Genomic DNA, 57,097 nt, shown 5'->3' on the forward strand with positions numbered 1-57,097 from the left:
GTTGGGGCCGACTCCTGTACTAGGGTATTTATTTCTGGAAAGCCTGTTTCTGGGCCTGAGGGCAAATCGGGTCGGGCTTCATCTCCAGGATTTTGTCTACTTCCAGCGTTTCCGCGGAGGAGTTAGTTGCGTTGCGGAGAGTAGCGCTTACCCGCACAAACACGGGTTCCCCGGCTTTCTTACGGGAGGTGCCATACTGCTTTATCAGGTCAGGGCTGGCTCCGGCCTGGGCAATGGTGTAGCGCTTATCAGAGCCGCACTCAATAAAAACGGCACCATCGGCAGTGTATCGGCCGGTAAACTCGCGGCGGGTTCCGGCTTCGTTTAAGTTGCCGTCGCCTGCTCGGTCGAGGGTATAGTCCAACTGATCAGCGGGCATGGGGTCACCGTTGGCATCTAGCAGGCGCAACGATTGATCAGCTTCAACTGTGTAGCGGCGCACCGAGGCATTGCCGCTGGGCTCTAGCGTAACCACTTGGCCGCGTACCCGCCAAGGGCCCCGGCGGAAGTTTGCTGGCTCATTGCGACCTAGGTACGTTTCCTGCAGCTCATATAAGCTGTCGGGTTTTAAGACAAGGCGCGTTACAATGCCCTGGCAGTCGTTGCAGGGCATGGTATCGGCGTACACAGCAGCTAGCGGCAGGGTAGCAGCCCCCGCATCTTTATCGGTGGCCGTATTTTCTGAGCCAGTACCAAAAGGCTGCTCGCGGCCCTGGCAGGCGGCCAACATAATCAGTAGGGAAGAAGCCGATACTAGGCGGGGTAAAGTCATCATAAATGGAGGAGGTAGGCGGTTGATTTCCTACGTAGCTCCGCCCCATTAGATACGAAATGCTCAGCTAAACCTCTGAAACCAGTAGCAAATGTGTATAACTATGTGGATAACCATCTACTTATACACAAATTCTGGCAAATGCCCAAGCCATTCTGCTAGGCTCGCATGGGCACCAGCAAAAACGTACCACGCAAACACTTAGCAAACCCGCGTCGTTGATTGTCCTGCTTCAGGTCGTGCTGCTGGTAAGCACCGTTAAGGGAAGCTGCCCCTACTACCAGAATAGTGTACCCCCTGCGCCGCACCAAGTAGCGCCGCAAGCCCGACTGCTGCAGCGGTGTAAAGCGTGCTTCAAACTGCTGGGTTGCTTCCCAGGCTACTACCAACGGCCGTGGGTCGGTGCCGGCCGCTCGGGCTTCTTGGTACAGGGCAGCCAGGCGCACATCGGCAGTATAATGGGTTTCGGGCGCGCGGCGCACTATTAGGTCATGGGCTTGCCAAAGGTGCTTCATGGCGTCCCGTTTTCGCAGGATTTCGCCGCAGTGCCGGCACACGTGCTCATCGGGGCCGCAGCGCAAAGGGTTGAAGCCCGAGCGAGGGCTAGTGGCAAACTGGTCGGTAGCCACCCGCTGCTCGCGCAGCACCTGCATCAGCGCCGAAAACAGCTCGCCTTCACTAGCCCCGTGCTTATGCCGAACTATATCCAGGGTATGCCGGCTCAGCATCCCGAAGGAAAGTAGGTCGTGCAGATCAGAGCAGAGAAGCGGCATAGTAGGCTACAAACCGAATGCCGGCCCGCAGGTTCCCGTGGAAGTAACTCCGCTAAAAAAAGGGCCGATGAAGCTACTTCATCGGTCCTTTTTTTAGCGGCTGGCCTGCACTGTTTTAGTGGTTTTCCGCAGGCTGAAGCGAGAGGAAGGAGCCGGCTTTTCGGAGGTAGGCAGCGGCAACGGCTGGGTGGTGTTATCAAATACCCATTCGCGAACTGTATTCAGGGCTTTGGGCGAAAACGTGGGCTGCTGCTCGCCGTTTACGAGTGGCCAGTCTTTCATTTCGGGCTGAAACCAGTGATTCACGCCCGATAACCGCATCGATTTTACTTTAGCGTTTTTGAGCCCTTTTTTCAGCGGGCCGGTGTTCTGGCGCGGATCAACCAGCAAATCATTGGAGCCGCTTAGCAGTAGCACTGGGCATTTTACCGCGGGCAACGTGCGGGTAGGGTCAAAATCAAGAAAGTACCTCGACCAGGGCGAGGTGAGTTGAACGGCCCGAGCCCGGGCCATGTGCGGGTCTAGGTCGGTGTTATTAAAGCGCAGCGTAGCGGCTACTTTGCCGCGGGCCTGGTTGTCGTTAGGCGTTTGGCGGATGATTTCCACCATTTCCTTGTGTAGCTCCAGTGCTGCTTTCACCTGCGAGGGGTTAGAACCAATGAGGCGCATAATTTCCAGCTGCTGGCGCATAATCACGTCGCGGCCCGTGAGGCCGTAGCCTGAAAGTGACACTACAAAAGCTGGCGTAGTGGGCGCTGGCTCAGCGGCCGCTAATAGGGCCACGTTGGCGCCCTCGCCATGGCCCAGCAGGCCAATGTAGCGCTGGTCAATAAGCGGGCGGTTGCGCAGAAACACCATGGCTGCCTGCGCATCGCCGACCAGCTCAGCGGTAGTAGAGGAGTTGTTGCCTTGTGATTTGCCCACGCCACGGTCATCAAACCGCAGTACGGCAATACCGCGCCGGGTGAGGTAGTCGGCCAGCATCCCGAACATGCGGTAGTCTTGCTGCTCTACGTCGCGGTTTTGCGGGCCATTATCTGAGAGGAGCACCATAGCCGGGAAAGGACCTGGGCCGGCAGGGGTAGTAAGGGTACCAGCCAGCCGGATTTGGGCCTGCTGATTCGTGAACATCACCTCTTCTTCGCGGTAGGGCGGCGTGAGACGGGGCTTCTCGGTGCTGGCTACGGCTTTGGTTAGCGCCATGCGCGTGAGCGTAAGTGGGGCGCTGAGGCCAGGCTGCGTCCAGGTACCCTGAAACTGGGTGCCGTTATTTTTGATCTTGCCTACAAAGCGGCTGCCGGCCTGCTCTATACTTATCGAGATGTCGAGGCCTTTGATTTCTACCTCGGCGGGCATGCGGCTGATGCGCTGCTGAGGCGCATCGAGGGCTGCATAATACGAGCCGTTGGAAAGTGGAACCACCGTAATAATGAGCGTGAGCTGCCCTCCTGGCACCTTTAAAGGGCCTTTCCACTGTCCGTTCAGCACAAGCGGTGGCGTTCCTGCTGCCAGCGCTAGGCACGGTAGACAGCACAAAAGCCAAACCAGTAAAAACGAGGGTATGCGTTTCTTCATAAAATGAAAGTCAACAGTGATATTCTACCGCTTTAAAGCCCCGCGGAGTCTGAAAATATTAAACTTAGCGCACACAAACCAGCGCCCGTGTTGCCTCTAACTTAAGAAGGGCGAAAGAGGATACGCTACGGCCTAAAAAACATGAAAAAAACCAGACCATTGCCCGGCTCCATGATATAGAGTTGGTTGAATATTTTGGCAGCCTGTTACGCTAGCCCCAATAGAGCCGAAAAGCGGCTGTAGGAACTGGCCTGTACTCAATACATGCAGCCTCTTTGGTAGTGCTTCCTGAGCCGGAACTGTTACTTTGCCTGAACATAGTCATCAAATGGCTTTTTGAGGTTCTATTTCTTATGCGATATACTTGCCTGCTTCGCGCCAGTATAGGGCTGTTGCTACTGCTGATAAGCCTGCGCGGCTTTGCCCAGACTAGTCCTCCCGCTGCCTCTAACCCGGCTCAATGGAGCGCTGAATTGGCGGGCTTTACGCGGCAGGATAAGCTAGTGCCACCGCCAAAAAAGCCCATCCTGTTTTATGGCAGCTCCTCTATCCGGATGTGGCAAACGCTGGCCACTGATTTCCCGGGTCGGCCCGTTCTGAACCGTGGCTTTGGGGGCTCCCGCTTTCCTGATGCCAATGCGCTATTTGAGCAGTTGGTGGCAACGTACCAGCCGCGCCAGGTAGTGCTCTATGAAGGCGATAACGATATTGCGGCTGGTGCTACCCCACAACAGGTATATGCATCGTTTCTGGCGTTTGAGAAGCTGATGCGCCAAAACAAGAAGCTACGCCAGACACCGGTGGTTTTCCTTTCGATTAAGCCTAGTCTAGCCCGGTGGGCGCTGTATCCGCAGATGCAGGAAGCCAACCGCCTCATCCGACAATATATTGAGCAGCACCATAAGCACCTGCGTTTCGTGGATGTGAGTACGCCCATGCTCGGCCCTAACGGCAAGCCGCGCCCGGAGCTGTATCTGGAAGACGGCCTGCACATGACCCGCACTGGCTACGATATCTGGACCCGGACGCTGGCGCCTCACCTCGTACGGTAGATGAAATGGGAGGTCAAAAACTTACTGCAGGAATTACCTTCTGAAGCGCAGACGGAACAAGTGTTAAGGCATACAGCGCGTTTGCAACGCAATTTGAGGCGCGGTAATGCGTGTAAATGAAGAGTGGCTTTCCCTTATAGTCAATGCGCGTGCTGGAGAGCCCTTCAGGTTTTTCCTCTCTAAAAAGATGCCTTGTTTTCCCTGTCTTATCTATTAAGGGGAGTGAGATTTCAGGATTGTGCTTAAGTGTAAACCGAGCAGACTCAATTAAGATATCCTTCCACGATTGCAGAGGAACTATAGAACCATCGGGGAGCCGAAGTTTCTTGGGCTTCTGGTCAGACTGTAGTTCTAGTGTGTTAATGCGTGTTAACTCCACAAACACTCCCGTAGCCAGTACGCTAGGTGCTGTAACTTGCGCAACTGGCGGCACTGGCTTTTGAACTGCTGGAATAGCTGAAGCCGTGGTAGTAGTTTGGGTTGCAGCACCCAGAATGGTGTTTATGCCAAAACCGCTGTGCGCTGCATCCAGCCACTGAACTAGTTGGAGAGCAGCATAAAGTAGGTTGTCTTCAGCGAGGGTGAAAGTGGTGGCTTCCGTGTTGCCTTTGTGCAGGTTGGAGTAACAATGCCAGTTCAGCCCGTCGGTAATAAACACCGTCTGTACCTTGAAGCCTAGCGCGTAGCCTAGCACTTTGCTCACGTAGCCGTGCTTGTCGAAGCTGGCACCCAAGCTTTTGGCTTCTACCACCAGCCGAGGTTTTTTAGCCGCATCATGGAGCAAGTAATCTACTCTAAGCTCGCCACCGATGGTTTTTTCCGGCTCCACCATTTGCACGTTGGCCGTATCCCAGCCGAGTGCGCGCAAGATAGGGTCAATCAGTGCGGCGCGGGTGGCAGCTTCGTTTTTGCGTAATAAGTCAGTGTTTTCCTTCGCGCTGGAAAGTACGGTTTGTAGAACAGTAAAAAGCGAAGCTAATGGGCTAGAAACAGGCATTTTTGAATAGTTAGCAGGCGTCGTACAATGTTAAGAATTTGTAAGCGCCATTTGGCGATTATCCGGCTGCTTGTTTCGCGCGTTATAACCACCCGCTTACTTTTGCCTTCCCAAATCTAACTGCCCTAGCAATGTGTAGGTTTCTCATGAGACAAGGCCTAGTAATTGCAGCTGCGGGGCGCATTAGAGAAAAACTTACTGCCTACCTTCGTTTGCCTACTAGGGTGCTTTCCACCGCCAATCCATGAACCGTCCGCATCTCATAGAATTTCCGAAGATAGGCGAGCCGGATGTTGGGTTTATTTCGGTTGTTGAAGAGCAGAAAGCAGTTCCATTTGCAGTGCAGCGCGTTTTCTGGACGTATCACACGCCGGAAAGCATTGTGCGCGGCCGGCATGCCCACCACCATACCCATCAAGTGTTAGTGGCCGTGGCTGGGCGCATCATCGTTATGACCGAAACGGTGAGCGGCGAACTAGCTACTTTCCGGCTAGAAGACCCTAGCACAGGCATCTACATTCCACCGTATGTGTGGCATACCATGCAGTACTCCAGCAATGCGGTACAATTGGTGCTGGCCTCTCGCCCGTATGAGGAAGCCGACTATATTCGGCAATATGAGGAGTTTCGGAAGATGACCCCACCCCTAACTTAACCCTGCCAAGCCATTGGCCTTGCTTAACAAAAAGGCTTTCCGTCGCAAAAGGTAAGTTGCCCGGCTCCGGCGGGCTAGCGGCTGGCCCCCTGTAAGATGAATATACCCTTTCTTTCCTTTGGCCCTCAAAACCAGGCGGTACGCGCGCAGGTGTTGCAGGCCATGGAGCGGGTATACGATTCGCAGTGGTATGTGCTGGGAGAAGCAGTAAAGCAGTTTGAACGCGAGTACGCCACGTATTCCGGTACTACGCACTGCATTGGAGTGGCCAATGGTCTCGATGCCTTGTTTCTGGCACTTAAAGCGCTGGGGATTCAGGCCGGAGACGAGGTACTTGTTCCGTCGAACACTTACATTGCTACCTGGCTGGCCGTGTCTTACCTGGGGGCTACGCCGGTGCCAGTAGAGCCTCGCCTGACCACCTATAACCTCAACCCGGAGCTAGTTGAAGCAGCTATTACGCCCCGCACGAAGGCTATTATGCCGGTGCATCTATACGGGCAAGCCTGTGAGATGGAGCCGCTCATGGCACTAGCGCAGCAGCATAACTTATGGGTAGTAGAAGACAATGCGCAAGCCCAGGGCGCGGCTTACTATGGGCAGCCAACCGGCAGCTTTGGCCACGCCAATGGCACTAGCTTCTATCCTGGCAAAAACCTAGGCGCCCTAGGGGATGCCGGCGCTATAACCACCAACGACGAGCAGCTAGCCGCCACGCTGCGCACCTTACGTAACTACGGCTCTGACCGCAAATACTTCAACGAGGTAATCGGCTACAATTCGCGGTTGGATGAGCTGCAGGCCTCAGTGTTGAGCGTGAAGTTGCCCCACTTGTCCAACTGGACCCAGCAACGCCAGCAGATTGCGGCGTGGTACGATGCGCGTCTGGCTGACATTCCCGAGATTATACTTCCGGCAACAGCTCCAGGGGCCACGCATGTCTATCATCTGTATGTAATCCGCACCAGAGAGCGGGATGCGCTGCAACGCTATCTGACCGAAAAAGGCATCGGCACCCTCATCCATTATCCCGTGCCGCCGCACCAGCAGCATGCCTACGCCGCCTTGCAGATTACCACTGGCGCCTTCCCCATCGCCACCGAAATAGCCCAGACCTGCCTAAGCCTGCCGCTCTGGCCGGGTATGCAGGAGGAGCACGTGCACGTAGTCTGCCAGGCTATTGCGGCCTTTATGCGCGGAACGAAGTAAACCTAATGCCTCTCACTAGCCTCTTCAGGGCGATAAAGATGCCACAAGCCAAGTCATTCCGGGCATTGCTTGCGTAGCTAAGGGTACGCAACACGATGTAGCGAACCAGGCTGGGTTGTACTAGGCATTTGACGTAGCCAAACCACCCTGCTCGCGCTAATTGTCCTACCTTCGTAACCTCGAATTAGGCAGCCTTACTCTAAACGAAACCAAACCTTAGCCCGCGGCTGTTTACTGACCTATGGCCGACAATTCCGCTCTGCAAGTAGCCGCCCCCGCGGCTGATCCGATTGACCAGCTCGACCCGCGCGAGTTTATCCTGATAAAAAACGCTAGGGTTCACAACCTCAAAAACCTCAGCGTAGCGCTGCCACGCAACAAGTTCATTGTCGTTACGGGCTTATCGGGCTCCGGCAAGTCGTCGTTGGCGTTTGATACGCTGTATGCGGAAGGCCAGCGCATGTACGTGGAGAGCCTCAGCAGCTACGCTCGCCAGTTTTTGGGCCGCATGGATAAGCCCGATGTGGACTACATCCGGGGCATCTCGCCGGCCATTGCCATTGAGCAGAAGGTCAGCATCAAGAACAACCGTTCGACGGTAGGCACCAGCACCGAGATTTACGATTACCTCAAGCTGCTCTTCGCCCGCGTTGGCCGCACGTATTCGCCCATCAGCGGCGAGCAGGTGCGTAAGGATAACGTAGCGGATGTAGTGGACTACCTCATGCATTTGCCCGAAGGCACGCGCGTGATGCTGCTCTCGCCGCTGCTACCCTCCGAGGATGGCCGCCCTATGAGCAAGGAGCTGGATCTGCTCTTGCAGAAAGGCTACAGCCGCGTGGTAGTGAACGGCGAAACGGCCTTCATTGAGGAACTCATTGCCGAAGGCCAGCCCGAAGTAACCGGCGACGTGCACATCATGATTGACCGCGCCGCCATTCAGCCCGGCGACGAAGACCTGACGTTCCGCCTCGCCGACTCCGTGCAAACGGCCTTCTTCGAGGGCCACGGCACTTGCATTGTAAAGCTCGACAATGAAACGCGCATCTTCTCCGACCGCTTTGAGCTGGACGGCGAGGTATTTGAGGAGCCCAGCGTTAACTTCTTCTCCTTCAACAACCCCTACGGCGCCTGCCAAACCTGCGAAGGCTTCGGCTCGGTGTTGGGCATTGACGAAGACCTAGTAATTCCGGACAAGAGCATGACGGTGTATGAGGGAGCCATTGCCCCTTGGCGCACCGACAAGCAGAGCGAGTGGCTGAAGCCTTTGCTTAAAAACGGTATCCGCTTCGATTTCCCGATTCACCGGCCCTACAACGAGCTGAGCGAAGCCGAGCGCACGCTGCTCTGGAAAGGCAACAAGTATTTCGAGGGCCTCGACGCCTACTTTAAGTGGGTGGCCTCGCAAACCCACAAAATCCAGTACCGGGTGCTGCAAAGCCGCTACCGGGGCCGCACCACTTGCCCCGACTGCCGCGGCACGCGCCTGCGGAAGGATGCCCAGTACGTTAAAATTCAGGAGCAGAGCATTACCGATCTGGTACTGCTACCCGTAAGTCGGGCCTTGGAGTTCTTCCAGACGCTAGACCTGCCCGAGCACGAAGCCAAAGTAGCCGAGCGCCTGGTAACGGAAGTCACGAACCGCTTGGAGTACCTGAACCGTGTGGGCCTGGGCTACCTGACCTTAAACCGCCTGAGCAGCACGCTTTCAGGTGGCGAGAGCCAGCGCATTTCACTAGCTACCTCATTGGGCTCAGCCCTGGTTGGTTCTATGTATATTCTCGACGAACCCAGCATTGGCCTGCACCCCAAGGATGCCGAGCAGCTCATTGGCGTACTACGCTCGTTGCAGCAACTCGGCAACACCGTGATTGTGGTAGAGCACGAGGAGAAAATCATGGAAGAAGCCGACCAGATCATCGATATCGGCCCCGAAGCCGGTAGCGGCGGCGGCAACCTGATGTTCCAGGGCACTTACGAGGAGATTCTAAAGGATACCGACACGTATACCGGTCAGTACTTGAGCGGGAAAATGGAGGTAGTAGTTCCAAAAACCCGCCGTCCCTGGCGCAACGCCCTGGAGCTAACCGGCGCCCGCGAAAACAACCTCAAGAACGTGGCGGTGAAGTTTCCGCTGAACGTGATGACGGTAGTTACGGGCGTGTCGGGCTCGGGTAAGTCGACGCTGATTCGGCGGATTCTGGCGCCGGCTCTGCTCAAGCAGCTCGGCGGCGGGGCCGGGGAAGCTACCGGTAAGTTCGACCGCCTGATGGGCGTGAACGGGCAGGTAACGCACGTGGAGTTCGTAGACCAGAACCCCATCGGCAAAAGCAGCCGCTCGAACCCGGTTACCTACGTGAAGGCCTACGATGCCATCCGAGCCCTGTTCGCCGATCAGCAGCTAGCCAAAGCCCGCGGCTTCAAACCCTCGCACTTCAGCTTCAATATTGATGGCGGCCGCTGCGAGGTGTGCCAGGGCGAGGGCCAGGTGAAGATTGAAATGCAGTTCATGGCCGATATCTACCTGACCTGCGAAGCCTGCGAGGGCCGCAAGTTCAAGCAGGATATTCTGGACGTGAAGTTTCAGGAGAAAAGCATCAATGAGGTGCTAGAAATGACCATTGAAGACAGCATCGACTTCTTCAAAGGCCAGCCCAAAATTGTAGAACGGTTAAAGCCCCTCGACGACGTAGGGCTTGGTTACATTCGGTTGGGACAGTCGGCTAATACGCTTTCCGGCGGCGAGGCCCAGCGCGTAAAACTGGCTTCGTTCCTGACCAAGGGCAACACCCTGCAGAACGATAAAATCCTGTTCATCTTCGATGAACCCAGCACCGGCCTGCACTTCCATGACATCAATAAGCTGATGACGGCCCTGAATGCGCTGGTGGAGCAAGGCAACTCGGTGCTCATCATCGAGCACAACATGGACATCATTAAGTGCGCTGACTGGGTGATTGACCTCGGACCCGAAGGCGGCATTAATGGCGGTCATCTGCTGTTCGAGGGTACGCCCGAGGAAATGGTGAAGCTCAAGGATACCAACCACACCGCGCGGTTCCTGGCCGAAAAGCTGTAAGCTACTAGGCTGCCAAGTAGGCCAAAGCTCATTTGCACCTCCGGCAAGACCTAGTATGCAAACTATCCTCTAGATTAGAGGCGCCCTGTAACGGGCGCCTCTTTTTTTATGCATATCCGCAGAGTGCTGGGCCTTGTGGCTGCCGGTACATTGATAACAAACATCTTGCAGGCGCAAACTCCCGACTCATTGGCCAACCGCCAACGGGCCCGCTACCACGCGCCACCGCGTACAGTGGTGCGCGTGGGCGGCGCGTTTCAGCCGAAGTCGTGGCTGGAAATCGGGCTGGTTCGGCATCGGGTGCAGTGGCAGGCGCTGGGCGTGGCAAGTGGTGGCCCGTACGTAGCTACTGATTTTCGCTTTACGAAAGATAAGCTGTTGATCGGCCCGAAAGTCGGTTACTCGTTTGGGGCTATGGCCTTGGGCGGCGACCTATCGGCCGCCTACTACACTAACTTTACCAAAGGCCAGTTGGTGCTGGCGCCGGCCCTAGGCGTAGGCGCGGGCGGCTTTGTAAACTTGCTGTATGGCTACAACCTTCGGTTTGGCGGCGACCGGCTGGCGGAAGTAGGACGGCACCGGTTCAGCGTATCAACTACTTTGAATTTCCGCTACAAGCAGCACGGCATCCGCGACGATACTAGGTAAGCAGTAACCGGCAACCAATACCGCTGCGTACAGTTGTGCTAAAAGTACGCTACACTCACTCGCTTTTCACTGCTCTATGCAACCTGCTCCCCCGCAACCTGCTACTGCTGCCGCCTATTCTGTTTCATCTGCAAGCCGTGTATGGCGCTGGGCCGCTGTTGCGGCCATTGTAGGCAATATTGGCTTGAACTACGTTTCGCAGCGTTATCCTTTTAATGGGCAGACGAACGCGCAGGTATCCTATAAATACCCGACGCCCCTCACGCCCGCAGGTTACGCCTTCAGCATTTGGGGCCTGATTTTTCTGAGCCTGCTGGCTTACGCGGTGTGGCAGCTGCTGCCGGCCCAGCGCCGCAACCCACTGCCCGATGCGGTAGCCAAACCGCTCGTATTCGTGAACGTGCTGACGGGGCTGTGGCTGGTGGTGTTTGCCTATGAGCTGCTGGTACCGAGTATGGTGGTGATGCTGTTGATTCTGACTGGCCTAGCCCTCGTGTATGGCCGAAGCCGGCGCTTAGTGCAACAGGGTGCGGCACCCTGGTACAGCACCGTGCCGTTTGGCCTGTACCTAGGCTGGATTTCGGTGGCAACCGTTGTGAATGTTACGCTCACGCTGGGGGCGCTCTGGCAGGTTTCCGCGGCTATGGGCATAGCCATTGCCACAGTGTTGGTGGGAGTTACGGCCCTCATTGCGCTGGGTGTTGCCAATCGTTTTCGGGAGCTGGCGTATCCGGCGGCGGTGGCATGGGGTTTACTAGGCATCTGGGTGGCGCGCAAGGGAATAGCTGATGCACAGCTGTTGGCCTGGAGTGCGTTAGGTGCTGCCGTGCTGGTAGCCGGAGCCGGCCTAGCCCTCAGCCTACGGCAAACCCAATTGACCGCTGAAACGCCACAAACTTTAGGCTAGCTGCATGAGCCCGGTGCATCCTGCTAACTTGCGCCCCAACTCCCAACCTCAATCCTTTCCGCTATGCGTAAGAATATTGTGGCCGGCAACTGGAAAATGAATACCACTCTCCAGGACGGTCAGGCGCTCATCTCCGAAATCGTGAACATGGTGCAGGACGAAGTAACTGGCTCCCAGGTGGAGGTAGTGGTGTGTCCGCCCTTCCCGTTCCTGACGGCTATTGGCAAACAGCTGCCCGAAGGCGGCCGCATTCACTTGGGCGCGCAAAACTGCCACCAGAAGGAATCTGGCGCGTTCACCGGCGAAGTATCGGCCAAGATGCTGCAGTCGGTAGGGGCTGAGTACGTGATTCTGGGCCACTCCGAGCGCCGTCAGTATTTCCGTGAAGACGATGAACTGCTGAGCCAGAAGTTGAAAGCTGCCTTGGCGGCTGGCCTGAAACCCATTTTCTGCGTGGGCGAGAGCCTGGAAACCCGCGAGGCCGACGAAACCTTCAACTACATCAGCAAGCAGCTGAAAGACGGGTTGTTTCACCTCTCCAATGAGGAGTTTGATCAGGTAGTAATTGCCTACGAACCCATTTGGGCTATTGGCACCGGCAAAACCGCTACCAGCGCCCAAGCCCAGGAGGTGCACGCCTTCATTCGGGAGCAGATTGCTCGCGCCTACGACGCCGAAGCAGCCCTGAACACTACTATTCTGTACGGCGGCTCGGCCAACGCCCAGAACGCCCGTGAGCTGTTCAGCCAGCCCGATGTAGATGGCGGACTCATTGGCGGTGCCTCGTTGAAATCCCGCGACTTCACCGACATTATCAAGTCGTTCTAGCCCTCACCAGGGCCTAGGTACCAGGGGCCTGTCATCTGACGAAGAAAGAACCTGACCACGCTGGAACGAAAGTTGCCTTGGCAACTCTTACGCTCGTGGTCAGGTTCTTTTTTTGCTTACGCTGACAAGCCTCGTTTACGCGTTCATTACTACCCCTACCTATGCTCTCAACCCTGCTTGCTGCCGGAATGCTGGCCCTGAATCCGTTTCAGCCGGCTCCGCGTGTGCCACTGGCCGCTGCTGCGGTGGTCTCCGTGGACCCCTGCCGGATTTTTGGCTCGGTGTACCTGGAAACGGATCCGCGGCGCCGCAGCCAATGCTTTGGGGTTGTGTATCAGGAAACCGAAGAAGCCTTTGCTGATGTGCTGGTGTACCAGGAAACCAACAAGCTCTTCGCCGATAAAGCCGGCCTCTGGTCCCTGACCGACTCGCGCGACTTCGCCGATTATGTGCTCTTCGTCACCGATAACCGTAACCTCGCCGACTTCGCTTTTCAGTACACCAAAGTCCGCTCCCACGCTGGCTGCCGCCGGCAGTAGCTCCGTACTAGCGCCGTTCAGGTGTTGGTTCAGCCTTTTCGAGCGTGCTCGGAAGGGCTTTTTTGTGGGCTGAGTTACTCGTCTACGGCCGAGGTAAAACCCTATCTTGCTACCTGAAATGCTAGTCCTGGAAGCAGGCAGCGCTATGTACGTGATGAAGTGCACATGGAGTTAACCTTACACGAGCTCACCAAATCATTCGGGCCCAAAACAGTGCTGCGCAATCTGAGCCTGACGGCTTCCACTGGTTACTGCGTGGGAGTGCTGGGGCGGAATGGGGCCGGCAAAAGCACCTTATTTAACCTGCTGACCAATGCGCTTCTGCCTACTTCAGGTAGCATGCTGCTGGATGGAGTGCCGCTAGGAGAAACCTTCCCGGTACAAGTAAAGCGCCGCATTGGAGCCTTGGTAAACCAGGGCCACCTAGTAGAGCAACTCACCGCCGAGGAATACCTGCAGTTTGTGGCCCGCATTTACGAATTGCCCGACGCCGCCCCCCGAATCGAAAGCTTGCTCCGCCATTTGCTGGAAGAGTTTGACACCGTACGCCACAAACGACTGAGCTCTTTTTCAACAGGCATGAAGCAGAAAGTAGCCGTGGTTTCTTGCCTGCTGCACCGGCCTGAGCTCTTGATTCTGGACGAGCCGCTCAATGGCCTTGATGTGTTTTCGGCGGAGCGCATGCTGGAGCTGCTAGGTAGCTACCGCGCCCAAGCCCTCACCTTCATTTCGTCGCACAACCTGGGGCACATTGAGAAAATTGCCACTCATCTGCTGATTCTGGACGAAAGCGAAGTGAAATACTGGGGCACCATGGATGCGTTTGTGCAGGGCCGCACCACGTACCTGAACGAAGCCCTGTTGCACCTGCTGCACCCGGCCACCACTACCCAACAAGACCTGACATGGCTCACAGCGGCGCGTTAGGCCATTTTCTGCCGTATGTACTAGGTCGTCGGCTGCGGGAAACCGTTTGGCCGAATGCCGGCGGAGAGCAGGCAATTCGGCTGCTAATTGGGGTACTGGGCGTGCTCTACGGATGTGGTCTGGCGTATCTGCTCAACCATACTGAGCCCAATCACACTGGTCAGATACGGACCATGCTGGCAGGGCTCAACAGTACCCTGTTTCTCACCACGCTGCTGGTCGACTTTCTGCCCACGTACCGCCCGGTGCAGTCTCTGTTCCCTGATCATTATCCGGTACCGGCGCGGCTCAGCGTTCTGACGGCTTTTCTGCTGGACTTACTTACCATGCGGCGGCTGTTGCTGCTGTTGTTTCTAGTGGTGGCGTTGCTGGGGGCGCCGCGCTTCTGGCCTTCCTTGGGGCTTAGTTTGGCCGTACTGCTGAGCGCCTCCACAGCTAGTTTTAACCTGCGGCTGCTTTTTTCTCTGGGCCGATGGCGCCATGTGCTGGTGCTGCTGAATGGGCTGTGCCTAGTGGCGGCAGCCGGTTGGCTTAGTGCCAGCCTGGGGGCCGTTCCGGCCGGCAGCGTGCCCGTACTGATAGGGTTGGCCGTAGCCGGGCCCCTAGTACTGTGGGCGGTTGCGCTGCGTAGTATCGGCCCGTACTTCAGCAGCCGCAACCTGACGCGCCGCCCCGATGGCCACTCTGATAGTCAGTGGCTGGCCCGCTTCTCGCCGGAAGGCAAATCGTACCTGCGCAAAACCTGGGTGCCGCTCCTGATGGGGCTCGTGTTTAAAACCCTACTGCTGGTAGGCTGCGGCATCCTGACAATGCGAGGCCACACGGACATGATGGCCGGCATGTTTTACGTGTCGTTTATGCCGGTAATCGGGTTCACGTATGTCAACAATAACCTGTTTGGCTACTTGTGGCCCATTACGGCCAATGAGCTGAGCCGCTTGGGGCTTACGCCCCGGTTGCTGCCTCTGTATCTGCGGCTGGCCGTGCCCGTGGTCTTGCTGGATTGCCTGCTATCGGCGGTGGTGGTGCTCAGTATATTTCCGCGCCAGAAGTGGGAGTTGCTGGGCCTGCTGCCACTATCGGCCCTCACGTTTTTGTCACTAGGCCTGTGGAGCAGCCTGCACAAAGCCAAAGCCATCCATAAAAACATCGATTTTACCAATCTGCGCAACAATACCTCGTCGCTCATGAGCGTGCTTACCCTCAGCTCAGCGGGCGCCTTGTACTTGCTTCCTTGGTGGTGGGCCCGCATCGCACTAGCCCTCTTGATTGCGCTAACCGCCTGGATACCTGTCCGAAAAATTCTGCGCAATGATGGTCCTGTACGCCGCCAGTTGTGGCGCACGTTAGGGGCCTGAGTAGGGTAGCAACCGGTAGAGTGTTATCTCCTATAATTAACACAAAAGCCTGTTCTGAGCTCAGAACAGGCTTTTGTGTGGTATTGAAAAGACTACCGCTTCACGAGCTCTACCCGGCGGTTTTGGGCTTTGCCTTGCTCAGTAGCATTGTCGGCTAGGGGTTTGCTTTGGCCAAACCCTGCTACCTGCAGGCGCTTGCTGTCAATCCCAGCCCTAGTAAGCGAAGCTACCACAGCCGACGCCCGAGCCTCCGAGAGCTGCTGGTTGTGTTGCGGAGTTCCGGCATTGTCGGTGTGGCCCTGCACGGCTAGCTGTAGCTGCGGGTACTGTTGCAACAAGGTCAGCACCTCCAGCACCGTCGGCTCCGACTCAGGCCGGATGGTGGCTTTGTCGGTGTCGAAGTTCACGTAGAGGGCCACATGGCCTTCTGCATCTAGTTTTTTTTTAGCTCAGTGGCCGGCATAACCGATGCCTGCTGGGGCATAGCGGCTCGCTCTACTACACTCAACCGGTAATCGTTGTCGTGGGCTTGCACCTGTACCCACACCTCTTTGTCTTTCTGCCGAATAACGTAGGTGTCGGTGCTAAAGTAAGAACGCAGGGAGCCGCTGTGCTTGTCGTATTCGGCCTCCCCGAACTTCTTCAGCACGTCTTTGTCAATTTCACCCGAGTACACTTTTACGCCGCCAAGGTTCTTCACCAGGTTTTCGTAGTTGCGCAATATCATGAGTTCAGAAGCCGCCTTCTTGGAATCCACGGGGCGGAACTGACGAAATACCACTTTGCCTTCCACGGGCACAATGTTTTTGCCGTCGTAGATGTACACCCGGTCAAAGTCAAAGCCGGTGCTGTCGCTGTCGTAGCGGGTGCGGTAGCCTTGCAAGGAGGTTAGGTACGGAAAGGCACCTAGGGTCACATTTGACACCGGCACCGAGTTTATATCAAAGGCGGCCGCTCCGGTGGTGCTAACTGTTTCAGTAACTGGGGTAGCCGCGGGTGTGGTTTCGGTGGTAACGGCAGGAGTAGTGGAAGCTGTTTCGGAAGTACTAGTGCTAGTGGTTTCTGCGGTGGTGGCGTCCTTGGAGCCGCAAGCAGAAAGAAGAGTCGCCACGCAGGCAGAAGTAGCAAACAAACGAAAAGCGTGTTTCATAGAGGGGGTGAAGGATGAAGGATAAGTAGGATGATGGCGGCAAATAAAGTAAATATTTATATAATGATACTGTAATACACTCCTGCTTCAAACGGCCGGGCATCCAAGCGCCAAGTTTTCCTGCGACCTTTGCGCCCCGGCTCGTCCGGTTTTTTGGATTTAACTACCCTTCCTGATGGATTACGTTGAGCTGCGCGTGCAAGCGCCCCGCGAGTTGGCGGATATTTTAGTGGCCGAGCTGGCCGAAGTAGGCTACAATACCTTCGAAGACAACGACGAAGGTTTCTGCGCCTACATCGATGAAGACCAGTTTTCCGCTGATGCCGTGGCTGAGGTAATGAGCCGCTACGAGGGCCTCGGCGAGCTGGAGTTCAGCCACCGCGTTATCACCCGCCAGAACTGGAATGCCGAGTGGGAAAAGAACTTCCAGCCCTTGATTATTGCCAATAAAGTGTCGGTGCGGGCCCCTTTCCATGAGGCGCGGCCCGATCTGGAATACGAAATCGTGATTATGCCGCGCATGTCTTTCGGCACCGGCCACCACGATACCACGGCCCTGATGATTACCAACCAGCTCGGCATCGACCACCAAGGCAAGCGTGTGTTGGATATGGGTTGTGGTACCGGTATTCTGGCCGTTATGGCCGTGCACCTCGGCGCCAACTACGTGCTGGCCATTGATGTGGAGCCCTGGACCGCTGAAAACGCCGCCGACAATGCCGCCGAAAACAACGTGCAGGACAAAGTGGAAGCCCGCCTTGGCGACGTGACTGCCCTGGAAGGGGAGGAGCCCTTTGATATTATTTTGGCCAACATCAACCGCAACGTCCTGCTTGAGGATATGGGTGCCTACGCCCGCTACCTGAAGCCCGGCGGCCCCATTCTGTTCTCGGGTTTTTACGAAGACGATTTGCCCCTGATTCAGGCCGCCGCGGAAAAAGCCGGGTTTACGTATGAAAGCCACCTAGTGCAAAATCATTGGGTTTCGGCCGTGTTTCGGCAGCCCGCCTAGGTAGCCATTTCCTGTGAGGTGCCCACTGCGCCGCCCAAGCAACCTAGGTTGTTTGGGCGGCGTCGTTTTGCAGGAATGATCTGAATGACGAGCCTAGGAAGAAAACTAGCCAGACGCCGCTGATGATCAGAATGGTACAAAAATAGGCTGCCTTATGATTGTGGCGAGGCGGTGTGTAAAGCGGCCTAATATGTGCGGGGATTTGCCGAAATTGTAGGCGATTAACCAGGCTTTGACGAATTTGATATGAAGCATACTGTTTTTGGGTGGGTTTGCGCGTTGCTGCTGGGCGTTGGAGCCCCAGTTTGGGCGCAGCAAAAGCCCCAGCCCACAAAGCAACCCGCGGGTGCCGCTCCGGCTGCTCCGGCGTTGCCCAGGTTTACGGGTAAGCTCAGCACAGAGCCCCAGCAGTTTATGGTAGATGTGCAGTCGATGATGGCTACTACCAACAATGCAGCGGCAAAAGCTACCGGCAGCCGCCTGCAGCAGCTGTGGGCTAGCAACCGGCTCACGGCCAGCCAGCAAGGCCAGATTGTGGCCCTCAGCCAGCGGATGCTGGCCCGTAAGTTCAAGGCTAAGCCCCATTTTGAAGCGTTCTTCAAAGCCATTACGGCTGGGGTACTGGTGCAGAACTTCTCCGACCAGCAAACCACCGAGTTACTGAATGTGGTAGGCAAAGCGCTGGAGCGCGAGCAAGCTCCCGACGTGGAGAAGTTCTTGATGAACTCCGCCGACTTCCTGGAAACCCGGTATCTGCATCGCTCCCGGTACAGCACCTTGCGGGTGGTAGGCGGGACGTTCAGCTTCGCCTACAACGAAACCGACCTGCCTTCTATGGCCCCGCCAGCACCGCCAACTCCGGCGCCCGCTACCATCGAAACCAAGCCGCTCAACACCAAAGCCTCGCCTAAAAAAGCGCCGGCGGGCTGGGATAGTGGCTGGGGCGACGACGATGGCTGGGGCACCTCCAAAGCCAAGTCGGGAACGGCTGCTGGTGCTAAAAAGGAGGAGGCAACCTTTGAGCCCGCGCCCTCTTATAATAGCTACGCCACACCGCCCACCCGTGGGCCGGTGCTCATGCTGAAAGAGGCTGACCTGCTGCTCAAAACCTCCTCCGATTCTGTTTTTATCCGCAGAACCAGCGGCGCAGTAGTAGCGTCGCGCAACCGCTTTGTGGGCTACGGCGGTGAATTTGCCTGGCAGGTGGGTGCTAACCCGGCCACTGCCGCCCTCACTACCTATGATTTCGACATAACCAAAGCCGAATTCACCGCTCAGCCTGTTACCCTGACCTATCCTGCCGTGCTCGAAGCGCCCATTCAGGGCTGGTTGGCCTTTAAAAGCGTGCAGCGCAAACCCGGGGTGAAGGAGTCTCCCTACCCTCGCTTCATTTCCAATACCAACGATGCGCGGGTAAAGAACATTGGCGAAAACATCCGCTACTTCGGGGGCTTCTCGCTTTCCGGTACGCGGGCGCTGTCGGCTTCACTGGACGGAGCCTTGTCGCGTATTATCGTAGACGTGGATGGTAAGCCCAAGTTCCGGGCGTCGTCGCAGGTGTATATGCTCGGCGACTCCGTTATCACGGCGGCCCACGCAGCGGTTACCATCTTCCAGGATAAGCAGGACTCCTTGACGCACCCAGGCGTTAAGTTCAAGTATAACAAGCCTAAGCATCTGCTCCAGCTCGCTCGTGAGGAAGGCCTGTATAAAACCACGCCCTACCACGACTCTTACCACCAAATGGAGGTCTCGACGGAGCTGCTGACCTGGCCGGTGCGTACGCCCTACATCGATTTCTCTATCCTGACGGCGAAAAACCAGGTTACGGCCAACTTCGAGTCGAAGGAATTCTACACCAACACGCGCTACCAGCAAATCAAAGCCATCAACAAGTTGCACCCGCTACAAATGGTGGTGGGCTACAGCATGGAAAACGGCAACAAGCGGTTATTCACCATTCAGGAGGTAGCAACGTTCCGCAAGTTAAAGCCCGAGAACGTGCGCTCGGCGGTGGCTGGCTTGGCCCAGGATGGCTACGTAGCGTGGTACCCGCAAACCGACCAGGTAGTGCTGCTGCCGAAAGCGCTGCACTACGTGAACTCCTCGCGGGGCAAAAAAGACTACGACCACATTGCCATCAAGAGCCTGTCGCCTTCGGGCAAAAACGCTACCCTTGATCTGAACACCAACGACCTGATTGTGCGCGGGGTGGACCGCTTCAACTTCTCCGATGACTCCGTCACGGTGTTCGTGAAGCCCGACTCCAGCATTATCCGCATTCAGAAAAACCGCGGTGTACTGTTCAATGGTACGGTAGTGGCCTCGGCCTTTGTGTTCAAGGGCAAGGAGTTCAAGTTCGACTATGACGGTTTCTTCATTGACCTGGCCAAGATTGACTCCATCATCGTGAAGGGCAAGGGCTCGAAAGGCTCCGTAATGAAAGCCCGCAAGGATGTGGACTGGACCCTGACCAACAAGAAAAAGACCTCGACCGGTAAACTCTACATCAACCACCCCAACAACAAGTCGGGCCGGAAGAAGCTGGGGGCTTACCCCACCTTCGATGCTAGTACCGGCGCGTACGTGTACTTCGATAAGCCGGAAGTACTAGGTGGCGCCTACGACACCACCATGTACTTCGATATTCCGCCCTTCAAGCTGGACTCTTTGAATAATAAGAACCGCGCTGCGGTAGGCTTCAAGGGTACCTTCGTTTCGGGGGGCATCATGCCAAACTTCAACACCAAGCTGAGCATGCAGGAAGATGGCGCCCTGGGTTTTGTGTACAACGTGCCCAAGGAAGGTTTCCCACTCTACGGGGGCAAAGGCCGCATCTTCAATAAGGTGAGCATGAGCAACCGAGGCTTGCAGGGCATCGGCAACATCAAGTATCTGACCGGCGACTTTAACAGCGACCAGTTTATCTTCTATAAGGACTCCGTGGTAACGGTGGGCAAAACCGCTACTATTCTGCCGGGGCCGCTCAACGGTACTGAGTTTGCCAAAGTAACCTTCCTGCCGGGCTACCAGATGAAGTGGGCCGTGAAGCAGGACTCGATGTACCTGACCACCCAGCCGCAGGGCGAAGGCTTTAAGGTGTACGATAATACCTACGCCTTCAAAGGCACCATGACCTACACGCCCGGCGGCCTCTACGGCGACGGCCGCGTAGATGGTCCGCAGTCGTTTATTCGCTCTACACAGTTCGCCTTTAAGCCTACCCGCTACACAGGTAAAAAGGCTACGCTCAACATTAAATCGGCGGAGGTTAACAAGCCGGCGCTTACGGCAAACAACGTGTCGTTTACGTATGATCTGAAGGCCGGCAACACTGACTTTTCCAGAGAAGAAGGCGACAACAAATCCAGCATCGACCTTCCGTACTCGCAGTACCGCACTACACTGTCGGGCGGTAACTGGGACTTCAAGAAGAAGTTCGTGAAGCTGCGGGTGGCCCCCGGTGCCGATTCGTCGCGCTCCTACTTCTATAGCACCAAGCCTGAGCAGAACGGCCTGAAGTTCCAGGCCGCTACCGGCCAGTACGACCTGAGCCGCTACCGCTTGGTAGCTGGTGGCGTGCCGCGCATTTCCTCAGCCGACGCCTGGATTATGCCCGACTCGAGCAAAGTGTACATTCTGCCCAACGCCGAAATGCGGGGCTTCCAGAATGCCGGCATCGTGATGGATACTCTGCGCAAGTTCCACAACCTGTACAAAGGCGAAATTCGGGTGCTCTCGCGTACGGCTTTCTCCGGCAATGCGCTTTACAACTATAAGAACGCCTCCGCCGACTCCTTTGCCATCAAGTTCGCCAACTTCCACGTCGACTCTATGGCGACGGCAACGGCCTCGTTGGGTAAAGCCGGAGCCGCTAAAGGCGGGGTGAAAAGCCTGCTGAAGCGTAGCCCCGATGGTGATGCGCCGGTTGCGCCGCCTACCTTGGCAGTGGCCAGCATTCAGGCTACCGATAAGTTTCACTTGGCGCCCCGCATTGCGTATCGGGGTGGCGTGAAGATGAGCTCTCAGAAGAAAGGCTTTACGTTCGATGGTCAGGCTAAGCTGAACTTCGTGAAGTCGACGACGGCCTCGGAGTGGTTTGCCGTGCAGGATACCATTGACCCCAAAGGCATCCGCATTAAGCTTAATGAGCCTAAGTCTGATGATGGCACGCCCATGCTCTCAGGCCTGTTTTTGGCCGAAGGCACGGGCAAGGTGTACCCGCTGTTTGTGGCGCCCAAGCCCGGAGTAACGGACATGAACCTATTCACGGTGGACGGGATGCTGCGCTACGACTTGAAAAAGCGCCTGTATACTATCAGCCAGCACGACCCCAGCAACCCGGATATCTACGAGGGCTCGGTGATGACCCTCACGGACTCAACCGGCGCGCTTAACTTCCGGGGTAAGCTCAACCTAATCAACTCCAACAAGGACTATAACCTGACGGCCGCTGGCCTAGGCTATGCCAAGCCCGATAGCGCCCTTTACGACCTGGATACCTTCATGACCTTCGACATTAACCTGCCGGAGAAAGCTGTGGAGGCCATGGGCCAAGACTTGGCTACAAACGCCAAAGGAGCCCCAGAAGCTCTAACCGGCTCGCAGGCGCAGCTATATAAGATGGCTGAGTTTGTGGGTAACAAAACGGTGCAGGAATACAGCGCCCGCAAAGGGGGCTATGTGCCGCTGCAAAAGGTATCGGCTAAGTTCCTGCACACGGTGGTGCTCAGCCAAGTGAACCTGCGCTGGAATGAAAAGCTTCGTGCCTGGTACTCGGTGGGTAAAATTGGCCTAGTAAGCGTAGGCAAGAAGGACATCAACGCCCTGATTGATGGCTACATCGAAATCAAAAAGGAAAGCACCGGCGACGCCGTGGAGCTGTACCTGGAGGCCGAGCCCCAGACGTGGTACTACCTCAAGTACTCCAACAATGTGCTGCTGGCCAAGGCCCAGCACGGCTCCTTCGATGAAATTGTGGGTTTGAAAGCCAAGGGCGACTACAACACAGCCACCCAGTACGGCTTCTACCTCGGCGACGACATGGAAGTGCAAACCTTCCTCAACCACTTCCGCAAAGACTACCTCAAGGATTTGACGAAGCGTAAAATCAACACCACGCAGCCCGTCAGCTCCGGCAACTTCGACTTCATGGAAGAAGGCTCCAAGAAGAAAAAGAAGAAGAAGGACCCAGTAGAGGAAGCCTTGCAGTCGGACCCCAATGCTACCCCGCCGGCCGAGGAAGAAACTACTACCAAAAAGAAAAAGAAGAAAGACGAGGTAGTAGAAACCGCTCCGGCCGCTGATGCTCCGGCGGAAGACACTGGCAAGAAAAAGAAGAAGAAGGACGAAGTGGTAGAAGCCACTCCACCTGCCGCGGCTCCGGCCGAGGAACCGAAAAAGGAATCCAAAAAGAAAAAGAAGAAGGACGCCAACGACCCCTTCGCCGACGAATAACCTACCTGCCCCGCCAGCTTCTGGCGGGGCAGTTTTCGTATGGTGCCTTGGCTACTAGATAGGATTGGGGCTTAAAGTGTAGTAGGTTGTTTCAGCACTTTGCCAACACCGGTGGGCTAGGCCCGTATCTTTGCTATATCGACAAAACGCTACCCGCCCTTTCTCCATGAACCTCCCCCTAGTGCTCGGCCTGTTGGTGGCCGCATACCTCATTGGCTCCATCCCAACGGCCTTGTGGGTCGGGCGTCTGTTCTTTGGACTTGATATTCGGGAGCACGGCTCGGGCAATTCGGGGGCTACCAACACCTTCCGGGTGCTCGGCAAAAAGCCCGGCTCGTTTGTAATGGCCGTAGACGTGCTAAAGGGCTGGGCTGCTACGTCGCTGGCGCAAATCATGCTCAACCAGGGCGCTATTCTGCCTGAGCAGCTCTTGTATTACCAACTGGCCTGTGGAGTATTAGCCGTAGTCGGGCACATTTATCCTATTTGGGCGGGGTTTAGAGGGGGCAAGGGGGTAGCAACGGTGCTGGGCATGATGCTGGCCATTGCGCCGGGGGTAGTAGGTGTCTGCATTCTAGTGTTTATCGTCATGCTGCTCATCAGCCGCTACGTGTCACTTTCTTCCATGACGGCCGGGGTGGCGTTTGCCCTGCTCCAACTGGTGCCTCAGTTCCGCCCCGATAACTCGCTGCTGCTGTGGTTTGGGTTTGTGCTGGCCGCGCTCCTAGTATACACGCACCGCGCCAACATCGGCCGCCTGCGCGCCGGCACGGAAAGCCGCGTGCCCATGCCCTGGGACAAGAAGTAAACCTGAAAGGCGAATAGCCAGCATACACTAGGCTCTGGACGGAGCTAAACCTATGGGCTTTGGGTTCAATATGTTCTTCCTCTTTGTCCTATTGCCGGGTTCAGCTTTGCTAGTGCTGCTGGCTGTTCTAACTCAAAAGACTTTTTTCCTAAAATTGCTAGGCGGTGTATGGGCCGGAGTATTTGGTTTGGTCGGGACGGCATGGCTAGCTCAGGCCCTCATGCCAAGCAATGAGCTAGAGAAGGCCGACTATTATGGCAGCTACATTATCGACCGGAGTAAATTTCCCGGAAAGCAGGCCGATTGGCAGTTCAATACCTTTCGTTTCGAAATTACCAGCAACGACCGTATCACTTTCCATGTCATGGATGGAAGTGCTAGTGTGCAGACATATTACGGTACTATCTCTACTGTAAAACCGTACAGCTCACACCGGCTGGTGGTAAGTATGAAGCAGCCAACGCACCATATTCTCGCTTCCAACCCTACGGTTTACCGGCACAACGGTAACTTCTATCTGGTGTTCGAGTCGCCTAGGTTCGGCAATGTGTTTTTCACCAAAGGAAATTGGAAGCCTCTATAGAGTCTATAGCTGAAAGTCGCGCAGTTGGAATACAGGCTTAGGCGCTATTTTAGGCTGGCCCTGCTACCTTTACCCTCGCATTTCCAACCAACCCCACCGCCGCATGGCTTCCTACCTCGAACAGAACCAAGAACGTTTTCTGAATGAATTGATGGACTGGCTCCGTATTCCATCGGTTTCTGCTGATCCTAAGTTTCATGGCGACGTGCTGCGTGCCGCCGAGTACCTCAAAGCCCGTTTCCAGGAAGTAGGCCTGGAGAATGTGGAGCTATGCCCCACGGCCGGCAACCCCATCGTATACGGCGAGAAAATCATTGACCCCAGCCTGCCCACGGTACTCGTGTACGGCCACTACGACGTGCAGCCCGCCGACCCCTACGAGCTGTGGACCTCTGGGCCGTTCGAGCCGGTAATCAAAGACGGTAAGATTTACGCCCGCGGCGCCTGCGACGACAAGGGCCAGGTGTACATGCACGTGAAGGCTTTCGAGATGATGAACCAGGAAGGCGGCGTGCCCTGCAACGTGAAGGTGATGATTGAGGGCGAAGAGGAAATTGGCTCGAACAACCTGGCCATCTTTGTGCGCGAAAACAAGGAGAAGCTCAAGGCCGACGTCATCCTGATTTCGGATACCGGCATGCTCGCCAACGATCAGCCCAGCATTGAGGTAGGCCTGCGCGGCCTGAGCTACCACGAGGTAGAAGTAACCGGCCCCAACCGCGACTTGCACTCTGGCCTCTATGGCGGTGCCGTGGCAAACCCCATCAACGTGCTCTGCAAGATGATTGCTAGCCTGCACGATGAGAACAACCACATCACCATCCCCGCCTTCTACGACAACGTAGCCGTGCTCAGCGCCGAAGAACGCGCCGAGCTGAACCGCGTGCCGCACTCCGATGAGGAGTTTAAGCAGAGCATTGGTTTGCCCGCTACCTACGGCGAGGAAGGCTACACCACCGTGGAGCGTATCGGCATTCGGCCTACCCTGGACGTGAACGGCATTTGGGGCGGATACACCGGCGAGGGCGCCAAAACCGTTATTGCCTCCAAGGCTTACGCTAAAATCTCGATGCGTCTGGTGCCGCACCAGACGTCCGAGGAAATCACCGAAATCTTCCAGAAGCACTTCACTAGCATTGCGCCAGCCGGCGTAACGGTGGTAGTAAAGCCCCACCACGGCGGCGAGCCCGTCGTTACGCCTACTGATTCAGTAGCCTACAAAGCGGCCGCCGATGCCATGGAAACCACTTTCGGCAAGCGCCCCATTCCTACTCGCGGCGGCGGCTCCATCCCGATTGTAGCCATGTTCAAATCGGAGCTGGGCCTGGATACTGTATTGCTCGGCTTCGGCCTCGATTCGGATGCCATCCACTCGCCTAATGAACACTATGGCGTGTTCAACTTCCTGAAAGGCATCGAGACCATTCCGTATTTCTACCGCAATTATGCGGCTGCCATGAAAGGCTAGCACAAGCAAAACCAATAAAAAAGAGCGGCCTCCGGTAGTGGAGGCCGCTCTTTTTATGTGCTAGGGTCACTTACCTACCCAACACGTAGCTCAGATACAGCTGAAATGCGGTGTTATGGATTTTGGCCTGAGTAGTCACGTTGCCAACCGTATTCTTCTGCGGGATGTTGGTTAAGCCGCCGTTGTAGCGCAGCCCAATCCCCGGGCCGCTCGACAGTTGATAGCCTAGGCCCGCTGCATAGCCAAAGTCGATGGTGTTGTAGCCGTCCTTGATGTCAACAGAAGTGCTGCCGATTTCCCGTTTGGCAGAGGCTAGGAAGCCAAGCTGAGGGCCGGCCTCAAAGAATAAGCCGCCCGCATTTACCCGGAACATAACCGGCAGGTCAACATAGTTGAAGCGGTTAATCACATCATTGCCATTAACCGTGTACTTCGAGCCTTTTTGGGAGTACAGCAGTTCAGGCTGCACCGAAAAAGCATCGTTAATACCAATGTTGGTTAGCAGTCCGCCATGAAAGCCAAATTTATTGCCATTCAGTCCGGCATTGTCGCCTTCCAGATTGGTAAGGCTAGCTCCGGCTTTCACTCCGAAACGGACATTTTGGGCGGCGGCTACGTTTGCCAGTCCTACCACGGCTAGTGCTGAAAGAAGAAGCTTTTTCATAGAGACAGAAGAAAAATCAGTAGCGTGTGATGAAGACGCGAAACTACACGGAAATGCAATGGGGCACGTGAACGGCATAAAAAAGACCCGCTCTAAACCAGAGCGGGTCTTTTTAGGGAGAGAAAGGGAGGTTACTTGCTCGGAATGAGGTAGCCGAGTGAAAGCTGGAATGCGGAGTGACGGGCGTTTTGCAGGTCGCCATTGAAGTAGGCACCATTGTCGCTCTTCACAAAGTCGCTGAAGGCGCCGGTGTAGCGCAGGCCCAGGCTCAGGCCGTTGTCGGCTTGGTAGCCTAGGCCGGCGGCGTAGCCCAACTCGGTACGGTTTAGGCCGCTCACATCCGATTTATTCTGATCTTCAAACGTCTCTACTTTGCCAGAAACCGTGTTGGTGCGGGTAGTTTTGGTTTCGTTGTTGGAGCTGAGCAGGTACGACACTTGCGGGCCAGCTTCTACATAAAAACCGCCGGTGTTTACCTTCAGCAGTACCGGTAAATCGAGGTAATTGTAGTTCACCTGACCTTCGCGCTTGAAAGTGTAGCCAAGGCCACCCACCGTCTGGCTGTATTCGTCGGGCTTGTTATCGAAGCCTTTCTGCGAGTATAGCAGCTCCGGCTGGATAGAGAAGAAACCGTCGCCGGTGATGTCGGCATTCAGCATCACACCGCCCAGGAAACCAACCTTGTTGTTGTAAGTGCTTTCGTTGCGAATGTTGCCGGCTAGGTTAGAGTAGTTAGCACCAGCGCGCAGACCTAACCGCACACCTTGTGCATGAGCGGCCGAAAAAGAAGTAGCTGCCAGAGCAGCGGCGAATACGAGGGGAAGCTTTTTCATGAGTGCAACAGAAATTAGTTGGAAAGAGTGAGTGCACGTAGCTCCGCTCAAATCGAAAAGTGTGCCAAATTTTCCTTTCAAAGTGCCTTTACAGCGGACGAACATGCCTTCCAAGTCTGCCAGTTAGCTAGTTGCCGCTGACCATTAATGAGATAGAACGCAAGTGGCCCGGCTCCAAACAAAGGAGCCGGGCCACACAAGCCAGCTAGCGCTGTGTTATTTGCTAGGGATGAGGTAGCCTAATGACAGTTGAAACACCGAATTGCGGGCGTTGGCCAACTCGCCGTTGCGGTAACTGTCGTTTTTAGCGAAGTCAGTGAAGCTGCCGTTGTAGCGCAAGCCCAGCAGCAGGCCCATCTCTGACTGGTAGCCTAGGCCGGCGGCGTAGCCAATCTCGTTGCGGTTTACATCGTCAAGGTCGGCCTCGCCGGAGGTGCGGGCAATGATGTTGCCATTAAGCGTGCGCGTCGACTCGTCTTTTACCTTCAGCAGGTAGCTGTACTGGGGGCCTGCTTCAAAAAACAGCCCGCCGGCGTTTATTTTGAGGAGCACTGGCACATCAATGTAGTTATAGGTTACGCTGCCCGTGTTTTTGTACACGCCAAAAGCCGAACTTTCATTGTAATCAAAGCCTTTCTGCGAAAACAGAACCTCTGGCTGAATAGAGAAAAAGCCGTCGCCGGTTACGTCGGCGTTCAGCATCACACCGCCATGGAAGCCCAGCTTATTGTCGTAGCCATCCTTGTTGTTCAGGTCGCCGGAAAGATTGGAGAGGTTTGCGCCCCCTTTGATGCCTAGGCGCACACCCTGCGCAAGCGCCTGCGAAGAGGCAAACGACACAACCGCCAGCAAAGCACCAGCAGCGAAAAGTGACTTTTTCATACGAGAGCAGAAAGATTGGTAGGAAAGAAGAAATACAGACTCGGGAGCAGCCCGAGAAAAATGTACCAGGTTAGCGCCTTAAACGCAGGAGTGGGGACGAAGGCATATAAACCAGGTAGAAAAAAAGCGGCCTTCCGTAAGGAAGGCCGCTAGTAATCCATCGGGCACGCGTGGAGCCGACTAACGAGTCGGAATCAGGTAACCGATTTGCAGCGTGTAGGCGTTGTTAAACGCTTTCGGCTCGTTGTCCTGGTCTTTGCTGTCAATGAGGGAGTTGAAGCCGCGGGCATAACGCAGGTTCAGGCTCAGGCCGCCTTCGGTCATGTAGCCAACACCGGCTACGCCGCTGAGGTCGAACTGGGCAAGGTCAGACTTGTACGCCTCGTCGCGGCTTACACCGGTGTAGTCGCGGAAGCCGCCGTTGCTTTCAACTCTGTCTTTTTCACCGTTAGTGAACTTGGTGGTGCTCTCCTGCTTATTTTTTGAGCCGAAGAGGTAGCTTACTTGCGGGCCCAGCTCAAAGAACAGACCACCCGCATTGATTTTAGCCAGCAGTGGTACGTCGAGGTAGTGCAGTACGCGCTGCTGCTCTAGCTCTACCTTTGATACGCCGGAAGGCAAACCAGTGGTCTGCTCCGACTTAATTTCGTAGCCTTTGCGGTTGTAGAGCAACTCCGGAGCAAACGAGAAGAACCCGTCGCTGCTGATCGGAATAGAGAGGCCTACGCCGGCATTGTAGCCCAGCTTGTAGTCGCCTAGGTCGGTGCTGTAGTTCGGGCCGGTAATCTGGTTGACGTTGTCGCCGGAAATGTTGGAGTAAGTGGCACCAGCCTTCAGGCCAATACGGAAGCCGCCGGCGTCCTGAGCGTGAGCAAGCGAAGCGGCCGAAGCCAAAGCAAGGGTAAGTGCTGCAATTTTTTTCATAACAATTCTGGAGTTACTCGGGTGGAGTGAAAAGATACATTCGGTTCCGATTGGGTAACGGAAGCAGGCATACTTAGCGCGCTGGAGCCAGAAATGTTGCGTTAGCGGAAAGATTTACCTTTGAGCCCACGCCCCAGTTTCCGCCAGTGTCCACAGGGTCAGGTGTTTTGAAGTAAGTACGCTATGATAAGTTTCTGGTTACCACCACGGGCCTTTGTAGCAAAATGGGACGGGCTGATTGTCTGAGAGATATGCAAAATAGACGATGCTGCTGGGCTGCTAGTGCCCTAGTAGCGGGGAGTTTTCTTGGTACTAATGCGGCCCGCGCCCAAGCGCCCGAAACGCCGGGACCCATTGTGGTGGGCGCCTATGCGCAGGGCAGCTTTATCATTGCGCACACGCCCAGCATCAAGCACCTGGCCGTGTCGCACCCCACAGGGCTGGAGCTGAATCTGCAGCGGCAAACCAATGGCTCCGAGCCTTGGCATGCTTGGTACCGCTACCCTAAAGTGGGGCTGGCGCTGGTGTATTATGACTACCATAATCCGGTGCTCGGCAAGTCGTACACGGCCAGTGTGTACATCAACAAGGCTATTTGGCGCACACAGCGGCAGGAGGTGAGCTTCCGTGTCGGGACGGGGCTAGGGTATTTTCCGGTTCGCTTCGAGCCAGTGGTCAACCACAAAAATACCATCGTCAGCTCGCGGCTGAACGCTACGTTGCAAACCCGCCTGGAGTATGATGTAGCTCTTTCCCAACACGTGGGGCTGCTGCTGGGGTTAGGGCTTAATCATTATTCTAACGGGGCCACTACCAAGCCCAACTTCGGGATTAATCTGCCCACGGTGCTGCTAGGACTGAACTACCACCAACAGCGTCCATTTCGGCCTTTGGATACCGCGCCCACACCGGAGCCGACCGATGTAGGCCGCACCTTTCTGAACCTAAGCACAACGGTAGGGTGGAAGCAGCGCAACGAAAGCGACCTGCGGCGTTACCTCGTCAATTCAGTAACGCTAGCCGTTGGACGCCGGGTTAACCGCAAAAGTGCCCTAGTGGCTGGCCTGGAGGGATTCTACGACCGGAGCCTGCTCGCTCAACTCCAGGACACGGCCCGCACCTCCGACCAACTACCCGACGTGAAAAAGGCGGGTGCTTATTTTGGGCATGAGCTGCTGTTTGGGCGGTTGTCGGTGGTATCGCACCTAGGCGTGTATTTCTACAATCCCTACAAGTCTAACAGCTTCTACTACGAGCGAATAGGATTGAAATACCACTTCACGGAACGTCTCTTTGGCAACTTGGACCTGAAAGTGCACCGCGGCGCCGCCGATGTAATTGAGTGGCGGGTTGGCCTGAGGCTGTAGGCTAGTAGCGGCTGGTTTGAGCTCAGAGAGGGGCTAGGGCATACCAATAAAAAGCCCCGAACCTATGTGAGGCTCGGGGCTGAAGAGTTACTTTTTACCGGTTGGTTTGGGCGTTGCCGCTTTCCCGGCTTTTTTCTTTTTGCGATGCACGCCGAAGCTGCCATTGCTGCGCTTACCTCGTTTCGTCTTGATATCTCCTTTGCCCATGCTAGTGAAATAAGTAGAGGTGAAGAATGTCACTTCTACTCTACACTAAGGGCATTGTCAAGCTGAAGCAAGTGCCTGATTGATACGTTTTACTAGCCCCGGGCCTTCGTAGATGAACCCCGAATACAGCTGCACCAGACTGGCTCCGGCTTCCAGTTTTTCGCGGGCATCTTGGGCGGAGTGAATGCCGCCCACGCCAATGATGGGCAGATTACCACGGCTGCGCTGGCTGAGGTAACGAATTACCTCTGTGGCGCGCTGGCGCAGCGGCTTGCCGCTCAGGCCCCCCGCGCCTAGCGCGGTTACCTGCGCCTCGGGCGTTGTGAGGCCGCTGCGGCTGATGGTGGTGTTGGTAGCTACCAGGCCGCTGAGATGGGTTTCTCGGGCGATGAGCAGGATATCGTCGAGTTGGGTATCGGTGAGGTCTGGCGCAATTTTGAGTAGCAGCGGCCGGGGTGTGGGCAGCGTTTGGTTACGTTCCTGCACCTGCTGCAGCAGCTCAATCAGTGGCTCGCGCTCCTGCAGCTGGCGCAGGTTGGGCGTATTCGGCGACGACACATTCACCACGAAGTAATCGACCACCTCGTGCAGCGCTTCCACGCAGGCAACGTAGTCGTGCGAGGCCAGCTCGTTGGGTGTATCCTTGTTTTTGCCAATGTTGCCCCCAATAATCAAGTCTTTGTTGCGACGCTGGCGGAGCAGGGTAGCGGCGGCCTCGGCACCGTAGTTATTAAACCCCATGCGGTTTACCAGGGCCTCATCCTGCGGCAACCGAAACAGGCGCGGCTGGGGGTTGCCCGGCTGCGGACGCGGCGTCACCGTCCCGATTTCCACAAACCCAAAGCCCAGCGCGGCCAGCTCATCGGTGAGTTCCGCGTTTTTATCGAAGCCGGCGGCTAGGCCCACCGGGTTCCGGAACCGCAACCCAAACACATCCTGCTCCAGACTAGGGTGCTGAAAGTCGTAAAGTGTCCGAAACAGGGCCGCTGAGCCTGGTAGGCGGTGCGCGCGTTTCAGGTTATCGAACACCAGATGATGCGCTTTCTCAGCATCCAGCCGGAAAAACAGCGGTTTAAGCAGGGCTTTGTACATGGCGCTGCAAAGATGGCAAAATAGGGCGTGTGTGCCGCGGCTGTTTTACTAGGCCTCTCGAAATCCGAAACCCATCGGCGCCCACTACTGCTAGCCCGCCCAACCTTCTCTATCAAGGCTGCGGTACTGGATGGCTTCGGCCAAGTGCTGTAGCTGAATATCTTCGGCATCGGCTAGGTCGGCAATGGTGCGCGCCACTTTCAGAATGCGGTCATAAGCGCGGGCCGACAGTCCGAGGCGCTCCATGGCCGTTTTCAGCAGCGTGAGGCCCGCCTGATCGATGCGGCAGATGTCCTTCACCATCTGGGAGGGCATCATGGCATTGGAGTGTATTTCCGGAAACTCCCGGAACCGCTCCGCTTGCCGCTGTCGGGCTTCAGCCACGCGCTCCTGAATAGTACGGCTATCCTCGGAGCGGCGCGTTTCCGTCATTTGGTCGAAGGTGACGGGCGTTACTTCTACGTGCAGATCAATCCGGTCGAGGAGCGGTCCGCTTACTTTATTGAGGTAGCGCTGCACCACGCCTGGTCCGCACACGCACTCTTTCTCGGGGTGGTTGTAGTAGCCGCACGGGCACGGGTTCATGCTGGCAATAAGCATGAAGTTGGCCGGAAAATCGATGCTGACTTTGGCCCGGGATATAGTTACGCGGCGCTCTTCCAGGGGCTGGCGCATCACTTCCAGCACGGTGCGCTTAAATTCCGGCAGCTCATCCAGAAATAGCACGCCATTGTGGGCCAGAGATATTTCGCCGGGCTGCGGATTACCGCCACCACCCACCAAGGCTACATCAGAAATAGTATGGTGCGGCGACCGAAAGGGCCGCGTATTCAGCAACGAGGCATTAGCGCCCAACTTGCCTGCCACCGAGTGAATTTTGGTGCTTTCCAGCGCCTCCTGCATGTTCAGGGCCGGCAGAATGCTCGGTAGACGCTTGGCTAGCATGGTCTTGCCTGCACCCGGCGGGCCAATCATAATCACGTTATGACCGCCGGCCGCGGCAATTTCCAAGGCCCGTTTGATGTTTTCTTGGCCCTGCACATCGGCAAAATCGGCGGCGTATTGGTTGGCTGTGTGCTGAAATACGTCGCGGGTATCAATAACCACAGGCTCTATCTCCAGTCGGCCTTCCAGAAAATCCACGGCTTCCTGCATGGTATCTACCGGAATCACGTCGAGGTTATTCACAATAGCTGCTTCCTGCGCGTTTTCGCGGGGCAGAATAAAGCCTTTGAACCCTTCTTTCCTGGCTTGGATGGCAATGGGCAGCACGCCTCTGATGGATCTTAGAGCACCGTCAAGGGCGAGTTCGCCCATCAGCACATACTCGGAGAGCCGCTCGGTGGTCAGTTGCTGCGAGCCGTGCAGAATGCCAATAGCAATGGGCAAGTCGTAGGCAGAGCCCTCCTTCCGGATGTCGGCGGGAGCCATGTTCACTACCACCTTCGTGCGGGGCATGCGGTAACCGCGAAATTTCAGGGCCGCTTCTACCCGCTGCTGGCTTTCCTTGATGGCGTTATCCGGTAGGCCCACTACAAAAAAGCCAGTGCCCTGTGATACAACAACTTCAATGGTAATAGTATACGCATTAACTCCTTGTACTGCGGAGCCAAAGGTTTTGGTAAGCATAACAGCAAGCCCGAATCAGAATGAAACAAAATACCCTAACTAGGGGATGAAGTTACACACTTCGAACGGTGTTTTCTTTATTTTGTCCTACTGTTCAGCTATACAAAAGGCCTTTTCCGGAACCGGGAGCCCGATAAGTTGGCTACCCGATTTTCCGTGAAAAGGCCTTTTGCGCGCCGTTTAGAGCGTAAGAAAGCTATTTGACTAACTGCTCAATGAGCATGATCATAATGTGAATAGCTTTGATGTGAATTTCCTGAATCCTATCGGCGTAGCCGCTGTGCGGGGCTCTGATTTCCACGTCGCTGAGGCTGGCGAGCTTGCCGCCATCCTTGCCGGTTAAGCTTACTACTTTCATGCCGGCCGTTTTGGCCGCTTCGGCAGCTAGCAGAATATTGGGTGAGTTGCCGCTGGTGCTAATGGCCAGGAGTACGTCGCCTGGGCGGCCCAGGCCTTCCACGAAGCGGGCAAACACGTGGTCATAGCCGAAGTCGTTGGCTACGCAGCTCATGTGGGCCGCTTCGGTGAGAGCCAGCGCGGCTAGGGCGCGCCGGTTTTCGCGGTAGCGGCCAGTGAGTTCCTCGGCAAAGTGCTGGGCGTCGCAGAGCGAGCCGCCATTACCACAGGTCAAGATTTTTCCGCCCTGGTTTAAGGAGTCGGCCATGAGGCGGGCAGCCTGCGCAATGGCATCTAGGTTGGCCGGATTCTGTAAAAAACGGTTCAGAACAGCCTGAGCTTCGGTTAACTCGGCCTGAATCTGGTCAGTAAGCGAAAGGGAAGACACGATACAAAAGAAAATGTTAGGTCAGCGGCTGGCCGGAAGCATCGGTGGGGGGCACGCTGGAAGCCGGTGCAACGTAGCCGTCGGGGAGGGTAGTGGTACCAGTGCGTGGGGCGCCCATGGCCCGATCAGACGGCGTGCGCTGCTCCATCTGAAAATCGTAGAGGCGAGCTTTCAGCTCGTTGATTTTCGCCTCCCGAAGGGCTACTTCGCGGCGCAGCAGCACACTATCCAGGTTTTCAGTAATCAGCTGAGCTGCCATTAGTATTACGGCCGTCAGCAACAAGCCGAAATATAATGCCTGCTCAGAGCCGGCCATGCTGCTAAAGCTGCTCCGTACGGATGGCAATAGCAATACCAGCAGCGCAAGCAACAGGAATACCATTACCAAAATTGTAACCAGACGTTTGAGGGCAAGCATGATGAGAGCAGGTTGTGGTGAAAAATTCGTCAGGCACTCATACGATAGCGCCGGATAAGTGGACTAAATATAGTGTTTTGGATATGGGAAAGCGGTAATTACCACTCAGCTTATAGCGGGTAGCAGGGTTTGCTGCCCTAGGTGCTAACGTCGGTCAAGCTACACCAGCGCCGCATTCGACGTCTGCATCAGGCTCAGGCGTTTGTAGAGGCCCCGCTCGTTGCGCAGCAACTGCTCATGCGTACCGCGCTCCACAATGCGGCCGTGCTGCAGCACCACAATCTCATCGGCGTGCTGTACGGTGCTCAGGCGGTGGGCAATAACGAGCGAGGTGCGGTTCTGCATCAGCCGAGTCAGGGCTTCTTGTACCAGTTTTTCGCTTTCCGTATCGAGGGCGGAGGTGGCCTCATCCAGAATCAGGATGGGCGGATTGCGCAAGATGGCGCGCGCTATGCTCAGACGCTGCCGCTGCCCACCCGAAAGCCGGCTGCCCCGGTCCCCAATGACGGTGTGGTAGCCCTCCGGCGTAGCCGTAATAAAATCGTGGGCATTGGCAATGCGGGCGGCCTCTATCACTTCTGCTTCGGTGGCCTCGGTGTTAAAGCGGATGTTGTTGAAGATGGTATCATTAAACAGAATGCTTTCCTGCGTGACAATGCCCATCTGGTCGCGGACGGAGTGAATGGTGCACTCCCGCACATCGTGGCCATCAATGAGCAGCTGGCCGCCGGTTGGATCGTAGAAGCGGGGTAGTAAATCGGCGAGGGTGCTTTTGCCGCCGCCGCTGGGGCCCACCAGCGCCACGGTTTTGCCTTTCCTGATGGTTAGGTTGATATCCTGGAGCACGGGCGTATCGCCGTAGCCGAACTGCAGGTTGCGCAACTCGATTTGGTGCTCGAAGGGGGGGAGTGTTTTGGCGTTGGGCTTATCCCGAATCAGGGGCTCGGTATCGATAATGCTGAGCACCCGCTCGCCGGCCACTAGCCCGCGCTGAATGTTGCCAAAGGAGGCAGACAGGGCTTTGGCTGGCGTGAGTACCTGTGAAAACAAAATCACGTAGCCGATAAACGTTTCGCCGGTTAGGTTCGACTGCCCACCCAAAATCAGGGTGCCCCCAAAATACAGCAACCCTGCTACCACCGATACGCCGGCAAACTCCGAGAAGGGCGAGGCCAGGTCGCGGGTATTATCAATGGCGCGGGAAGTGCGCGCGTATTGGTCGTTCTGGTCTTCAAACTTGCCTTTGATGTAGTCTTGCGCATTAAAGGCCTTGATAACCCGAATGCCGCCCAGGGTCTCATCAATCACGGAAAGCATAGTGCCCAGGGTGCTCTGGCTTTGCTTGGCCTGCGTGCGCAGACGCTTGGCTACCGTGGCAATAATGCCACCCGAAATCGGGAGCAGAATCAAGGTAAACAGCGTCAGGGGTACGGAAATGTGAAACAGGACCGCGAAGTAGGCAATAATGGTCAGGGGCTCCTTGATAACCGCCGTCATGGTATTGACCACTGAGGTTTCCACTTCCTGCACATCGGAGGTAAAGCGCGACATCAGGTCACCTTTCCGCTCGTTGCTGAAGAAACCTAGTTGCAGCCCTACAATGCGGTGATACAAGTCGCGACGCAGGTTCCGGATAACGCGAGACCGTACCTGTGCTAGCAGCCGCAGACTTAGGTATCGAAATACATTGCTCAAGAGCACCGATACAACTACTACCACGCACACAAACGCCAAGGCTCCTAGCTTGCCTTTCGCGTTCAAGACATCGGCGAAGAAATAGTAAAACGTATCAGTCACCCACTGAATTGTTGGCTGGAATGCCGGCAACTGAGTGGGAGCTTGCAGCTTTACGGTATCCGTTTTGTCGAACAGCACCTTCAGCAGCGGAATGATGAGGGTAAAGTTGGCAATACTGAACAGGATAGTCAGGACCGTATACAGTAGGTATTGCGGCAGAAAGACAGCCCACGGGCGGGCGTATTGCAGAATGCGGAGGTAGGTCTTCATCGGAAGGCGCAAAGGTACGGCATCCGGCGGGCTAGCACAGCAACCCGCTAAACCGGGCTTATTTACTAGCCCCCTAACAAGCATAAAGGCCACGCATCGGTACTTGATGCGTGGCCTTTATGATCTATCGGTAGCCTTGGTCTTGTTTTTTACTCTGATTTGAAAACGCCTACCACCTCAATTTGCCCCATGATGTGCTTGTTGAATTCGGCTAGTTCTTCAGCCGGTACCCATAATTCATCGTGCACCGGGCCACCCACGTTCTGCACCGGGAACAGGCTAGCGTAGTCGGCCTCAATGGCAAACCGCAACACATAGCCCACGCCGTAATAAGGCACGTTCCAGTCGCGGGCAATTTGCGTGGCGTACGCCTCGTTCATTACTGGATAGAAGAATGGCTGCTCTGGTAGGCGCGGCGGAAACTCCAGCCATCCTGAAGCCGCAATCAGATCTAACTCCTGTTGATTGACTGGGCGATACAGAAGCACGGCAGCCGGTTCATGACGCATAAGGGGGTAGCGAGAAGGTATGAAAGAATGGTGCGCCATGTACCGTTGATGGTTCAGGGACCGATGGCAGTTGGTGGCACAAACCTGCGGCGGAAGGTTACCGCTTTTTCCGGTAGTTTAAAACAACTGCTTTACACGCACTAGGCTCCGCAAGCTCCCAAACCGCCTAAACGGTTGTAGGGTTTGCGGAGCCTAGTGCTGTAGCGCGCAGAACGGCAGCAGACTCTTGGGTTAAAATTCGTGGAGGCGCTGAGCAATGTTCCAGCGCAGCCCTACGGAAGCCAGCACGCCGCTGCTTTCTGTGAAGTAGGGTACCGCCTGGTTCAGGGTGCGGTTGCGGTACACCACCTTGCCATCGAGCCAGAGGTTGTGCGCCGCCTGCCAGCTGCCTGTCAGGTCGCCGTGGAATAGGTAGGAGGTAGGGCCGCTGGCAATGACAAACCCATCTTCCCGGATGTTGCCGTTGGCATCGAGGGGGCGGTTGGTGTAGGGCAGCAGCACATTCGAGCCGTAGTTCTGACCCTCGGGGTCAAGGCCTTGCTTAATGAAGAAACCCTTGGCTACCAGGTTCAGGCGGGGTAGGGGCTGGTAGCTCATAATGCCAATCAGCTCCCAGAGGTTAGCACCCATGGGGTGAGCCATAGGCTGCTGGTAGTGCTGGTAGTTGCGGTACTTATCCTGATGTTGGTAGAGGTAGGGACGGATATAGTTGAATTCACCCTGAAGATCAAGGTTTTTGATGCCGACGGCATCCACGTACTTACCGCCCAGCTGGAAGGCCTGCTTATTGGCCCAAGAGCCCTTACCGCTGAGAATATCATTGATTCTAAATTCATCCAGCATGAGCTGGCCGTAGAGCTGCACGCGGTTCTTGATGTTCCACTTGAAATCAAGGCCTAGCAATGCATTGTCCTCAGACCCGATTGCTTGCTCGACGTGCCGGTAGAAAATAACCGGGTTGAGGTATTGCAGCTCAAAACCGCGCCGGCGCTGCCTAGTTCGGGGTACTAATGCAGTGCTGTCCTTTCCGTCATGATCTACATAATCGGTGACCTCCTTATAACCGCTGAATATCACACTTTCGAACACGCCCACATTCAGGTTTGGCAGAACATCGAAGCTGAGGTGATGCATGGCCATGTATTTCCGCTCATAGGAAGCATCACGGCTGGGGTCGTCGGCCACCATCTGGGTGAACAGGTTCTGGTAATGGAACTTCCAGACGCGCGTGTTCACCTTCAGGAATAAGTAGGGCGCTGAGTAATCAGACAGAAGCAAGCTGCGGTAGCCGTTCCCGATTTGGTTGCGGTCGTGACCGAACTGCAGGCTGATGTGCTTGCTGGCCGCATATGTAAGGTAACCCCGCGCCGACAGGAAGTCGTATTGGCCACTTTGGTTTTTAAACGGTTTCCAGAAGCCTTCGTGCGGTACATTCAAGTCACGCTCAATGCGGTTCTGTACGTACAGCGGCACGGCCATCTGGTTATCGGCCAGGAAGGTATAGAAGCCCAGCCGCTCGTCAATGGTACCTTCTACCTGTACGCCGCGCGTGTTTAGAAAGGTGTAGTTCTTAGAGCCATCATTATTGCCCAATCCCAGCCCGAGCACTGGGTTTATGCGCAGCGTGAAGTCAGGCGTCTCGACGCTATACAGGTCGGAAGGACGCTGATAAAAATACTTCAGAATCGGCTTTTCGCGCTGGTTGATTTCCGTAGCCTGCTGCGTATTGTGCCAATTGTCGCGCAGCAAGTAGCGGAGGTTAAACCTATCCTGGCGCGACAGGCCCGCGGCTGAGTCCTGCAAAATGCGCTCGGCCAGCCGGGCCACGGCGGCCCGTGTGTACGGCCGCACGGAAGTGTGTGGGTCGCTCAGCGAATCGGGCCCGAGCTTGATCACATACCGGTCGATCAGCCGATAGACATCCGCATCCAAAGGCACAAAGGTGGTGCCCATGGTAGTTTTGGGCTCAGGCGCTGACTCTGGCTTTGGCGGCTCGTTGTATATGCGCCAGTTGCCCAGTCCGTCGGCGGGTGGTGTAGGGGTAGTTTGGGCTGCGGCAGTAGTAGCCAGCAGGCCCGATAGGAAGAGTGTGAGTAGGTAGGATTTTCTCATAAGCAGAGCCGTGTACGCCAAATCTGGCGCATGGGTAGGCAAACCTACGCAGATGCCACAAGATTAGGTGCTACTCCCAGCATTACCGGCGCAGTTCGCTTGTACTGAAGGGCTTTGCGGGGGCGTGTGGCCTAGTAACGCCGGTTGATGAATTATGGTGTGGCGCGTTGCCAGGTCGGGTGCGTTGCCTGGGCATCAAAAGGTGAAGCGCACTTCTACCTTTGCTGCATGCCGCTGCACCTGCTTCGCCACCATGAGCTTGATTTGGATGCCTGGGATGCCTGCGTAGCCGAAGCCCAGCAGAAGGTGCCCTACGCGCATTCGTGGTGGCTGGCGGCCACGGCTGGCCGCTGGGATGCGGTAGTGGAGCAGGACGCCGCCACGGGCCGCTACCTCTCGGTGCTACCGTTGCCAGTAAAGCGGCGCCTTTGGGGCCGAGAAGTAGTACAGCCTCACTTTACGCAGCAACTGGGGCTGTTTACTACCCCTCTAAGCCAACACAAGGACCTTTCAGAGTACTTAGCATTACTGCCCGGGCATTTCACTAGGCTGTTTCTGCAGTTGAACTCGGCCAACACCCTAGTAGCGCCGCCCGCCGGTTTTGCCGCGGCCCAGCGAGTAACATATCAGCTTAGCCTGGGCCCTGAGTATGCAGCGTTGTGGGCGGGCTACACGCCTGATTACAGGCGCCGCCTGCGCTTAAACCAACGACAAGCACAGCCATTGCAGGTTGCGGAAACGCAGCAGGCGGATGATCTGATCAGCTTGTTTCGGCAGCAGACAGGAAAAGCGGCTGGCTTACGGAGTCGTCATTACCAACAGCTGCGGCGCCTGGTGGCCGCGCTTCAGCAGCGAAGTGCTATCAGCATCTTTGAGGTGCGCCACCCTAGCACCCAGGAGCTGCTGGCCGGAGCGGTGTTTGTGCTGCACGCCGGAGGTGTCATTTACTTATTTGCGGGCGCTTCGGTGACGGGCAAAAAGATGCATGCCCCATTGCTGCTCCTCGACCACTTAATCTGGCGCTATGCCGGCACCCCTGGGAGTATTCTTGATTTTGAAGGTGGAATGATACCGTCGATTGCTCGTTTTTTCGCCAATTTCGGGGCCGCGCCCGTTCCGTACGTGGCCTTATCCTTCACCAAACGCCCCTGGTATCTGAAATGGATGCGCTGACTCCTAACCCGACTAACCCATCTGCCACCGCTGCTGACTATAGCCGCGTTCACGAGGTGTGCGCTGAGCCGTCTATTGCCAACCACTTTTTGGCGGAGCTGCGCGACGTGACCGTACAGCAGGATTCGCTGCGCTTCCGGCGCAACCTGCAGCGCCTCGGCGAAATCATTGCCTACAAAATCAGCTCCCAGCTCAGCTATACCGACCAAACCGTGCGGACGCCCCTGGGCGAGTCGAGCGGCAAGCTGCTCCACGATTTTCCGGTGCTGGCCACTGTACTGCGCGCCGGGCTGCCGTTTCACCAGGGTTTTCTGAATTATTTTGATCAGTCGCCTTCGGCATTTGCGGCCGCATACCGCATCGAGGGTACCGCCCAAGTACAAGTGCAGGTTGACTACTTATCGGCCCCTAGTCTGGATGAACGCGTCCTGATTCTGGTAGATCCCATGCTGGCTTCGGGCAAGTCGTTGGTGCAAACGTACCGGGCCATGCTGCGCTTCGGCACGCCCCGGCAAGTACATATAGCGGCCGTTATTGCCAGTCCGCAGGGCGTGGAGTACGTAACGCGCGAAGTGCCGGAAGCCACCTTGTGGGTAGCCGCCATCGACCAAGGCCTCAACGACCAAGCCTACATTGTGCCCGGCCTCGGCGACGCCGGTGACCTGTCATACGGTAGCAAACTGTAGGGTTACTAGGCTTGCGTAGCTAATCAAGTTGCTTGTTTTTCCTAAACATCTGATTTTTACGGACCAGCTGTTCTGAACCTGTTCACCTTACTGGTGCGTTCATGCACTAGCGTTTCGTTTATCTGACTTTTCATCGTGCTGCCTGCCCTGCTCAAATACGCTTCAGTTTTCGCCATTGGCATGTTCAAGTTCGTGGCCGCGCCCATTGCGGGCGTAGCAGCGGGCTTGCCAATAGGCCTGATCTGGGGCCTCTCAGTAGCCGGCATGATGACGACGGTAATTCTGATTTCCGGAATCGGGCGGGTGTGGGCATTGCATTTGCGGCGTAAGCGGGAAGAAAAGGGCAAGCCGCTTTTCAACCGCCGCAGCCGGGGCATTGTGCGCATCTACCGCCGTTTCGGGATGGTAGGCATTGCCTTTCTCACACCCATCCTGTTCAGTCCTATCGGAGGTACCGTTATTGCCACCCAGCTGCACGTACCGCGCTGGCGTATTCTGGTGCACATGCTCTGGAGCGCGGCGCTTTGGGGCATCACATTTACCCTGCTGGCCGTTAAGTTCAGCCACCTTCCCATTTTCGACCACTACCGCTAAGCGCCTTTCACTAGGCCTTCATAGCTTCTGAACCGTTTCGGTTTAAGCACGAAAACGCCCTAGTAAAACCTGCCTACACGTGGCATCGGGTTTTACTAGGGCGTTGTACTGTTGGAATGGGTTACTTGCTCCGGCGGCTACGGGCGCGGCCTTGAGCGGCGCGGAAGGCTTTAGAAGAGTGCGAAGATGCTTTGCCTTTCGACGGATTGGCTTTGCTACCCTTCTTGCTGCGGTTAGGTCCGGCCATAAACTCTTTGCCCGTGCGCTTGTCAATGGTCACGCCGGGCTTAATCCACTCTTTGCGCTCATGAAAGGCGCCCTGGAAGTTGGGGTCTTCGCGCTTGCGGCGCTCGTCCTTTTCCCGGTCCATGCCCTGTTGCTCATCGAAAGAGGTCTTGACTACCACTACCTCCGGGGGCAGGGGCAGCAGCGGAATAGGCTGCCGAATCAGTTCCTCAATTTGCTGCATGTGGTGCATTTCGGCCTCATTGGCGAAGGTGATGGCCGCACCCGTGTGCTGGGCCCGGCCCGTACGGCCAATGCGGTGCACATAGTCGTCGTACACCAGCGGCACGTCGAAGTTGATAACGTGGCTTACCTGGGGCACATCAATGCCACGGGCTGCTACATCGGTAGAAACCAGGAATCGAATTTCACCAGTCTTGAAGGCTTCCATGGCGTTGATGCGCACGTTCTGGCCTTTGTTACCATGAATAACCCGCACCTCGCCGTGGGCTTTGCGCTGCAGGAAGCTGGCTACGTTATCGGCGTGCTCCTTGGTACGCGTGAAAATCATAACGCGGTGGAACGTGTCCCAGTCCAGCATCAGGTACTCCAGTAGGTTGATCTTGGTAATCAGGTTCGGAACCTCGTACAAGGTCTGGCTCACGTTCTGAGCCGAAGTAGCGGCCGGCGTTACCTCCACGCGCACCGGAAACTCCAAAAACTCCTCGCTCAGGGTGGTCACCTTATCGGGCATAGTCGCCGAGAACAGCACGTTCTGCCGTTTGCGCGGAATCACCTCCAGAATGCGCCGGATCTGGGGCATAAAGCCCATATCCATCATCTTATCGGCCTCATCCAGCACCAACGTCTTAAGCTCTTTCAACACCAAGTCGCCGCGCAGATAAATTTCCATCAGTCGGCCCGGCGTAGCAATCAGAATATCAACGCCCTTAGCAATGGTTTCAATCTGGGTTTTGGGGCCCAGGCCCCCGTAAATGGCGAAGATGCGCAGATCGGTGTACACGGCCAGCTTCTTGATATGGGCTTCTAGCTGCATGGCCAGCTCCCGCGTGGGGGCCAGAATAAGGGCCCGCGGATGAATACCCTGGGCGTATTTCACCTTCATGAGCAGGGGCAGTCCGAACGCGGCCGTTTTGCCGGTTCCGGTCTGGGCAATGCCTAGTACATCATGGCCGGCCAGCAACAGCGGAATCGTCTGCTCCTGCACGGGGGTGGGCTGCTCAAACCCCGCTTCTGCCACGGCAGTGAGGAGTTGCTTGTTGAGCTTAAAATCGGCAAAGGAAACGGACTGCGGCGTATCGGACATGACAAAAGGGTATTACGAACCACAAAGGTACGGGGAATACCGGCGGCGGAAGTTCAAATACAAAATGGACCTAGGGAAGATACCACAGTTCGGGTAGTCATTCAAGGCGGAGAACTACGCTAGCAGAACAGCGTGCGGTTGCTAGCAAGCCGGAAACTCAGCGTGCCAGCTACTTACAGCGCTAACACAAAAAAACTCGCACATTTTTTTGCAAATCAGCGGCTGGGCGCTACTTTTGTGACTCCAATACCCAACATGGTAGATATAGCTCAGCTGGTTAGAGCGTCGGATTGTGATTCCGAAGGTCGTGGGTTCGAGCCCCATTATTTACCCATCAAGAAGGCCTCTGCTCCACAGTAGAGGCCTTTTTATTTGCTGATTGCTGCATGTCAGGCTCTTTTTCCGGCCTTTCCGGAAGGATTTGGATATTTGTGGTGTTGCAGCGGCAACAGTGTAGTGCATGAATCACCTTTTACCCCTCTGACCTATGAGTCTGGTTGTTATCGGAACCGTGGCGTTTGACGCCCTGGAAACGCCCTTCGGCAAAACCGACAAGATTGTTGGTGGCGCGGCCACGTACATCGGCCTGTCGGCCTCCTACTCCGTGAAACCTGTGAAGGTAGTAGCAGTAGTCGGCGACGACTTTGCGCAGTCTGATATTTTGTTGCTGCAAGAGCATGGCGTTGATACCGAAGGCCTGCAGATCAAGGAAGGAGAGAAGTCGTTTTTCTGGTCGGGTAAGTATGCGAACGACTTGAACTCGCGCGAGACCCTAGTAACCGAGCTGAACGTACTGGCCGATTTCGACCCGATCATCCCGGACTCTTACCAGGATTGCAAATACCTGATGCTGGGCAACCTCACGCCCCAGATTCAGCGCCTCGTGATTCAGCGCCTCATCAACCGCCCCAAGCTCATCGTGATGGACACGATGAACTTCTGGATGGATGTGGCCATGGAGGAGCTGAAAACTACCATTGAAATGGTGGATGTGCTCAGCATTAACGATGAAGAAGCCCGTCAGCTTTCCGGCCAGCACTCGTTGGTGAAAGCCGCTAAAATCATCATGGATATGGGGCCGAAGTACCTCATCATCAAAAAAGGTGAGCACGGTGCCCTGCTGTTCCACAAGAACAAGGTGTTTTATGCGCCTGCTTTGCCCCTGGAAGAAGTATTTGACCCCACCGGCGCCGGCGACACGTTTGCGGGTGGCTTCATCGGCCACCTAGCTGCAACCGACGACATCAGCTTTGAGAACATGAAGCGTGCCGTAATTCACGGCTCAGCTATGGCTTCCTTCTGCGTAGAGAAATTCGGCACCGAGCGGTTGCTGAACTTGTCGCAGGAAGAAATTGAGGCCCGCGAGCAGCAGTTTGCTGACCTGGTAGCGGTGGTTCCAGCCACCGCCGTACAGAACGTATAAGTAGTAACCGGCTTTTTATAAAACCCTGACCATAAACCGGTCAGGGTTTTTTGTGGCCAATACGGTGGCTGGTGTTGGGTGCGGCTAAGCTAAACCGTACAAGGAGGTATGGTATGGGTTTGAGGAGACAGACGACCTAGGAAGGCGCGGCGCAGGAGGTGAAGCTTCTCGCAACCTTGTGGTAGGCAAGCGGGTACAAGTGAGTAGATTTTTTCACTTAAGCACCCACCGCCATGAAAGATCAGCAAAACAAGCCTTCCGATAAAAAGCAGAATACACCTCAGGGTCCCGACGCTATGCAACCCAACGCCGCGCCCGTAGATCCGGAAACCCGCAGCCACTCTAACAGCGGTGGCACTCAGGTACAGAACAGCAACCAGAACGGCCTCGATGAAGCCGGCAACCACACCCGGAATAATGCCCCCGGTGGCGGCGACAGCGAAAAAGAGCGGACCACACAGGCGAACAAGCCCCGCCACAACCCGAATCCAAGTCAGCAAAATCAGAAGTAATTAAAGCACTAAGCAAAAAAGCCCTCCCACATCAAGTGGGAGGGCTTTTTTACGTAAGGCAGGTTTGGGAATAGATGAGGGCTAGGGAACCACCTTCAGCCGTACCACCCGGGTGTCCACATCGCCTTTATCGAAGAAGTCTTGCTCAAACAAGATGGTTTTGTTGTCGAGCCAGCGCGGTTGCGTGCAGCCCCATTCCGTTTGGCGTTCCCATAGCAAGTGGGGCGTTCCCCCATCCATCGACCATAGCTGCAGGCCACTAGGCTCAAAACGGGCCAGAACATCGGAGTTGCCGCACACAAAATGCTGGCCATCGGGCGCTATTACGGGCGGGGCCATGAGCTGCGTTCGGCGGCCAGTCCGCTGGTCTACCAGCAGGTAGTAGCCACCCTCGTATAAGTGCACCGAAACAAGCCACTGCTTTATTTCGGGCAGTGTGGCTAGGTACTCAAAAGCCACATTGCGCTCGTCTTCTACGGGGTTATTTACGAGGCGCACTTCCGCGGCGGCCGTGGGGCGCAGGCGCAAAGCCCGTCCGGTGCGTACTACCCGCGGGCCTGCCTTAATGAGGCGGCGCTTTTCTTCGGCCGCAAAATCCAGAAACGACTCTTCCTCCGCTGCCGATGCCGGGTCAGGTAGCACCCACGTGGGGCTAGGCAGCTTTTCATATACGGGCCGGGCCGCCGGATATATCCGCAGCACCCGGCCTGGCAGCTGCACTAGGGTGTCTAGGTGCTCAAGGCGGTAGATGCGCGGAGGTTTTGGCGCCGGCAAGGGCTGCACCGCAATATTTGGCCGCGGCTTTTCAGCCGGCTGCATGCGCAGCGAACAGGCTGGCATTGCCACGACCAGCGGCAACACGGCCGCCACGGTACGAAACCGAAACATGAGTAGGGTAGGCTTGATTCGAAATGCGTGACGTCTGGTGGACAGGGAGCGAAAAGGAAAATGCAGCAATAGAGTTCCGCTCTTCATGAATTTACGCGGAATTCCGAGCACAGGGGTTGTTTATTTCGCCCTGACCAGGCGCTGGGGGTATTCATTTTGGGCTGGGTTGAGAAGGAGGCTTGGTGGTGTGGGCAAGGCTAGTAACGGGCCGGCTCGGAGCGCAACGTGAAAAGGAAGATGAGGCCAGCAGTGCTAGAAATCCTGCTTGATCCACTTCTGGAAGCTGGCTTGCTGCTCTGGAGTAGTAACGGCCAGTTTCTCTACCGTCACCTTCTGCCAGAACCGATGGCCCGGGTCAGCTACCAACGGCACCGTTACCAGCCGGTTTTGGCGAAACACCGTTATTTCGTGTTGGTCGGCTCCGTCGCTGAGTAGGTTGTGCAGGTTCATATCCACCCGGCGTCCATTCACAGCCACAATCTCATCATCAACCGTCAGGCTTAAGGCCGCCGGCGAGTCAGGCAGAATGCTTAACACCTGCGTCCGCTCATTCTTGACATTGGTGCGGAAGCCATACGTACCTTCCGAAGCCGAGGCATTTTCCTCTATCTGCAACCGGCAGCCCACAAAGCCCAGCACCCGATTCAGGGGCTCTTCCAGCGGAGCTGTGCCGTAAATAAATTTATCGAAATACGCCTGCATGTCGCGCCCGGCGGTTTCCTTCACAATACGGATATAATCTTCCTCAGTGTACCCGATGCCAGTTTGACCAAACTCCTCCCAAAGGCGACGCATTACATCATCAAGGCTGCGCTGGTGGTTGGACAACTGGCGCAATGTCAAATCAAGTAGCAGCGCTACCAATGCTCCTTTATGATACACTGATACCTTCCGGTCCGGGATGCCGGGCTTGTAGCCATCCAGCCACAGGTCCATGCTGGCATCGGCTACGGAAAGGTGGTAGCGGCCGTAATCATCAAAGTGCTTGCGCAGCACCGTATTCAGCTCCTGGAAATACTGGTCAACAGTTCGAACGCCCGCACGGGCTAGTAGATACTCGCCGTAGTAGGTAGTAATGCCTTCCGCAATGAAACACGTCCGGAAGTAGTTTTCCCTGGCGTAGTCGTACGGCTGCATTTCGGCGGGCCGAATGCTTTTGATATTCCAGGCGTGAAACAGCTCGTGGCAGCTTACACCCAGCAACTCCTTATACAGCCCCTCCGTCATGAGCAACTCAGCGGGGCCTAGCGTGATAACAGTAGAGTTCAGGTGCTCTACGCCATGGTAATGAGGGTAGGGTAGAATTTGGTTGAGAAAATGATAGTCTTGGGCCGGAAAAGAGCCGAACAAGGCCAGCTGCTCAGCACTGAAGGCCCGGAAATCCTGCACCAGTTGTGCCCAGTCAACCGGGCACTCACCCTGAATCCAGATGTAGAAAGGCAGGCCGTTTACCTCGTAGTTGCGGTATTGCAGTGTAGGGCTGGCAATCAGCGGCGAGTCAGCGAGGTGGTCGAAGCTTTGGGCCTGCAGCGTGTTGGGTCCGCTTTGGGGCAGGCCGCAGGCAATCTGCCAGCCGTCGGGCAAATCCAGCGTCAGTTGGCAGGTTTCCTGCTGGCGGCCTTCCACATACATGAAGCCCTGCACCGGGTTCAGATATAGTTGCGTTTCATCCAGCCACGAGCCACCGGCGTCCATTTGGTGGGCGTAGAAGTTGTAGCGCACGCGCACCGTACGCCCGGCTGCCCCCGTTACCTGCCACCGGTCCTTGGTTACCTTCCGGGTACTAAAGGGCTGCGCGGTAGCCGCATCTTCAATCACCACGTGTTGCAGCTTCTGCGCAAAATTTTGAAGCTCATAGCGGCCTGGGCGCCACGCCGGAAGCTGTAGTTCCAGCGCCTCTGTGGCCGATGAAGCCACTTCAAAGGTCATTTGAAGCTGAACGTAGAAGGTAAGCGGGTTCTCAAACGAAACGTGGTAGTGAATCATGGAAGCGTGGGGCGGCAGAGGCCGGTAAACCTGACGTAAAGCTACGAATTTGCGGGGGCGCCCCCGTTGGTTTCCCTACGTTATTAGGCAGAAAAGCACCGAAGCCAGCGGGCCAATTTGCGGTGACCCGAAATACATTAGGCCATAAAAAGCCGCCTAAGGCATTGCCTTTTTCAAATCATACAGTTACCTTTGCCGGCCTTACCTGTCACTGAGTCACTTAACAATATCATGAAACGTACTTTTCAGCCCTCGCAGCGCAAGCGCCGCAACAAGCACGGTTTTCGCTCGCGTATGGAGACCGTTAACGGCCGTAGCGTAATCGCTCGTCGTCGTGCTAAAGGCCGCAAGCGCCTGACCGTATCCGACGAAGGTCGTCATAAGCGCTAAGCCGCTGCCGGCGCCTGTGCAGCCGCCGCTCCCGCCGATGAACACCACGCTGGGGGCGCGCTCCTACTCGTTTCCAAAAGAAGAACATCTGTGTCGTAAAAAGCTTATTGAAGAGCTTTTCGGCCGGGGTTCTTCTTTTGGTTTATACCCCCTGCGGTTGGTATGGCTACCAGCAGCGGAGTTCAGCACCGCGCCGCCGCAGGTGCTGGTGAGCGTCAGCAAGCGCAGCTTTAAGCGCGCCGTTGACCGCAATTATCTTAAGCGCCTGATGCGCGAGGCGTATCGCCTAAATAAATATAGGTTAGTAGAAGCTGCCGGTGGACACCGTATTGGGCAGTTGGCAATTATCTATTCCGGAAAGGAAAAAAAGCCTTTCACGCTGGTTGAAAAAAAATTAATTTCAGGGCTAGAGCGTTTGCTCACCGAGACCGGTGCAACTCCTGAGCGAGCTGCCGGTTCTTAGGTACAAATGGCTCGTCGTCCGGAAGGTTCACCTGAAAGTGGAACCCGGCAGCGAGGCAAACTGTAGGGTCGTTTAGTTGCTTTCAGCCCCGTTTATGCGCAAAAAATCTTTGGTAGCTACTGCCTTGCTAGGTGGGGCTGCTCTACTCGTATCGTTCCGCTCGGCTAGTGATAATGAGCGGTATTTCGAAATAGCCAAGAACCTCGACATTTTCGCTACCCTGTTCAAGGAAGTGAATACGTATTACGTAGACGAGGTGCCGCCCGCAAAAATGGTGAAGACGGGTATTGATGCGATGCTCAAGTCGCTGGACCCCTACACCAATTACATTCCCGAAGACGATATCGAGGATTTTCGCACGCTCACGACGGGGCAGTACGGTGGCATTGGCGCGGTAGTAGTGAAGCGCAACAGCCGTACGGTAGTGCAATCGGCATATGAGGGCTACCCAGCTCAGAAGGCCGGACTCCTACCCGGCGACGAAATACTGAGCATTAATGGCGTTGCGGTTGATAAAAAAACCAACGCTGACATTAGCAAGCTGCTGAAAGGCCAGGCCAACTCTCAGGTAAAGCTGATGGTAACGCGCTACGGCCAGGATGCGCCCGTTGAAATTAACATCACCCGCGACAAGATTCAGGTAGATAACGTGCCCTATTACGGCATGCTGACGCCCGAAATTGGCTACTTTCAGCTCTCAGGCTTTACGGTAGATGCCGGCAAGGAAGTACGGCTGGCCGTGGCCAAACTCAAGGAGCAAGGCGCCAAAAAGCTGGTGTTCGATATTCGGGACAACCCCGGCGGACTGCTCAACGAAGCCGTAAATATCTCCAACCTGTTCGTGGACAAGGGCAAGGATATCGTGAGCACCAAAGGCAAAGTTTCCGACTGGAACAAGACCTATAAGGCTCTGGACGCTCCCTTGGACACTCAGATTCCGATGGTGGTTATCACCAGCAACCGTTCTGCTTCTGCCTCTGAAATTGTGTCGGGTGTGCTACAGGACTACGACCGGGCCGTGCTGGTGGGAGAGCGGACGTTTGGGAAAGGCCTTGTGCAGGCTACCCGTCCGCTGAGCTACAACTCCCAGCTGAAAGTAACCACTGCTAAGTATTACATTCCGAGCGGACGCTGCATTCAGGAAATAGATTACACGCACCGCGCCGATGATGGCACCCTAGGCAAAGTGCCCGACTCATTGCGTACGGCTTTCAAAACGTTGGCTGGCCGCACTGTATTCGATGGGGGAGGAGTAGCACCTGACGTAGAGGTGCAGGACCGGGAAATTGCCGACGTTACTCGCGTGATTTTGCAGAAGAGCTACCTCTTCGACTATGCTACCCGGTACCGGGCTGAGCACCCAACCATTGCCGCTGCCCGGCAATTCAAGCTCACGGAAGCCGACTACCAGAAATTTGTTGATTACCTCAAGGGTAAGGACATCAACTACAGCACCGACGCCGAAAAAGCGCTAGCCGACCTCTCTAAGAAAGTGAAGGAAGAAAAGCACTACGACGATGTAAAGGCTGAACTGGAAGCCATGCGTAAAAAGGTAACCACTAACAAAGCCAACGACCTGATGCGCTTCAAGCCCGAAATTAAGGAGCTGCTGGAGCAGGAAATCGTGTCGCGCTATTATTTCCAGAAGGGAAGCGTAGAAGCTAGCTTCGATGACGACCCCAACATCCTGATGGCCATGAACGTGCTCAACGACCAGTCGCGCTATGCCGCTTTGCTCAAGCCGGGCACTGTAGAAGCCAAGACGCGCCCGGAAGCGAAACGCAGCACCGCCGGCGGTAAGTAGGATCCCTAGTATTGAAAACATAGAAAGCAGCCTCATCTTCGGGCTGCTTTTTCTGTTTAACCTGGGTTTAGATGAGTGATTTTATACTGCGTGCGAAGCATTGGCAAGTTTTCCTGATGACAGTGGTAGCATTGTTTTTGACGAATTTCACCATCGAGGACTCTGCATTGCTTACAGGGATAGTCGGTGCTATAGGTTACTGCCTTTACTTCGTTTGGTTTGCTGTAATGGGTAATACTCTGTTTTCGCATATGCCGCGTGAAATAGAATATAGCCTGACGTGGTTTTTGATCAATATATTCCTGGTTGCTGTTAGTTGTGCTTCTTCAGCAATTCTGATGGGAAATCATACTTATCATGCACAAGGTGTAGAAGCACTTCCCGGTTTCTACTTTTTCTTCGCCATGATACATGTACCTTGGTTTCTCGCCGTATCTCTTGTTGCTATTGAAAAAAAACGCAAACCTGAGTTCGGATTTTATTTCGGCACTCTGATATTGTTCTTATTCTGGCCTATTGGTTTGTGGTTTATTCAGCCACGCTTGAATAAGGTGTGGAGGCAGCAGCAGTGAGAAAATTACGCAGTAGAAAGTAGCTTCTGCGTGGCAGCCGTACCTTTGCCCCATGCCCACACTGCTACTTTCCCTCGAAACGTCTTCGCCTGTCTGCTCCGTTGCCCTGCACCGTATTGATACCGGAAAACTAGTGGGCCAGTCGGAGTTGCGGCTGGAGAAGTCGCACTCTTCGCACCTGAGCGTGCTAGTACATCAGCTACTCGAAAACAGCTTGCATACGCTACCGGACCTAGCGGCAGTTGCCGTTTCAGATGGGCCGGGCTCGTACACGGGGTTGCGCATTGGGGCTGCCGCCGCGAAAGGCTTGTGTTATGCGCTGGATATTCCGCTACTAGCTATAAGTACGCTGCAAAGCCTCGCTCACCAAGTAGCTGCCGTTACGGCGCGGCCGGAGCAGTTTCTGTTTTGCCCCATGCTGGATGCTCGCCGGATGGAAGTATACGCTGGCCTCTACCGCCACGACGGCACTGAAGTGCTAGCTCCCACGCCCCTGCTTTTAGATGAGCACACCTTGGCCGAACAATTGGCCCACCACTCGGTGTTATTCTTTGGAAACGGAGCAGCAAAGTTTCAGCCTTTGGTAAACGCATCTGCTCAAGCAGGCTTTCTTGCTGGTATTGAGCCCTCGGCCGTATCAGTAGGGGCGCTGGCGTTGGGTGCGTATGAGCGGCAGGAGTTCCGCAGCGTAGCGTACTACGAGCCATTCTACCTCAAGGAAGTATACACAACTACTCCCAAACCAAGAACCTAATGCATGCGGGCTAGAGCATTGATTCGTCTGCTCATCTTTTACGCCTCAAGCTTTTTACTGCTACTTCATCATGGAAGAATTTGTTAACCGCGTAGCGCAAAGCGCCCTTACCACACTTAACCTAGAGGATTTTATCCATCCGGGCGAGCGGGTAGTGTACGATATCAAGGAAAACTTGTTCCACGGCCTGATGCTGCGTGAGAAGGATTTCCGCGAATTCATTAAAACCCACGACTGGAGCCAGTATGATGGCAAGAACGTGGCCATCATCTGCTCGGCCGATGCTATTGTGCCTACCTGGGCCTATATGCTGCTGGCCAGTAAGCTGCAAAACCATGCCCATCGGTACACCTTTGGTAGCCTAGAAGCGCTGGAGCAAGAGCTGTTTCATGAAGCCATTGCTGCCATTGACCCGAAGCAGTATCAGGATGCTAAGCTGGTAGTAAAAGGCTGTGGCGACAAACCCGTGCCTACCTACGCATATGTGGCCATTATGCAAAAGCTACTCCCCGTTGCGAGCAGCATTATGTATGGCGAGCCATGCAGCACCGTGCCGCTGTACAAGCGTCCTAAAGTGGTGCAGGTGTAAACACCTATAGTAACACTTCCGGCTTTTGGCATGCCTAGGGCCGCGAAAGAGCCTTATCGGGAAGAGCGGTCTGTCAGAAATCTGATGGGTTTGCTTTGCCCGGTGAGGCTCTTTGCATGAGAGGAAGGCTAGTATTGCAGGCAATAGCTGCATCTTTAGCACTCAATACTTCTTCCGCATGGCTCAAACTTCTGCTTCTACCTACAAAATCAGCGTTCTGGCGGGCATTGCCATTGTGGTGGCCAATATGGTGGGAACAGGAGTTTTCACCAGCCTCGGATTTCAGGTAGTAAGCATTCAGAGCGGTTTTGCGCTGCTTATGCTATGGGCTGTTGGAGGCCTTATTGCGTTGTGTGGCGCCTTGAGCTACGGCGAGCTAGCTGCTGCTATGCCCCGCTCGGGTGGAGAATACCATTACCTATCCCAGATTTATCATCCGGCTGTTGGGTTTTTATCGGGCTGGGTATCGGCTACGGTGGGGTTTGCGGCTCCCACGGCCCTAGCTGCCATGGCGCTGGGGCGCTATGCCCAGAGCGTGTGGCCAACTGTTTCGGCGCCGGCATTATCGGTTGCCGTGGTAGTGGCGCTGGCCGTGGTGCACTCTACCAATCGGCTGGTTGGAAGCCGGGTGCAGGTGGTTATAACCGGTATTAAAGTAGCCGTGTTGGTGGCTTTCGTGGGGGCTGGTCTGGTGGTGGCTACTCCGCAACCGTTATCTTTTCTGCCCCACGCCACCTCCGACTGGCAACAGCTCCTCAGCCCTGCCTTTGCGGTTTCGTTGGTGTATGTGTCGTATGCTTACTCGGGCTGGAATGCAGCGGTGTACCTCACGGGTGAGGTGGCGCGGCCCCAACAAAACCTGCCACGCATCCTGCTGACGGGCACGGCCATCGTACTCTTATTATATATAGCGCTCAACTTCGTCTTTCTGTATTCAACGCCTCTTCCTAAACTGGCTGGTCAGGTAGAAGTGGGCTTTGTGGTAGCTTCTGAGCTGTTCGGCTCGGCGGCCGGTCGGCTAATGGGCGGCGCCATTGCCGTATTGCTCGTCTCCACGGTCAGCTCCATGGTTTTCGCGGGGCCACGTATTGTGCAGGTAATGGGCGAGGACTTGCCGGCCTTGCGGCCCCTAGCGCACCGTAGCTCCAAGGGTATTCCGGTGCGGGCTACCATCTTTCAAACGCTACTTACCCTCGTGTTTATCCTGACGGCTACGTTCGAGCAGGTATTGCTGTACGCGGGATTTGTGCTAAGCCTGTTCACATTCCTGACGGTGCTAGGACTGTTTGTGCTGCGCTTACGCCGGCCCGATCTGCCGCGCCCTTACCGCGCCTGGGGCTACCCCATCACCCCTCTGCTGTTTTTACTGCTGAATGGCTGGACGCTCCGGTTTATTGCCCAAGACAAGCCACTCGAAACGCTGTATGGCTTGGGCACGCTGGCGTTGGGGCTGGTAGTGTATTTTGTTAGTCAGTACGTTTTCCGACGGCCTCGCGCAGCCGCGTAGCCGCACTTCAGGGTAGTTGGTACCCTAGTATATAGTCGCCCGGTGTTCTGCATTTGATGTCGCTCAGTGGCTTTGCTTGAAACGATGCCCTAGTCACGGAATTCTGCTGCCACCAGCCCGAAGCACTCGCATCATCCGGATAGGTGCTTACTTTCGCCTCTTCTCAACTCTAAAATAGATATGCGTTTTTCTGCTGTCCGGTTTCTGTTGCCGGCTCTGGTTGCCTGCTTGGCCTCCTGCTCCGAGTCTTCCACGAAAACTGAAAAGCCTGCGGCAACCGCTCCAGCCGCCCCTACAGATTCACTAGGCACCGCGCCTGCCCCAACCCCCAAAGCCGAGGTTGCGGCAGATACGTCCACTACCCAGGCGGTAGCCGCATACCTCGCCGGCCTTCCTTCCAGCCATAAAAGCGTACAGGAGCTTACGGCCCAGCCCGCTTGGCAAGCGTACGCCACCGACGCGGACAAAAGCTGGACTACCTACCATAGCAGCCGGACCGCTAAAATTGAAAGTTGGGCGCAATCGGAGCTTGCCGCTGTGCAGAAGGCTAGTCCGGTTATTTTCTACCCGTTCAGTGGGCCCGATTTCCTGAATGCTACCACCATGTTTCCGGAAAGCAGTACATATGTGCTGATTGGATTGGAGCCAGTGGGCACGTTGCCGTCTCAGGCAGCCCTCGCCAATCCGAAGTTGTTCACGGAACTGAAGGGCTCACTCTGGTCGGTGCTGAACTTCAGCTTCTTCCGGACCAATGATATGGCCGTTAACCTCAAATCAGTGGAGCTAGATGGCGCCTTGCCACTCCTGATGCTGTTTGCGGCGCGCACCAACCATCAGGTCGCCGCGGTGCGTTACGTGCAGCTCTCACTGGCCGGCGAAATCCTCGATGCCGATACGGCCCTCATTCGCAAGCCGGGCCCAAAAGTGATTCCGGGGGTTGAGCTGAAGCTGAAAACCAAGGAAGGCCAGGAAAAGAAGCTGGTGTATTTCTCTGCTGACCTTAGCGACTGGAAGCTGGGCACCACCAAAGAAGCGGCGCTTACCTACGTGCGCAACCTCGGCCCCCTGACTACCTATGTCAAGTCGGCTACTTATCTCATGCACAAGCCTTACTTCAGCAAAGTCCGCAACCTGATTCTGGAACGCAGCAACTACGTGTTGCAAGATGACTCGGGTATTGCCATGAAATACTTCCAGCCCACCGATTGGCAGTTTACGTTTTACGGCACCTATAAGCGCCCCATCAATCTGTTCGCCAAGTTCTATCAACCTGCCCTCACCACAGCCTACCTCGATTCAGTGAGCAAACCCCGACCTCTTCCCTTCGGCACCGGCTACAACTGGCGGCAGAATGACTCTAACCTATTGCTGGCCCAGCGCGCTAGCCTGCTACAAGAGTAATTGTTGGTGTTGGCTACCACAAGCTAATAGTAGCTGCCCTTTTGTAACAAAGACTTCACGCGTGCAGAAAGGGTAGGGGAGAGGCGATTTTGCTACCTTATTAGTATGAAGCGAAAAGCCTTCCTGTATTTGCTAGGGGCACTACTGCTCGGAACCGGTCTTACCAGCTTACGGTTCCGGACACAAGATCCACTTCCCTTGAGTCGGCGGGTTCCCAATAGCCCTTTGCTTGATAGCCTGCTTCGCAGCGACCCAAAGCTTCTGCCAGTAGCAACGCGGGCCGCTACCTACGAGCTGCAAATCATCTATACCCAAATCAACCGCGATGCGCAGCAACAGCCGCATTTCGTGCAGCATGATTTTCGCCTCGATGCGCGTCAGTACTTCAATCCGGCCAGTCTAATTAAGCTGCCAGTTGCCGCATTAGCCCTCGAAAAGCTAAATACGCTACGTCGGCCTGGCCTTACCCGCCGCTCGCCTATGGCTACTGGAGTAGCGTTTCGATGCCAGACGGCCGCACCCTACATCATGTCCGCCGACTCCGATCGAATAAACACCGTCGGTAATTATATCAAGCGGATGTTGCTGGTCAGCGACAACCAAGCCTACAACCGGCTGTATGAGTTTCTAGGCCAGCGGCCCCTCAATGAACGCCTCAGCTCCCTAGGGTATCCCGATGCTCGAATCGTGCGCCGTTTCGCTCCCTGCGACACAGGAGCTAACCGCTACACTAATCCCATAGAATTCCGGAACCCGACCAGTGGCCTTGTATGCTATCAGCAACCTGCTGCCGTAAACTCAAAGCCCTTTTCATTTCCGCTAGGTCCCATCCGGAAGGGAAAGGCCCACCAAGCAGGTGGGCGCATAGTGCCAAGCCCCTATGACTTCACTACGGCTAACTACCTACCGCTGCAGAATAGCACCGATATGCTCAAAGCTGTTCTCTTCCCGGAGTCTGTAGGCTCAGAGAAGCGCTTCTCTCTTACGCCCGATGACTATGCCTTTCTCCGCTATTACCTTCGGAATACGCCTCACAGTGCTGGTTACGCCCTGTATACCTCATCTCGCTACTTTGATGCGTATAAAAAGTATCTCTATTATGGCCGTAACCCGAAGAGCGCTACATCATCCAGCCTCTATATATATAATGTAGTAGGCATGTCGCACGGGTACCTGGCCGATGTAGCCTATTTCGCTGACCCGCAACACGGCACAGAATTCATGCTCAGCGCTGTGCTGTATGTCAACAGCGACAACATCATCAATGACGGAGTATACGAATACGAATCTGTCGGAATGCCCTTTCTAGCAGCTCTGGGCAGAGTAGTATACCACTATGAGTTGCAACGGCCGCGCACCATTTCTCCTATTCTATCAGAAGTACTGGCTCCAGAAGCAATAAAGTAAGATTTGGCTTTAGATAATTTACTGTAGTAACTGCCTGATCAACTGATGAAAATGTAAAGTATGAGTATAGTGTAAGGTGGCCTTAAACGAAAAAGGTGGGGCGTGGGTTTGGAAGTTAACTTTCGACCGTGCACTTTTGCACTCCCAAACCGGAACGCGGCAGGGGTTCAG

General features: G+C 55.6%; 51 protein-coding genes and 1 tRNA gene. 31 read left to right on the forward strand and 21 right to left on the reverse strand.

The features are described 5' to 3' along the window. Positions 1-28 precede the first annotated feature (28 nt). From ACYVGU_RS13230 to ACYVGU_RS13240, 3 genes are all read right to left on the reverse strand, one after another. Positions 29-775: a copper resistance protein NlpE N-terminal domain-containing protein gene (locus ACYVGU_RS13230; protein WP_460622466.1), complete on the reverse strand. Its 747-nt coding sequence runs from the start codon at positions 773-775 to the stop codon at positions 29-31. 155 nt (positions 776-930) lie between these two features. After that, positions 931-1,545: a hypothetical protein gene (locus ACYVGU_RS13235; protein WP_460622467.1), complete on the reverse strand. Its 615-nt coding sequence runs from the start codon at positions 1,543-1,545 to the stop codon at positions 931-933. 93 nt (positions 1,546-1,638) lie between these two features. Continuing rightward, positions 1,639-3,120, reverse strand: coding sequence for an alpha/beta hydrolase family protein (locus tag ACYVGU_RS13240; RefSeq protein ID WP_460622468.1), 1,482 nt, complete (start codon positions 3,118-3,120; stop codon positions 1,639-1,641). Between the two features lie 353 nt (positions 3,121-3,473). Here ACYVGU_RS13240 and ACYVGU_RS13245 point away from each other — a divergent pair, with 353 nt between their 5' ends. Then, the gene (locus tag ACYVGU_RS13245; protein WP_460622469.1) at positions 3,474-4,172 is read left to right on the forward strand and encodes an SGNH/GDSL hydrolase family protein; all 699 of its coding nucleotides are present in this window, start codon (positions 3,474-3,476) and stop codon (positions 4,170-4,172) included. A 13-nt stretch (positions 4,173-4,185) separates the two neighbouring features. On the opposite strand, the gene ACYVGU_RS13250 is transcribed toward ACYVGU_RS13245, so the two are convergent. Next, complete coding sequence (locus ACYVGU_RS13250) at positions 4,186-5,169, reverse strand: hypothetical protein (protein ID WP_460622470.1); 984 nt, start codon at positions 5,167-5,169, stop codon at positions 4,186-4,188. A 244-nt stretch (positions 5,170-5,413) separates the two neighbouring features. On the opposite strand from ACYVGU_RS13250, the gene ACYVGU_RS13255 reads away from it, so the two are divergent. The 9 genes from ACYVGU_RS13255 to ACYVGU_RS13295 all read left to right on the forward strand — a co-directional run bounded on the left by ACYVGU_RS13255 (position 5,414) and on the right by ACYVGU_RS13295 (position 15,319). Beyond that, a complete protein-coding gene (locus ACYVGU_RS13255) occupies positions 5,414-5,824 on the forward strand; it encodes a sugar 3,4-ketoisomerase (protein ID WP_460622471.1) in 411 nt (136 codons plus the stop codon). Between the two features lie 96 nt (positions 5,825-5,920). Continuing rightward, positions 5,921-7,033 (forward strand): DegT/DnrJ/EryC1/StrS family aminotransferase, encoded by a 1,113-nt coding sequence (locus ACYVGU_RS13260; RefSeq protein WP_460622472.1) that lies wholly within the window; start codon positions 5,921-5,923, stop codon positions 7,031-7,033. 241 nt (positions 7,034-7,274) lie between these two features. Then, positions 7,275-10,112 carry an excinuclease ABC subunit UvrA gene (gene uvrA / locus ACYVGU_RS13265; protein ID WP_460622473.1) on the forward strand — a complete coding sequence of 946 codons (2,838 nt, stop codon included), beginning with the start codon at positions 7,275-7,277 and terminating at the stop codon, positions 10,110-10,112. 108 nt (positions 10,113-10,220) lie between these two features. Next, the gene (locus ACYVGU_RS13270) at positions 10,221-10,760 is read left to right on the forward strand and encodes a hypothetical protein (RefSeq protein WP_460622474.1); all 540 of its coding nucleotides are present in this window, start codon (positions 10,221-10,223) and stop codon (positions 10,758-10,760) included. Positions 10,761-10,836: 76 nt separating this feature from the next. Continuing rightward, a complete protein-coding gene (locus ACYVGU_RS13275; RefSeq protein WP_460622475.1) occupies positions 10,837-11,667 on the forward strand; it encodes a hypothetical protein in 831 nt (276 codons plus the stop codon). Positions 11,668-11,730: 63 nt separating this feature from the next. Beyond that, positions 11,731-12,495, forward strand: a complete 765-nt coding sequence (gene tpiA, locus ACYVGU_RS13280) for a triose-phosphate isomerase family protein (RefSeq protein ID WP_460622476.1) — start codon at positions 11,731-11,733, stop codon at positions 12,493-12,495. Between the two features lie 161 nt (positions 12,496-12,656). Next, complete coding sequence (locus ACYVGU_RS13285) at positions 12,657-13,034, forward strand: DUF6150 family protein (protein WP_460622477.1); 378 nt, start codon at positions 12,657-12,659, stop codon at positions 13,032-13,034. Positions 13,035-13,199: 165 nt separating this feature from the next. Continuing rightward, entirely contained in the window at positions 13,200-13,961 is a 762-nt protein-coding gene (locus ACYVGU_RS13290) for an ABC transporter ATP-binding protein (protein WP_460622478.1), read from the forward strand. After that, positions 13,940-15,319, forward strand: coding sequence for a hypothetical protein (locus ACYVGU_RS13295; protein WP_460622479.1), 1,380 nt, complete (start codon positions 13,940-13,942; stop codon positions 15,317-15,319). The genes ACYVGU_RS13290 and ACYVGU_RS13295 overlap by 22 nt, the downstream gene beginning before the upstream one ends. A 92-nt stretch (positions 15,320-15,411) precedes the next feature. Here ACYVGU_RS13295 and ACYVGU_RS13300 read toward each other — a convergent pair whose 3' ends face one another. Both ACYVGU_RS13300 and ACYVGU_RS13305 read right to left on the reverse strand, forming a co-directional pair. After that, entirely contained in the window at positions 15,412-15,738 is a 327-nt protein-coding gene (locus tag ACYVGU_RS13300; protein WP_460622480.1) for an OmpA family protein, read from the reverse strand. Between the two features lie 14 nt (positions 15,739-15,752). Then, positions 15,753-16,469, reverse strand: a complete 717-nt coding sequence (locus ACYVGU_RS13305) for a hypothetical protein (protein ID WP_460622481.1) — start codon at positions 16,467-16,469, stop codon at positions 15,753-15,755. Between the two features lie 175 nt (positions 16,470-16,644). Here ACYVGU_RS13305 and prmA point away from each other — a divergent pair, with 175 nt between their 5' ends. From prmA to ACYVGU_RS13330, 5 genes are all read left to right on the forward strand, one after another. After that, positions 16,645-17,481, forward strand: coding sequence for a 50S ribosomal protein L11 methyltransferase (prmA, locus tag ACYVGU_RS13310; protein WP_460622482.1), 837 nt, complete (start codon positions 16,645-16,647; stop codon positions 17,479-17,481). Positions 17,482-17,727: 246 nt separating this feature from the next. After that, on the forward strand, positions 17,728-22,938 hold the full coding sequence (locus ACYVGU_RS13315) for a hypothetical protein (protein WP_460622483.1): 5,211 nt from the start codon (positions 17,728-17,730) through the stop codon (positions 22,936-22,938). A gap of 166 nt (positions 22,939-23,104) precedes the next feature. Next, complete coding sequence (gene plsY, locus ACYVGU_RS13320) at positions 23,105-23,746, forward strand: glycerol-3-phosphate acyltransferase (protein ID WP_460622484.1); 642 nt, start codon at positions 23,105-23,107, stop codon at positions 23,744-23,746. Positions 23,747-23,798: 52 nt separating this feature from the next. Then, entirely contained in the window at positions 23,799-24,329 is a 531-nt protein-coding gene (locus ACYVGU_RS13325; protein ID WP_460622485.1) for a hypothetical protein, read from the forward strand. A gap of 103 nt (positions 24,330-24,432) precedes the next feature. Then, positions 24,433-25,797, forward strand: coding sequence for a M20 family dipeptidase (locus ACYVGU_RS13330; RefSeq protein WP_460622486.1), 1,365 nt, complete (start codon positions 24,433-24,435; stop codon positions 25,795-25,797). Between the two features lie 70 nt (positions 25,798-25,867). Here the strand turns inward: ACYVGU_RS13330 and ACYVGU_RS13335 are convergent, their stop codons facing one another. The 4 genes from ACYVGU_RS13335 to ACYVGU_RS13350 form a co-directional block, all read right to left on the reverse strand. Continuing rightward, positions 25,868-26,461 carry a porin family protein gene (locus ACYVGU_RS13335; RefSeq protein WP_460622487.1) on the reverse strand — a complete coding sequence of 198 codons (594 nt, stop codon included), beginning with the start codon at positions 26,459-26,461 and terminating at the stop codon, positions 25,868-25,870. 131 nt (positions 26,462-26,592) lie between these two features. Next, complete coding sequence (locus ACYVGU_RS13340; protein WP_460622488.1) at positions 26,593-27,294, reverse strand: porin family protein; 702 nt, start codon at positions 27,292-27,294, stop codon at positions 26,593-26,595. A 216-nt stretch (positions 27,295-27,510) separates the two neighbouring features. After that, on the reverse strand, positions 27,511-28,176 hold the full coding sequence (locus tag ACYVGU_RS13345) for a porin family protein (protein WP_460622489.1): 666 nt from the start codon (positions 28,174-28,176) through the stop codon (positions 27,511-27,513). Positions 28,177-28,356: 180 nt separating this feature from the next. Further along, entirely contained in the window at positions 28,357-29,100 is a 744-nt protein-coding gene (locus tag ACYVGU_RS13350; protein ID WP_460615148.1) for a porin family protein, read from the reverse strand. A 251-nt stretch (positions 29,101-29,351) separates the two neighbouring features. Here ACYVGU_RS13350 and ACYVGU_RS13355 point away from each other — a divergent pair, with 251 nt between their 5' ends. After that, on the forward strand, positions 29,352-30,467 hold the full coding sequence (locus tag ACYVGU_RS13355) for an acyloxyacyl hydrolase (protein WP_460622490.1): 1,116 nt from the start codon (positions 29,352-29,354) through the stop codon (positions 30,465-30,467). A gap of 87 nt (positions 30,468-30,554) precedes the next feature. Here the strand turns inward: ACYVGU_RS13355 and ACYVGU_RS13360 are convergent, their stop codons facing one another. The 8 genes from ACYVGU_RS13360 to ACYVGU_RS13395 form a co-directional block, all read right to left on the reverse strand. Next, positions 30,555-30,707, reverse strand: a complete 153-nt coding sequence (locus ACYVGU_RS13360; RefSeq protein WP_460622491.1) for a 30S ribosomal protein THX — start codon at positions 30,705-30,707, stop codon at positions 30,555-30,557. Positions 30,708-30,731: 24 nt separating this feature from the next. Then, positions 30,732-31,766 (reverse strand): dihydroorotate dehydrogenase, encoded by a 1,035-nt coding sequence (locus ACYVGU_RS13365; RefSeq protein ID WP_460622492.1) that lies wholly within the window; start codon positions 31,764-31,766, stop codon positions 30,732-30,734. A gap of 90 nt (positions 31,767-31,856) precedes the next feature. After that, positions 31,857-33,395, reverse strand: coding sequence for a YifB family Mg chelatase-like AAA ATPase (locus ACYVGU_RS13370; RefSeq protein ID WP_460622493.1), 1,539 nt, complete (start codon positions 33,393-33,395; stop codon positions 31,857-31,859). A 196-nt stretch (positions 33,396-33,591) separates the two neighbouring features. Further along, the gene (lpcA, locus tag ACYVGU_RS13375) at positions 33,592-34,182 is read right to left on the reverse strand and encodes a D-sedoheptulose 7-phosphate isomerase (protein WP_460622507.1); all 591 of its coding nucleotides are present in this window, start codon (positions 34,180-34,182) and stop codon (positions 33,592-33,594) included. 13 nt (positions 34,183-34,195) lie between these two features. Beyond that, a complete protein-coding gene (locus ACYVGU_RS13380; protein ID WP_460615153.1) occupies positions 34,196-34,597 on the reverse strand; it encodes a hypothetical protein in 402 nt (133 codons plus the stop codon). 159 nt (positions 34,598-34,756) lie between these two features. Continuing rightward, on the reverse strand, positions 34,757-36,604 hold the full coding sequence (locus ACYVGU_RS13385) for an ABC transporter ATP-binding protein (protein WP_460622494.1): 1,848 nt from the start codon (positions 36,602-36,604) through the stop codon (positions 34,757-34,759). A gap of 149 nt (positions 36,605-36,753) precedes the next feature. Beyond that, positions 36,754-37,113 (reverse strand): hypothetical protein, encoded by a 360-nt coding sequence (locus tag ACYVGU_RS13390; protein WP_460622495.1) that lies wholly within the window; start codon positions 37,111-37,113, stop codon positions 36,754-36,756. Between the two features lie 231 nt (positions 37,114-37,344). After that, a complete protein-coding gene (locus ACYVGU_RS13395; protein ID WP_460622496.1) occupies positions 37,345-39,225 on the reverse strand; it encodes a hypothetical protein in 1,881 nt (626 codons plus the stop codon). A 228-nt stretch (positions 39,226-39,453) separates the two neighbouring features. Between ACYVGU_RS13395 and ACYVGU_RS13400 the strand changes: the two genes are divergently transcribed. From ACYVGU_RS13400 to ACYVGU_RS13410, 3 genes are all read left to right on the forward strand, one after another. Further along, positions 39,454-40,398: a GNAT family N-acetyltransferase gene (locus tag ACYVGU_RS13400; protein ID WP_460622497.1), complete on the forward strand. Its 945-nt coding sequence runs from the start codon at positions 39,454-39,456 to the stop codon at positions 40,396-40,398. Beyond that, positions 40,386-41,084, forward strand: coding sequence for a uracil phosphoribosyltransferase (gene upp, locus ACYVGU_RS13405; RefSeq protein WP_460615158.1), 699 nt, complete (start codon positions 40,386-40,388; stop codon positions 41,082-41,084). The genes ACYVGU_RS13400 and upp overlap by 13 nt, the downstream gene beginning before the upstream one ends. Before the next feature lie 135 nt (positions 41,085-41,219). Further along, complete coding sequence (locus ACYVGU_RS13410) at positions 41,220-41,678, forward strand: hypothetical protein (protein WP_460615159.1); 459 nt, start codon at positions 41,220-41,222, stop codon at positions 41,676-41,678. A 121-nt stretch (positions 41,679-41,799) separates the two neighbouring features. Here the strand turns inward: ACYVGU_RS13410 and ACYVGU_RS13415 are convergent, their stop codons facing one another. Further along, entirely contained in the window at positions 41,800-43,230 is a 1,431-nt protein-coding gene (locus ACYVGU_RS13415) for a DEAD/DEAH box helicase (protein ID WP_460615160.1), read from the reverse strand. A gap of 258 nt (positions 43,231-43,488) precedes the next feature. Between ACYVGU_RS13415 and ACYVGU_RS13420 the strand changes: the two genes are divergently transcribed. The 3 genes from ACYVGU_RS13420 (at position 43,489) to ACYVGU_RS13430 (ending at position 45,165) form a co-directional block, all read left to right on the forward strand. Beyond that, positions 43,489-43,562: transfer RNA gene (locus ACYVGU_RS13420), tRNA-His, on the forward strand. A 155-nt stretch (positions 43,563-43,717) separates the two neighbouring features. After that, positions 43,718-44,653, forward strand: coding sequence for a carbohydrate kinase family protein (locus ACYVGU_RS13425; protein WP_460615161.1), 936 nt, complete (start codon positions 43,718-43,720; stop codon positions 44,651-44,653). Between the two features lie 233 nt (positions 44,654-44,886). Next, a complete protein-coding gene (locus ACYVGU_RS13430) occupies positions 44,887-45,165 on the forward strand; it encodes a hypothetical protein (protein WP_460615162.1) in 279 nt (92 codons plus the stop codon). Between the two features lie 81 nt (positions 45,166-45,246). Here the strand turns inward: ACYVGU_RS13430 and ACYVGU_RS13435 are convergent, their stop codons facing one another. Beyond that, the gene (locus ACYVGU_RS13435) at positions 45,247-46,053 is read right to left on the reverse strand and encodes a hypothetical protein (protein WP_460622498.1); all 807 of its coding nucleotides are present in this window, start codon (positions 46,051-46,053) and stop codon (positions 45,247-45,249) included. Positions 46,054-46,305: 252 nt separating this feature from the next. After that, positions 46,306-48,039, reverse strand: a complete 1,734-nt coding sequence (locus ACYVGU_RS13440) for a M61 family metallopeptidase (RefSeq protein ID WP_460622499.1) — start codon at positions 48,037-48,039, stop codon at positions 46,306-46,308. A 231-nt stretch (positions 48,040-48,270) separates the two neighbouring features. Here ACYVGU_RS13440 and rpmH point away from each other — a divergent pair, with 231 nt between their 5' ends. From rpmH to ACYVGU_RS13485, 9 genes are all read left to right on the forward strand, one after another. After that, a complete protein-coding gene (gene rpmH, locus ACYVGU_RS13445) occupies positions 48,271-48,429 on the forward strand; it encodes a 50S ribosomal protein L34 (protein ID WP_044000868.1) in 159 nt (52 codons plus the stop codon). A 37-nt stretch (positions 48,430-48,466) separates the two neighbouring features. Further along, entirely contained in the window at positions 48,467-48,892 is a 426-nt protein-coding gene (locus tag ACYVGU_RS13450) for a ribonuclease P protein component (RefSeq protein WP_460615165.1), read from the forward strand. A gap of 94 nt (positions 48,893-48,986) precedes the next feature. Beyond that, on the forward strand, positions 48,987-50,696 hold the full coding sequence (locus tag ACYVGU_RS13455) for a S41 family peptidase (protein ID WP_460615166.1): 1,710 nt from the start codon (positions 48,987-48,989) through the stop codon (positions 50,694-50,696). Between the two features lie 71 nt (positions 50,697-50,767). Next, entirely contained in the window at positions 50,768-51,268 is a 501-nt protein-coding gene (locus ACYVGU_RS13460; RefSeq protein WP_460615167.1) for a hypothetical protein, read from the forward strand. Positions 51,269-51,320: 52 nt separating this feature from the next. Beyond that, entirely contained in the window at positions 51,321-52,022 is a 702-nt protein-coding gene (gene tsaB / locus ACYVGU_RS13465; protein WP_460622500.1) for a tRNA threonylcarbamoyladenosine biosynthesis protein TsaB, read from the forward strand. 70 nt (positions 52,023-52,092) lie between these two features. Further along, positions 52,093-52,611: a DUF2480 family protein gene (locus ACYVGU_RS13470; RefSeq protein WP_460622501.1), complete on the forward strand. Its 519-nt coding sequence runs from the start codon at positions 52,093-52,095 to the stop codon at positions 52,609-52,611. Positions 52,612-52,789: 178 nt separating this feature from the next. Next, a complete protein-coding gene (locus tag ACYVGU_RS13475) occupies positions 52,790-54,118 on the forward strand; it encodes an APC family permease (protein WP_460622502.1) in 1,329 nt (442 codons plus the stop codon). 180 nt (positions 54,119-54,298) lie between these two features. After that, a complete protein-coding gene (locus tag ACYVGU_RS13480) occupies positions 54,299-55,519 on the forward strand; it encodes a hypothetical protein (RefSeq protein WP_460622503.1) in 1,221 nt (406 codons plus the stop codon). Between the two features lie 105 nt (positions 55,520-55,624). Beyond that, the gene (locus ACYVGU_RS13485; protein WP_460622504.1) at positions 55,625-56,926 is read left to right on the forward strand and encodes a serine hydrolase; all 1,302 of its coding nucleotides are present in this window, start codon (positions 55,625-55,627) and stop codon (positions 56,924-56,926) included. The last annotated feature ends 171 nt before the right edge of the window (positions 56,927-57,097 follow it).

The sequence above is a fragment of the Hymenobacter tenuis genome (genome assembly GCF_054780495.1).

Excerpts from the sequence above, each read along its gene's own strand:
- ACYVGU_RS13485 (WP_460622504.1), top strand. The coding sequence starts at position 55,625 with ATGAAGCGAAAAGCCTTCCTGTATTTGCTAGGGGCACTACTGCTCGGA.
- ACYVGU_RS13425 (WP_460615161.1), top strand. The coding sequence starts at position 43,718 with ATGAGTCTGGTTGTTATCGGAACCGTGGCGTTTGACGCCCTGGAAACG.
- ACYVGU_RS13295 (WP_460622479.1), top strand. The coding sequence starts at position 13,940 with ATGGCTCACAGCGGCGCGTTAGGCCATTTTCTGCCGTATGTACTAGGT.
- ACYVGU_RS13230 (WP_460622466.1), bottom strand. The coding sequence starts at position 775 with ATGATGACTTTACCCCGCCTAGTATCGGCTTCTTCCCTACTGATTATG.
- plsY (WP_460622484.1), top strand. The coding sequence starts at position 23,105 with ATGAACCTCCCCCTAGTGCTCGGCCTGTTGGTGGCCGCATACCTCATT.
- ACYVGU_RS13350 (WP_460615148.1), bottom strand. The coding sequence starts at position 29,100 with ATGAAAAAAATTGCAGCACTTACCCTTGCTTTGGCTTCGGCCGCTTCG.
- ACYVGU_RS13240 (WP_460622468.1), bottom strand. The coding sequence starts at position 3,120 with ATGAAGAAACGCATACCCTCGTTTTTACTGGTTTGGCTTTTGTGCTGT.
- ACYVGU_RS13250 (WP_460622470.1), bottom strand. The coding sequence starts at position 5,169 with ATGCCTGTTTCTAGCCCATTAGCTTCGCTTTTTACTGTTCTACAAACC.
- ACYVGU_RS13340 (WP_460622488.1), bottom strand. The coding sequence starts at position 27,294 with ATGAAAAAGCTTCCCCTCGTATTCGCCGCTGCTCTGGCAGCTACTTCT.
- ACYVGU_RS13400 (WP_460622497.1), top strand. The coding sequence starts at position 39,454 with ATGCCGCTGCACCTGCTTCGCCACCATGAGCTTGATTTGGATGCCTGG.
- ACYVGU_RS13450 (WP_460615165.1), top strand. The coding sequence starts at position 48,467 with ATGAACACCACGCTGGGGGCGCGCTCCTACTCGTTTCCAAAAGAAGAA.
- ACYVGU_RS13275 (WP_460622475.1), top strand. The coding sequence starts at position 10,837 with ATGCAACCTGCTCCCCCGCAACCTGCTACTGCTGCCGCCTATTCTGTT.
- ACYVGU_RS13440 (WP_460622499.1), bottom strand. The coding sequence starts at position 48,039 with ATGATTCACTACCACGTTTCGTTTGAGAACCCGCTTACCTTCTACGTT.
- ACYVGU_RS13475 (WP_460622502.1), top strand. The coding sequence starts at position 52,790 with ATGGCTCAAACTTCTGCTTCTACCTACAAAATCAGCGTTCTGGCGGGC.
- ACYVGU_RS13455 (WP_460615166.1), top strand. The coding sequence starts at position 48,987 with ATGCGCAAAAAATCTTTGGTAGCTACTGCCTTGCTAGGTGGGGCTGCT.
- rpmH (WP_044000868.1), top strand. The coding sequence starts at position 48,271 with ATGAAACGTACTTTTCAGCCCTCGCAGCGCAAGCGCCGCAACAAGCAC.
- ACYVGU_RS13370 (WP_460622493.1), bottom strand. The coding sequence starts at position 33,395 with ATGCTTACCAAAACCTTTGGCTCCGCAGTACAAGGAGTTAATGCGTAT.
- ACYVGU_RS13235 (WP_460622467.1), bottom strand. The coding sequence starts at position 1,545 with ATGCCGCTTCTCTGCTCTGATCTGCACGACCTACTTTCCTTCGGGATG.
- ACYVGU_RS13255 (WP_460622471.1), top strand. The coding sequence starts at position 5,414 with ATGAACCGTCCGCATCTCATAGAATTTCCGAAGATAGGCGAGCCGGAT.
- ACYVGU_RS13430 (WP_460615162.1), top strand. The coding sequence starts at position 44,887 with ATGAAAGATCAGCAAAACAAGCCTTCCGATAAAAAGCAGAATACACCT.
- ACYVGU_RS13245 (WP_460622469.1), top strand. The coding sequence starts at position 3,474 with ATGCGATATACTTGCCTGCTTCGCGCCAGTATAGGGCTGTTGCTACTG.
- ACYVGU_RS13270 (WP_460622474.1), top strand. The coding sequence starts at position 10,221 with ATGCATATCCGCAGAGTGCTGGGCCTTGTGGCTGCCGGTACATTGATA.
- prmA (WP_460622482.1), top strand. The coding sequence starts at position 16,645 with ATGGATTACGTTGAGCTGCGCGTGCAAGCGCCCCGCGAGTTGGCGGAT.
- ACYVGU_RS13330 (WP_460622486.1), top strand. The coding sequence starts at position 24,433 with ATGGCTTCCTACCTCGAACAGAACCAAGAACGTTTTCTGAATGAATTG.
- ACYVGU_RS13385 (WP_460622494.1), bottom strand. The coding sequence starts at position 36,604 with ATGAAGACCTACCTCCGCATTCTGCAATACGCCCGCCCGTGGGCTGTC.
- ACYVGU_RS13470 (WP_460622501.1), top strand. The coding sequence starts at position 52,093 with ATGGAAGAATTTGTTAACCGCGTAGCGCAAAGCGCCCTTACCACACTT.
- ACYVGU_RS13460 (WP_460615167.1), top strand. The coding sequence starts at position 50,768 with ATGAGTGATTTTATACTGCGTGCGAAGCATTGGCAAGTTTTCCTGATG.
- ACYVGU_RS13390 (WP_460622495.1), bottom strand. The coding sequence starts at position 37,113 with ATGCGTCATGAACCGGCTGCCGTGCTTCTGTATCGCCCAGTCAATCAA.
- ACYVGU_RS13290 (WP_460622478.1), top strand. The coding sequence starts at position 13,200 with ATGGAGTTAACCTTACACGAGCTCACCAAATCATTCGGGCCCAAAACA.
- ACYVGU_RS13345 (WP_460622489.1), bottom strand. The coding sequence starts at position 28,176 with ATGAAAAAGTCACTTTTCGCTGCTGGTGCTTTGCTGGCGGTTGTGTCG.
- ACYVGU_RS13325 (WP_460622485.1), top strand. The coding sequence starts at position 23,799 with ATGGGCTTTGGGTTCAATATGTTCTTCCTCTTTGTCCTATTGCCGGGT.
- tsaB (WP_460622500.1), top strand. The coding sequence starts at position 51,321 with ATGCCCACACTGCTACTTTCCCTCGAAACGTCTTCGCCTGTCTGCTCC.
- ACYVGU_RS13315 (WP_460622483.1), top strand. The coding sequence starts at position 17,728 with ATGAAGCATACTGTTTTTGGGTGGGTTTGCGCGTTGCTGCTGGGCGTT.
- ACYVGU_RS13260 (WP_460622472.1), top strand. The coding sequence starts at position 5,921 with ATGAATATACCCTTTCTTTCCTTTGGCCCTCAAAACCAGGCGGTACGC.
- ACYVGU_RS13355 (WP_460622490.1), top strand. The coding sequence starts at position 29,352 with ATGCAAAATAGACGATGCTGCTGGGCTGCTAGTGCCCTAGTAGCGGGG.
- uvrA (WP_460622473.1), top strand. The coding sequence starts at position 7,275 with ATGGCCGACAATTCCGCTCTGCAAGTAGCCGCCCCCGCGGCTGATCCG.
- ACYVGU_RS13395 (WP_460622496.1), bottom strand. The coding sequence starts at position 39,225 with ATGAGAAAATCCTACCTACTCACACTCTTCCTATCGGGCCTGCTGGCT.
- ACYVGU_RS13305 (WP_460622481.1), bottom strand. The coding sequence starts at position 16,469 with ATGAAACACGCTTTTCGTTTGTTTGCTACTTCTGCCTGCGTGGCGACT.
- ACYVGU_RS13285 (WP_460622477.1), top strand. The coding sequence starts at position 12,657 with ATGCTCTCAACCCTGCTTGCTGCCGGAATGCTGGCCCTGAATCCGTTT.
- tpiA (WP_460622476.1), top strand. The coding sequence starts at position 11,731 with ATGCGTAAGAATATTGTGGCCGGCAACTGGAAAATGAATACCACTCTC.
- ACYVGU_RS13335 (WP_460622487.1), bottom strand. The coding sequence starts at position 26,461 with ATGAAAAAGCTTCTTCTTTCAGCACTAGCCGTGGTAGGACTGGCAAAC.
- ACYVGU_RS13380 (WP_460615153.1), bottom strand. The coding sequence starts at position 34,597 with ATGCTTGCCCTCAAACGTCTGGTTACAATTTTGGTAATGGTATTCCTG.
- ACYVGU_RS13365 (WP_460622492.1), bottom strand. The coding sequence starts at position 31,766 with ATGTACAAAGCCCTGCTTAAACCGCTGTTTTTCCGGCTGGATGCTGAG.
- ACYVGU_RS13435 (WP_460622498.1), bottom strand. The coding sequence starts at position 46,053 with ATGTTTCGGTTTCGTACCGTGGCGGCCGTGTTGCCGCTGGTCGTGGCA.
- ACYVGU_RS13480 (WP_460622503.1), top strand. The coding sequence starts at position 54,299 with ATGCGTTTTTCTGCTGTCCGGTTTCTGTTGCCGGCTCTGGTTGCCTGC.
- ACYVGU_RS13415 (WP_460615160.1), bottom strand. The coding sequence starts at position 43,230 with ATGTCCGATACGCCGCAGTCCGTTTCCTTTGCCGATTTTAAGCTCAAC.
- upp (WP_460615158.1), top strand. The coding sequence starts at position 40,386 with ATGGATGCGCTGACTCCTAACCCGACTAACCCATCTGCCACCGCTGCT.